This window comes from Streptomyces sp. NPDC090077, assembly GCF_044747545.1.
Taxonomy (GTDB): domain Bacteria; phylum Actinomycetota; class Actinomycetes; order Streptomycetales; family Streptomycetaceae; genus Streptomyces.
Genome location: NZ_JBIVEG010000009.1, coordinates 248,701 through 291,440, shown reverse-complemented (window position 1 = coordinate 291,440; position 42,740 = coordinate 248,701). Strand labels below are relative to the sequence as shown.

Annotated in this window: 43 protein-coding genes, 1 tRNA gene and 1 pseudogene (1 of these 45 running past the window's edge); 21 read left to right on the top strand and 24 right to left on the bottom strand. The window is 72.7% G+C overall.

All coding sequences use genetic code 11. From position 1 onward, the window contains the following. Positions 1–309: 309 nt before the first annotated feature. Genes ACIPW5_RS18365 through ACIPW5_RS18350 form a run of 4 tightly spaced genes read left to right on the top strand, consistent with a single transcriptional unit; the run spans position 310 to position 4,568 of the window. A complete protein-coding gene (locus tag ACIPW5_RS18365) occupies positions 310–1,194 on the top strand; it encodes an NTP transferase domain-containing protein (RefSeq protein ID WP_401245799.1) in 885 nt (294 codons plus the stop codon). Beyond that, positions 1,191–2,483, top strand: coding sequence for a molybdopterin molybdotransferase MoeA (locus tag ACIPW5_RS18360; protein ID WP_401245797.1), 1,293 nt, complete (start codon positions 1,191–1,193; stop codon positions 2,481–2,483). The genes ACIPW5_RS18365 and ACIPW5_RS18360 overlap by 4 nt, the downstream gene beginning before the upstream one ends. Continuing rightward, the gene (locus tag ACIPW5_RS18355) at positions 2,471–3,571 is read left to right on the top strand and encodes a potassium channel family protein (protein ID WP_401245795.1); all 1,101 of its coding nucleotides are present in this window, start codon (positions 2,471–2,473) and stop codon (positions 3,569–3,571) included. The genes ACIPW5_RS18360 and ACIPW5_RS18355 overlap by 13 nt, the downstream gene beginning before the upstream one ends. 19 nt (positions 3,572–3,590) lie before the next feature. Then, positions 3,591–4,568 carry an NAD(P)H-quinone oxidoreductase gene (locus tag ACIPW5_RS18350; protein ID WP_401245794.1) on the top strand — a complete coding sequence of 326 codons (978 nt, stop codon included), beginning with the start codon at positions 3,591–3,593 and terminating at the stop codon, positions 4,566–4,568. 209 nt (positions 4,569–4,777) lie between these two features. Here ACIPW5_RS18350 and ACIPW5_RS18345 read toward each other — a convergent pair whose 3' ends face one another. Genes ACIPW5_RS18345 through pdhA form a run of 3 tightly spaced genes read right to left on the bottom strand, consistent with a single transcriptional unit; the run spans position 4,778 to position 8,225 of the window. Continuing rightward, positions 4,778–6,094 (bottom strand): dihydrolipoamide acetyltransferase family protein, encoded by a 1,317-nt coding sequence (locus tag ACIPW5_RS18345; RefSeq protein ID WP_401245792.1) that lies wholly within the window; start codon positions 6,092–6,094, stop codon positions 4,778–4,780. Continuing rightward, positions 6,094–7,092, bottom strand: a complete 999-nt coding sequence (locus tag ACIPW5_RS18340; protein ID WP_401245791.1) for an alpha-ketoacid dehydrogenase subunit beta — start codon at positions 7,090–7,092, stop codon at positions 6,094–6,096. Before ACIPW5_RS18340 ends, ACIPW5_RS18345 begins: the two co-directional genes overlap by 1 nt. Next, complete coding sequence (gene pdhA, locus ACIPW5_RS18335) at positions 7,092–8,225, bottom strand: pyruvate dehydrogenase (acetyl-transferring) E1 component subunit alpha (protein ID WP_401245789.1); 1,134 nt, start codon at positions 8,223–8,225, stop codon at positions 7,092–7,094. Before pdhA ends, ACIPW5_RS18340 begins: the two co-directional genes overlap by 1 nt. A gap of 179 nt (positions 8,226–8,404) precedes the next feature. Between pdhA and ACIPW5_RS18330 the strand changes: the two genes are divergently transcribed. After that, on the top strand, positions 8,405–8,959 hold the full coding sequence (locus tag ACIPW5_RS18330) for an Lrp/AsnC family transcriptional regulator (protein WP_401245787.1): 555 nt from the start codon (positions 8,405–8,407) through the stop codon (positions 8,957–8,959). 53 nt (positions 8,960–9,012) lie between these two features. On the opposite strand, the gene ACIPW5_RS18325 is transcribed toward ACIPW5_RS18330, so the two are convergent. Both ACIPW5_RS18325 and ACIPW5_RS18320 read right to left on the bottom strand, forming a co-directional pair. After that, complete coding sequence (locus tag ACIPW5_RS18325) at positions 9,013–9,603, bottom strand: TetR/AcrR family transcriptional regulator (protein ID WP_401245785.1); 591 nt, start codon at positions 9,601–9,603, stop codon at positions 9,013–9,015. Beyond that, a complete protein-coding gene (locus ACIPW5_RS18320) occupies positions 9,600–11,126 on the bottom strand; it encodes a 3-hydroxyacyl-CoA dehydrogenase (RefSeq protein WP_401245783.1) in 1,527 nt (508 codons plus the stop codon). Before ACIPW5_RS18320 ends, ACIPW5_RS18325 begins: the two co-directional genes overlap by 4 nt. Before the next feature lie 189 nt (positions 11,127–11,315). Here ACIPW5_RS18320 and paaN point away from each other — a divergent pair, with 189 nt between their 5' ends. Continuing rightward, complete coding sequence (paaN, locus tag ACIPW5_RS18315) at positions 11,316–12,998, top strand: phenylacetic acid degradation protein PaaN (RefSeq protein ID WP_401245781.1); 1,683 nt, start codon at positions 11,316–11,318, stop codon at positions 12,996–12,998. Here the strand turns inward: paaN and ACIPW5_RS18310 are convergent. From ACIPW5_RS18310 to ACIPW5_RS18300, 3 genes are read right to left on the bottom strand one after another with little or no spacing between them, the layout of a single operon-like run. Further along, positions 12,995–13,744, bottom strand: a complete 750-nt coding sequence (locus ACIPW5_RS18310; protein WP_401245780.1) for a TrmH family RNA methyltransferase — start codon at positions 13,742–13,744, stop codon at positions 12,995–12,997. The two genes, paaN and ACIPW5_RS18310, sit on opposite strands and share 4 nt — an antisense overlap. A 38-nt stretch (positions 13,745–13,782) precedes the next feature. Then, the gene (locus tag ACIPW5_RS18305) at positions 13,783–15,006 is read right to left on the bottom strand and encodes an HTTM domain-containing protein (protein WP_401245778.1); all 1,224 of its coding nucleotides are present in this window, start codon (positions 15,004–15,006) and stop codon (positions 13,783–13,785) included. Continuing rightward, positions 14,991–15,701, bottom strand: coding sequence for a DUF5819 family protein (locus tag ACIPW5_RS18300; protein ID WP_401245776.1), 711 nt, complete (start codon positions 15,699–15,701; stop codon positions 14,991–14,993). The genes ACIPW5_RS18305 and ACIPW5_RS18300 overlap by 16 nt, the downstream gene beginning before the upstream one ends. 135 nt (positions 15,702–15,836) lie before the next feature. Here ACIPW5_RS18300 and paaA point away from each other — a divergent pair, with 135 nt between their 5' ends. The 6 genes from paaA (at position 15,837) to ACIPW5_RS18270 (ending at position 20,717) form a co-directional block, all read left to right on the top strand. Next, positions 15,837–16,853 (top strand): 1,2-phenylacetyl-CoA epoxidase subunit PaaA, encoded by a 1,017-nt coding sequence (gene paaA / locus ACIPW5_RS18295; RefSeq protein ID WP_401245775.1) that lies wholly within the window; start codon positions 15,837–15,839, stop codon positions 16,851–16,853. Continuing rightward, entirely contained in the window at positions 16,850–17,134 is a 285-nt protein-coding gene (paaB, locus tag ACIPW5_RS18290; protein WP_125813338.1) for a 1,2-phenylacetyl-CoA epoxidase subunit PaaB, read from the top strand. Before paaA ends, paaB begins: the two co-directional genes overlap by 4 nt. Beyond that, positions 17,131–17,865, top strand: a complete 735-nt coding sequence (gene paaC, locus ACIPW5_RS18285) for a 1,2-phenylacetyl-CoA epoxidase subunit PaaC (RefSeq protein WP_401245773.1) — start codon at positions 17,131–17,133, stop codon at positions 17,863–17,865. The genes paaB and paaC overlap by 4 nt, the downstream gene beginning before the upstream one ends. Further along, positions 17,859–18,365 (top strand): 1,2-phenylacetyl-CoA epoxidase subunit PaaD, encoded by a 507-nt coding sequence (gene paaD / locus ACIPW5_RS18280; RefSeq protein ID WP_401245771.1) that lies wholly within the window; start codon positions 17,859–17,861, stop codon positions 18,363–18,365. The genes paaC and paaD overlap by 7 nt, the downstream gene beginning before the upstream one ends. Then, positions 18,366–19,466, top strand: a complete 1,101-nt coding sequence (locus tag ACIPW5_RS18275) for a 2Fe-2S iron-sulfur cluster-binding protein (protein ID WP_401245769.1) — start codon at positions 18,366–18,368, stop codon at positions 19,464–19,466. 108 nt (positions 19,467–19,574) lie between these two features. After that, complete coding sequence (locus ACIPW5_RS18270; protein WP_401245767.1) at positions 19,575–20,717, top strand: acyl-CoA dehydrogenase family protein; 1,143 nt, start codon at positions 19,575–19,577, stop codon at positions 20,715–20,717. Positions 20,718–20,724: 7 nt separating this feature from the next. On the opposite strand, the gene ACIPW5_RS18265 is transcribed toward ACIPW5_RS18270, so the two are convergent. From ACIPW5_RS18265 to ACIPW5_RS18240, 6 genes are all read right to left on the bottom strand, one after another. Beyond that, positions 20,725–21,069: a rhodanese-like domain-containing protein gene (locus ACIPW5_RS18265; RefSeq protein WP_401245765.1), complete on the bottom strand. Its 345-nt coding sequence runs from the start codon at positions 21,067–21,069 to the stop codon at positions 20,725–20,727. A 66-nt stretch (positions 21,070–21,135) separates the two neighbouring features. Further along, on the bottom strand, positions 21,136–21,966 hold the full coding sequence (locus ACIPW5_RS18260) for a J domain-containing protein (RefSeq protein ID WP_401245763.1): 831 nt from the start codon (positions 21,964–21,966) through the stop codon (positions 21,136–21,138). Positions 21,967–22,079: 113 nt separating this feature from the next. Further along, the gene (locus ACIPW5_RS18255; protein WP_401245761.1) at positions 22,080–23,573 is read right to left on the bottom strand and encodes a DUF2252 domain-containing protein; all 1,494 of its coding nucleotides are present in this window, start codon (positions 23,571–23,573) and stop codon (positions 22,080–22,082) included. Between the two features lie 69 nt (positions 23,574–23,642). Continuing rightward, complete coding sequence (locus tag ACIPW5_RS18250; RefSeq protein ID WP_125595717.1) at positions 23,643–24,302, bottom strand: response regulator transcription factor; 660 nt, start codon at positions 24,300–24,302, stop codon at positions 23,643–23,645. A 10-nt stretch (positions 24,303–24,312) separates the two neighbouring features. Continuing rightward, complete coding sequence (locus ACIPW5_RS18245; protein WP_401245759.1) at positions 24,313–26,004, bottom strand: sensor histidine kinase; 1,692 nt, start codon at positions 26,002–26,004, stop codon at positions 24,313–24,315. A gap of 129 nt (positions 26,005–26,133) precedes the next feature. After that, positions 26,134–26,216 (bottom strand) — tRNA-Leu (locus tag ACIPW5_RS18240). Between the two features lie 293 nt (positions 26,217–26,509). On the opposite strand from ACIPW5_RS18240, the gene ACIPW5_RS18235 reads away from it, so the two are divergent. The 6 genes from ACIPW5_RS18235 (at position 26,510) to pknB (ending at position 34,550) form a co-directional block, all read left to right on the top strand. Next, complete coding sequence (locus ACIPW5_RS18235; RefSeq protein ID WP_401245757.1) at positions 26,510–27,316, top strand: FhaA domain-containing protein; 807 nt, start codon at positions 26,510–26,512, stop codon at positions 27,314–27,316. A 10-nt stretch (positions 27,317–27,326) separates the two neighbouring features. Beyond that, positions 27,327–27,827 (top strand): FHA domain-containing protein, encoded by a 501-nt coding sequence (locus ACIPW5_RS18230; protein ID WP_401245755.1) that lies wholly within the window; start codon positions 27,327–27,329, stop codon positions 27,825–27,827. 141 nt (positions 27,828–27,968) lie between these two features. After that, positions 27,969–29,432 carry a PP2C family protein-serine/threonine phosphatase gene (locus ACIPW5_RS18225; RefSeq protein WP_401245753.1) on the top strand — a complete coding sequence of 488 codons (1,464 nt, stop codon included), beginning with the start codon at positions 27,969–27,971 and terminating at the stop codon, positions 29,430–29,432. 31 nt (positions 29,433–29,463) lie between these two features. Further along, entirely contained in the window at positions 29,464–30,888 is a 1,425-nt protein-coding gene (locus ACIPW5_RS18220; protein ID WP_401245752.1) for an FtsW/RodA/SpoVE family cell cycle protein, read from the top strand. Continuing rightward, on the top strand, positions 30,885–32,351 hold the full coding sequence (locus ACIPW5_RS18215) for a peptidoglycan D,D-transpeptidase FtsI family protein (protein WP_401245750.1): 1,467 nt from the start codon (positions 30,885–30,887) through the stop codon (positions 32,349–32,351). Before ACIPW5_RS18220 ends, ACIPW5_RS18215 begins: the two co-directional genes overlap by 4 nt. A gap of 156 nt (positions 32,352–32,507) precedes the next feature. Then, complete coding sequence (pknB, locus tag ACIPW5_RS18210) at positions 32,508–34,550, top strand: Stk1 family PASTA domain-containing Ser/Thr kinase (protein ID WP_401245748.1); 2,043 nt, start codon at positions 32,508–32,510, stop codon at positions 34,548–34,550. 95 nt (positions 34,551–34,645) lie between these two features. Here the strand turns inward: pknB and ACIPW5_RS18205 are convergent, their stop codons facing one another. The 6 genes and pseudogenes from ACIPW5_RS18205 to ACIPW5_RS18180 form a co-directional block, all read right to left on the bottom strand. Further along, on the bottom strand, positions 34,646–35,377 hold the full coding sequence (locus ACIPW5_RS18205; RefSeq protein WP_401245746.1) for a class E sortase: 732 nt from the start codon (positions 35,375–35,377) through the stop codon (positions 34,646–34,648). A gap of 13 nt (positions 35,378–35,390) precedes the next feature. Next, a pseudogene (locus ACIPW5_RS18200) lies at positions 35,391–36,068 on the bottom strand (class E sortase); the annotation flags it as partial. 149 nt (positions 36,069–36,217) lie between these two features. Then, positions 36,218–36,856, bottom strand: a complete 639-nt coding sequence (locus tag ACIPW5_RS18195; RefSeq protein WP_125595746.1) for an aminodeoxychorismate/anthranilate synthase component II — start codon at positions 36,854–36,856, stop codon at positions 36,218–36,220. Next, positions 36,853–37,029, bottom strand: coding sequence for a hypothetical protein (locus ACIPW5_RS18190; protein WP_030011120.1), 177 nt, complete (start codon positions 37,027–37,029; stop codon positions 36,853–36,855). Before ACIPW5_RS18190 ends, ACIPW5_RS18195 begins: the two co-directional genes overlap by 4 nt. 103 nt (positions 37,030–37,132) lie before the next feature. Then, the gene (locus ACIPW5_RS18185; protein WP_401245744.1) at positions 37,133–37,837 is read right to left on the bottom strand and encodes a class E sortase; all 705 of its coding nucleotides are present in this window, start codon (positions 37,835–37,837) and stop codon (positions 37,133–37,135) included. Beyond that, positions 37,806–38,582, bottom strand: coding sequence for a DUF881 domain-containing protein (locus ACIPW5_RS18180; RefSeq protein ID WP_401245742.1), 777 nt, complete (start codon positions 38,580–38,582; stop codon positions 37,806–37,808). Before ACIPW5_RS18180 ends, ACIPW5_RS18185 begins: the two co-directional genes overlap by 32 nt. A 91-nt stretch (positions 38,583–38,673) precedes the next feature. On the opposite strand from ACIPW5_RS18180, the gene crgA reads away from it, so the two are divergent. After that, positions 38,674–38,928: a cell division protein CrgA gene (gene crgA, locus ACIPW5_RS18175; protein ID WP_401245741.1), complete on the top strand. Its 255-nt coding sequence runs from the start codon at positions 38,674–38,676 to the stop codon at positions 38,926–38,928. 129 nt (positions 38,929–39,057) lie between these two features. On the opposite strand, the gene ACIPW5_RS18170 is transcribed toward crgA, so the two are convergent. Together ACIPW5_RS18170 and ACIPW5_RS18165 are read right to left on the bottom strand one after the other, a co-directional pair. Beyond that, the gene (locus ACIPW5_RS18170) at positions 39,058–39,930 is read right to left on the bottom strand and encodes a rhomboid family intramembrane serine protease (protein WP_401245739.1); all 873 of its coding nucleotides are present in this window, start codon (positions 39,928–39,930) and stop codon (positions 39,058–39,060) included. A 109-nt stretch (positions 39,931–40,039) separates the two neighbouring features. Beyond that, positions 40,040–40,567, bottom strand: a complete 528-nt coding sequence (locus ACIPW5_RS18165; RefSeq protein ID WP_401245820.1) for a peptidylprolyl isomerase — start codon at positions 40,565–40,567, stop codon at positions 40,040–40,042. 175 nt (positions 40,568–40,742) lie between these two features. On the opposite strand from ACIPW5_RS18165, the gene ACIPW5_RS18160 reads away from it, so the two are divergent. Continuing rightward, complete coding sequence (locus ACIPW5_RS18160; protein WP_401245737.1) at positions 40,743–41,426, top strand: DUF5324 family protein; 684 nt, start codon at positions 40,743–40,745, stop codon at positions 41,424–41,426. 75 nt (positions 41,427–41,501) lie between these two features. Here ACIPW5_RS18160 and ACIPW5_RS18155 read toward each other — a convergent pair whose 3' ends face one another. Next, positions 41,502–41,972 (bottom strand): LysM peptidoglycan-binding domain-containing protein, encoded by a 471-nt coding sequence (locus ACIPW5_RS18155; RefSeq protein WP_401245736.1) that lies wholly within the window; start codon positions 41,970–41,972, stop codon positions 41,502–41,504. A gap of 110 nt (positions 41,973–42,082) precedes the next feature. Further along, the gene (locus ACIPW5_RS18150) at positions 42,083–42,565 is read right to left on the bottom strand and encodes a MarR family winged helix-turn-helix transcriptional regulator (RefSeq protein ID WP_401245734.1); all 483 of its coding nucleotides are present in this window, start codon (positions 42,563–42,565) and stop codon (positions 42,083–42,085) included. Positions 42,566–42,681: 116 nt separating this feature from the next. Here ACIPW5_RS18150 and ACIPW5_RS18145 point away from each other — a divergent pair, with 116 nt between their 5' ends. Then, a protein-coding gene (locus ACIPW5_RS18145) for an MFS transporter (protein WP_401245732.1) crosses the window boundary here: on the top strand, positions 42,682–42,740 show its beginning. 1,393 nt of this gene lie beyond the right edge of the window; only the first 59 of its 1,452 coding nucleotides appear in the window; its start codon is at positions 42,682–42,684; its stop codon lies beyond the right edge, outside the window.

Below are 42,740 nucleotides of genomic sequence, written 5' to 3'. Positions count from 1 at the left end.
CGCCTCAAACGCCGGCGGGGCTGATTTCAGCCTCGCCGGCGTTTGAGGCGCGGGGGTCTGGGGGCGGAGCCCCCAGAAGGGGTCCGGGCACAGCCCGGGGAACGGGCGAAGGGTGGGTAGGGGACCCCGCCCCGCGCAGCGGGAGCCCACCCCGCACCCGCACACCGGCCCCAGCAGCCGCGGCATGCGCACCGCCCCGGCCAGGGCACAGGCACCCACCCACCCGCCCGGCCAGGGCACCGGCAAGGGCGTAAGCCCCCGGTAAGCGGCCCCCGCCGCACACGGCCCGCCCCCCGCATACTCAGGGGCATGAGCTACGACGCCATCGTCCTCGCCGGCGGCGCCGCCCGGCGCCTCGGCGGGGCCGACAAACCCACCCTCCACGTCGGCGGCCGCACCCTCCTCGACCGCGTCCTCGCCGCGTGCCCGGACGCCGCCGAGACCGTCGTGGTCGGGACCCGCAGGGCCACCGCCCGCCCCGTCCGGTGGACCCGCGAGGACCCGCCCGGCGGCGGCCCGGTGGCCGCGCTGGACGCCGGGATCCGCCGGACCACCGCCCCGCTGGTCCTCGTGCTCTCCGCCGACCTGCCCTTCCTCGACCGGGACACCGTCCACGCCCTCCTCTCCGCCGCGGCCACCGCCGACCGCCCGTGCGACGGGGCCCTGTTGCGGGACGCCGACGGCCGCGACCAGCCCCTCGTCGCCGCCTACCGCACGGAGCCGCTGCGCCGCGAGATCGCCCTGCTCGCCACCGAGCACGGCACCCTCCACGGCCTGCCGCTGCGCGCCCTCACCGCCGAGCTGGAACTGGCCAGGATCGGCGCCGCTCGGCCACTCGCCTCCTTCGACTGCGACACCTGGGAGGACCTGGCAGCGGCCCGCGCCCGGATCAGGGAGCATGGGGACGTGCTGGAGCATTGGATCACCGCTGCCAAGAACGAACTCGGGATCGACGACGTCCCCGTCGACGTCGCGACCCTGCTCGACCTCGCCCGTGACGCCGCCCACGGCGTGGCCCGGCCCGCGGCTCCGCTGACGACGTTCCTCGTCGGCTACGCGGCCGCCCGCGCCGAGGCCAACGGCGGGGACCCGGCCCTGGCCGTCGCCGAGGCCTCCCGCAAGGCCGCCGACCTGGCGCTGCGCTGGGCCGCCGAAGCCCAGCCCCCACACCCCGAGGAGACCGGCTCCGGATGACCCGTACCGACGCCGACGGCGCCCTGGACGAGGCGCTCGCCCTGGTCAGCCGCACCCCCGACCCCGGCGGCGCCGGCGGCCACCGTGCCGCCCCCTGGCTGCGCGCCCGCGAGGCCGCCGCCCGGGCCGGCACGGCCGTGCCGGCCCGCACCCACCGGGTGCCCTTCACGGACGCGCTCGGCGAGGTGCTGACCGCACCGCTCGAAGCCCTCAGCGACCTGCCCTCCTTCGACACCTCGGCCATGGACGGCTGGGCCGTCGCCGGCCCCGGCCCCTGGCGCGTCCGCCCCGGCGACGGGGTCCTCGCGGGGGACGAGCCGCCCGAGCCGCTCGCCGACGGCGAAGCCGTGCGCATCGCCACCGGCGCCCGCGTGCCCGCCGACACCACCGCCGTGATCCGCAGCGAGCACGCGCGCGAGTCCGGCACCCAGCTGTACTCCGACCGGCCCGTGAACACCGGGCAGGACGTCCGCCCGCGCGGCCAGGAGTGCCGTTCGGGCGATCTGCTGCTCCCGGTGGGCTCCCTCGTCACCCCGGCCGTGCTCGGCCTCGCCGCGGCCGCCGGGTACGACGAGCTGGTCACCCGGCCCCGGCCCCGCGTGGAGATCCTCGTCCTCGGCGACGAACTGCTCACCGAAGGCCGTCCGCACGACGGGCTGATCCGGGACGCGCTCAGCCCCATGCTCGGCCCCTGGATCACCCGGCTCGGTGCCGAGGTCATCGGCACGCGCCGGCTCGGCGACGACCCGGCCGGTGCCGAGGCCCTGCTGAAGGCGGTGACCTCCTCCACCGCCGACGTCGTCGTCACCACCGGCGGCACCGCCTCCGGCCCCGTCGACCACGTCCACCCCGTGCTGGAGCGCGCGGGGGCCGAGCTGCTCGTGGACGGAGTCGCCGTGCGCCCCGGGCACCCGATGCTGCTGGCCCGCATCGGCGACCGGGAGGGGGCCCGCCACGTGGTCGGCCTGCCCGGGAACCCGCTCGCCGCCGTGTCCGGGCTGCTGACCCTCGCCGAACCGCTGCTGCGCGCCCTCGCCGGCCGCCGCCAGCGGCCCCGCTACACCGTCCCGGTGGAGGGCGACGTGCCCGGCCACCCGTACGACACCCGGCTCGTGCCGGTGCTGCTGACCGACGAACACGCCGTACCGCTGCGCTACAACGGCCCGGCGATGCTGCGCGGGGTGGCGGGCGCCGACGCGCTGGCCGTCGTACCGCCGCACGGTGCGCGGTCGGGGCAGGAACTGGAGATCCTCGACCTGCCCTGGGCTTCGGGAGGATGTTTCACGTGAAACTCCACGGCCAGGACGCCATGGCGCGCGGCGCCGACGAGAAGCTCGTCTCACGCCGCATCAAACTCCCCAAGCGGGAGGTCGAGAAGCCGCTGCGGCAGGTCACCCGCCGCCTGCTGATGGCCCTCTTCGTGATGTGCCTGACGGTGCTGATCGTCTGGCTCGACCGCGGGGGCTACCACGACAACGCCAACGACTCGGTCGACTTCCTCGACTGCGTCTACTACGCGACCGTGACCCTGTCGACCACGGGCTACGGCGACATCGTCCCGTACAGCGACAGCGCGCGGCTGGTCAACGTCCTGCTGATCACCCCGCTGCGCGTGCTGTTCCTGATCATCCTGGTCGGCACCACCCTGGAGGTGCTGACCGAACGCACCCGCCAGGAGTGGCGGCTCAACCGCTGGAGGAAGAACTTGCGCGAGCACACGGTCGTCGTCGGCTTCGGCACCAAGGGCCGCTCCGCCCTGCAGACGCTGCTGGCGACCGGCCTCCCGAAGGAGCAGGTCGTCATCGTCGACCCGAGTGCCAAGGTCATCGACATCGCCAACGCGGAGGGCTTCACCGGGGTCGTCGGCGACGCCACCCGCTCCGAAGTCCTGCTGCGGGCGGAGGTCCAGAAGGCCCGTCAGATCGTCATCGCCACCCAGCGCGACGACACCGCCGTCCTGGTGACGCTGACGGCCCGCCAGCTCAACCGGGGCGCCAAGATCGTGGCGGCGGTCCGCGAGGAGGAGAACGCGCCGCTGCTGAAGCAGTCCGGCGCGGACGCGGTCATCACGAGCGCGAGCGCCGCGGGACGTCTGCTGGGCCTGTCGGTGCTCAGCCCCAGCGCGGGCACCGTGATGGAGGACCTGATCCATCAGGGCAGCGGCCTGGACCTGATCGAACGGCCCGTCAACAGGTCGGAGGTGGGCCGCAGCGTCCGCGACACCGGCGACCTCGTCGTCAGCGTCCTGCGCGGACACCGGCTGCTCCCGTACGACGACCCGCACGCGAGCCCGCTCCAGCTGACGGACCGCCTGATCACCATCGTCCGGGCGGTACCGCCGACCGGCCCCCAGGTGACCCTGGGCCCGGCGGAGTAGGGCCGGTAGATTCCGGGCCATGCATGCGATCACGATCGAGCAGCCCGGCGGCCCCGAGGCCCTGGTCTGGGCCGAAGTACACGATCCGGTGGCGGGCGAGGGGGAGGTGCTCGTCGAGGTCGCGGCGAGCGCCGTGAACCGCGCCGACGTCCTGCAGCGGCAGGGGTTCTACGATCCGCCGCCGGGCGCCTCCCGGTACCCCGGCCTGGAATGCTCCGGGCGGATCGTCGCGCTCGGGCCGGGCGTGTCCGGCTGGGCGGTGGGCGACGAGGTGTGCGCGCTGCTGTCCGGCGGCGGGTACGCGCAGAAGGTCGCCGTCCCGGCGGGGCAGCTGCTGCCGGTCCCGGAGGGCGTGGACCTGGTGACGGCGGCCGCGCTGCCGGAGGTCGTCGCGACGGTCTGGTCCAACGTCTTCATGGTGGCGGGCCTGCGTCCGGGCGAGACCCTCCTGGTGCACGGCGGCTCCAGCGGCATCGGCACCATGGCGGTCCAGCTGGGCAAGGCCGTCGGGGCGCGGGTGGCGGTGACCGCGGGCGGCAAGGAGAAGCTCGCCCGCTGCGCGGAGCTGGGCGCGGACGTCCTGATCGACTACCGCGAGCAGGACTTCGTCGAGGAGCTGCGGGCCGCGACGGGCGGGGCCGGGGCGGACGTGATCCTGGACATCATGGGCGCGAAGTACCTCGCGCGGAACCTGGACGCGCTGGCCGTGAACGGCCGGCTCGCGGTGATCGGGCTCCAGGGCGGGGTGAAGGCGGAGCTGGACCTGCGCACCCTGCTGGCCAAGCGGGCGGCGGTCACGGCAACCTCGCTGCGCGCCCGCCCGCTGGAGGAGAAGGCGGCGATCATCGCGGCCGTACGCGAGCACGTCTGGCCGCTGATCGCGGCGGGCCGGGTCCGCCCGGTGGTCCACGCGGCGTACCCGATCGCCCAGGCCCCGGAAGCCCACCGGGTCCTGGAGGCCAGCACCCACGTGGGCAAGCTCCTGCTGACGCTCTGACGTACCGGGCGGGTCCGCTGCGCGGGCTGGATTCGCGCAGCGGATTTCAGCCCCGCCGGCGTTCGAGGCGCTGGGGTCTGGGGGTGGAGCCCCCAGGAGGGGTCCGGGCGCAGCCCGGGGAACGGGCGAAGGGCGGGGCGGGGAGCAGCCCGCGCAGCGGCCCCCACCCGCACCCCGCACCACCGCCCGGCCAGGGCACGGGCGGCCGCCTACAGGCTGCGCAACAGCACCGCCGGGTTCTCCACGCAGTCGGCCACGTACCGCAGGAAGCCGCCCGCCGCCCCGCCGTCGCAGACGCGGTGGTCGAAGGTCAGGGAGAGCTGCACGACCTGGCGGACGGCCAGCTCGCCCCGGTGGACCCACGGCTTCGGGATGATCCGGCCCACGCCGAGCATGGCCGCCTCGGGGTGGTTGATGATCGGCGTGGAGCCGTCCACTCCGAACACCCCGTAGTTGTTCAGGGTGAACGTGCCGCCGGTCAGGTCGGACGGGGCCAGCTTCCCGGCCCGGGCCAGCTCGGTGAGCCGGGCGAACTCCGCCGACAGGGACTCCGGGCTGCGCGTGTGGGCGTCCCGGACCACCGGGACCATCAGCCCCCGCCCGGTCTGCGCGGCGAAGCCCAGGTGCACGGCCGGGAGCCGGACGATCTCGTTGGCGGCGAGGTCCACCGTGGAGTTGAGCTCGGGGTACTTGGCGAGTGCGGCCGTGCAGATCCGGGCGAACAGCGCGAGCACCGAGATCTTCGGCCCGTCCACGGCGTTCATCGCGGCCCGCGCCGCCATCAGCTCGGTGGCGTCCGCGTCGACCCAGCACGTGGCCTCGGGGATCTCGCGCCGGCTGCGCGAGAGCTTCTCCGCCACGGCGCCCCGCAGCCCCTTGAGCGGGATCCGCTCCCCCGTCGGGGCGGCGGCCGGCGCGGCGGCCACGGGCTCGGGGGCCCGGAGCGCGGCTTCCACGTCGGCCCGCAGGATCAGGCCCTCCGGCCCGGATCCGCGCAGCGCCCGCAGGTCGACCCCGTTGTCCCGGGCCAGCTTGCGCACGAGCGGCGAGATCACCGGCACCGGCCCGGCGGCAACCACCGGAGCCACGGGAGCCGCGGGAGCCACCGGGACCGGGGCCGGGGCCGCGACGGGCGCCGACACCGCGGCGGTGACGGGTCGCACCCGCCGCCGACGCGCCGGGCGCGAGTGGTCCGAGCCGTAGCCGATCAGCGGCCGGGGCGCGTCGGCGGAGGCCTGCGCGTCCGCGACGGCCTCCACCGCCCCGGCGGGCGCCGACTCCGCGCCCACCGCCACGGTGATCAGCGGGGCGCCGACCGGCAGCTCCTCGCCCTCCTCGCCGAACCGGGCGGTGACCACACCGCCGTACGGGCAGGGCACCTCCACCATCGCCTTGGCCGTCTCGACCTCGACGACCGGCTGGTCGATGGCGACGACGTCGCCCACCGCCACCAGCCACCGCACGATCTCGGCCTCGGTCAGGCCCTCGCCGAGGTCGGGCAGCTTGAATTCCATGACCTGCGGCATCAGTTCTCCCACTGCAGGCGGGCCACGGCGTCGAGGATCCGCTCCACGCCGGGCAGGTGGTACTTCTCCAGCATCGGAGGCGGGTACGGGATGTCGAAGCCCGTCACGCGCAGCACCGGAGCCTCCAGGTGGTGGAAGCAGCGCTCCATCACGCGGGCGGCGATCTCCGCGCCCGGTCCGCCGAAGCCGCCGGCCTCGTGGACCACGACCGCGCGCCCGGTACGGCGTACGGAGGCCACGACGGTCTCCTCGTCGAAGGGGACGAGGGAGCGCAGGTCCAGGACCTCCAGGTCCCAGCCCTCCTCGCGGGCGGCCTCGGCAGCCTCCAGGCAGAGCGGCAGCGAGGGGCCGTACGTGATCAGGGTGGCGCTCGTTCCGGCCCGGCGAACCAGGGCCTTTCCGATGCCCGGGACGGCCGCGGGGGCCTCCGGGGACCACTGCGCCTTGGACCAGTAGAGCCGCTTCGGCTCCAGGAAGACCACCGGGTCGTCGCTCGCGATCGACTCGCGCAGCAGCCCGTACGCGTCCTCGACCGTCGCCGGGGTCACGACGGTGAGCCCGGGGGTGGCCGTGTAGTAGGCCTCGGAGGAGTCGCAGTGGTGCTCGACGCCGCCGATCCCGCCGCCGTACGGCACGCGGATGGTGATCGGCAGCGGCATCTTGCCCCGGGTGCGGTTGCGCATCTTCGCCACGTGCGAGATGAGCTGCTCGAAGGCGGGGTAGGCGAACGCGTCGAACTGCATCTCCACGACCGGCCGCAGCCCGTACATGGCCATGCCGACGGCGGTGCCCAGGATGCCGGCCTCGGCGAGCGGGGTGTCCGTGACGCGGTCCTCGCCGAACTCCTTCACGAGCCCGTCGGTGATCCGGAAGACCCCGCCGAGCGCACCGACGTCCTCGCCCATCACGTGAACGGTCGGGTCCTCGGCCATCGCGTCGCGCATGGCCCGGGTCAGGGCCTGCGCCATCGTGGCGGGCTTGGCGGCGACGGTCGTCATCACTCGCCCTCCGCTTCCAGCTCGGCGCGCAGCATGGCGGCCTGCTCGCGCAGCCGGCCGGTCTGCTCCGCGTAGACGTGCGCGAACAGGTCCATCGGGTCGGTCACGGGATCGGCGTTCATCCGCTCGCGGAGGTCCGCCGCCATCGCCTCGGCCGCGTCGCGCGCCTCCTGGATGCCCTCGGCGTCCAGGATCCCGCGGGCGGTCAGCTCGCGCTCCAGCAGCTGCACCGGGTCGTGCGCCTTCCAGGCCTCGACCTCGGCGTCGGTGCGGTAGCGGGTGGCGTCGTCGGCGTTCGTGTGGGCCTCCATCCGGTAGGTGACGGCCTCGATCAGGGTCGGTCCGCCGCCCGCGCGGGCCCGCTTCACCGCCTCGGTGAGGACCTCGTGCATGGCGGCGACGTCGTTGCCGTCGACCAGCCGGCCGGGCATCCCGTAGCCCACGGCCTTGTGGGCGAGGGTGGGGGCCGCGGTCTGCTTGGCGAGCGGGACGGAGATCGCGAAGCCGTTGTTCTGGACGAGGAAGACCACCGGGGCCTGCCAGACGGCGGCGAAGTTCAGCGCCTCGTGGAAGTCGCCCTCGCTGGTGCCGCCGTCGCCGACCATGGCGAGCGCGACGACCTCGTCGCCGCGCAGCCGCGCGGCGTGCGCCAGGCCCACCGCGTGCGGCAGCTGGGTGGCGAGGGGGGTGCACAGGGGGGCTATGCGGTGCTCGCGGGGGTCGTACCCGGTGTGCCAGTCGCCGCGGAGCAGCGTCAGCGCCTGTACGGGGTCCAGTCCGCGCGCCACGGCCGCGAGGGTGTCGCGGTAGCTCGGGAAGAGCCAGTCCTGCTCCTCCAGGACCAGCGCGGCCGCGATCTCGGCGGCCTCCTGCCCGACGGTGGAGGGGTACACGGCGAGACGGCCCTGCTTGGTCAGGGCGGTGGCCTGCGCGTTGTAGCGGCGGCCTCGGACGAGCTCGGCGTAGTACCGGCGCATGAGCGCGGGGTCGAGCTCCTCCGCCGCCGGAGTGCCCAGCACCCGGTAGGGCTCGGGGTCCGGCAGCAGCGGCGCGGCCTCCGTGCGGGGCCTCCAGGCGGGCGGCGGGGTGACACGGTGCGACGCACCGGCACCGGGCAGCTCTTGGACCGTCATGGCGGCGTACACCTCCTCGTGGGAAGCGGGCTGGGGGCGCCACCGGGTGTGAGGCGCCTCACCAACCGATTGTTCGGTCGTTGGCGCAATTTGGCTACAGGCGGCTCCAGGCTGTGGACAAAGTGGCGGCGGGGCCATGGGATGGGTGCAGGACGTCCAGGAGAGGGAGGCAGTGGGCAATGCCGGATGAACAAATGGCCGGAGCGGGTTCCGCACCGGTCCCACCGGGGGGCGCACCTTCGGGCCCACCCGTGCCGCCACGCCCCCTGGACCCCATCGACCGTTCGATCATGCGGTTGCTCCAGGCGGACGGCCGTGCGTCCATACGGTCGGTGGCGGAGCAGGTGCACGTCTCCCGGGCCAACGCGTACGCGCGGATCAACCGGCTGATGGACGACGGGGTGATCCGCGGGTTCACCGCCCGGGTCAACCACGAGCGGGCGGGCCAGGGCGCGTCGGCGTACATCACGCTGAAGATCGTCCAGAACTCCTGGCGGACGGTGCGCGAGAAGTTGCGGGAGCTGCCGGGCGCGGCGCACATCGCGCTGGTCAGCGGGGATTTCGACGTCCTGCTGCTGGTCCACACGCCGGACAACCGCACGCTGCGGGAGCTGGTCCTGACCCGCCTCCAGTCCATCCCGGAGGTGCTGTCCACGCGCACGCTGCTGGTGTTCGAGGAAACGGATCTGCTGGACCCGGGTCCGTCGGGCGGCCCCGCCCTCGCGGAGGACTGAGCGGGGCCGGGAGGGCGGGCCGGGGCCGGGCCGGGAGGCCCGCCCCGGCCGGGCTAGGCGGCCTTGGTGCGCAGGCCGTCCAGGGCCATGCTGACCACCGCGTCCGCGAGCTGGTCGGGGGTGGTGCCCGGATGCGGGCGGTACCACTCGACCAGCGAGTTCACCATGCCGAACAGCAGGCGGGTGGCGAGCCGGATGTCCACGTCGGCGCGCAGGTCCCCGTCGGCGGCGGCGGCCTTGAGGAGTTCCGCGACCTGGTGGTCGAACTCCCGGCGGCGCTCCAGGGCCCAGCGCTCGGTGCGGGTGTTGCCGCGCACCCGCAGCAGGAGGGTGACGTAGGGCAGTTCCGCGACCAGGACCTCGACCGTGCGGCGCGTGACGTACTCGACGCGCGTGACCGCGCGGCCCCGTACGGCGCCCGGCTCGTCCAGGATCCCGAACAGGCCGTCCAGGGCCCGGCTGACGGCCCGGTGGAGGAGCTCCTCCTTGCCCGCGACGTGGTGGTAGATCGAGGACTTGGAGATCCCGGCGGCCTTGGAGAGGTGCTCCATCGAGGTGCCGTCGTAGCCGCGCTCGTTGAAGACCTGCACGGCCACGGACAGCAGCGTCTCCGGGGTGTAGGTGTCCCGCCTGGCCGTGGTCACTCGGTGCCCTCCTCTTCCCCGTCCTCGTCCTCGCCGGCCTCGTAGCCCAGCTTGAACAGTGCCAGCGAGGGCGCGTAGCGCCCGCCGGGACAGCGCTCGTCGAGGTGGTGCAGCAGGTCGTACGCCCAGTCGCGGCCGAGCCGGTCGTGCCATTCGGCGGGGCCGAGCGGGTAGTTCACGCCGAGCCGCATCGCGGTGTCGACGTCCTCCGCGGTGGCCACCCCGCGCGCCACGGCGTCGGCGGTGAGGTCGATGAGCATCGCGACGGTCCGGGCGACGATCATGCCGGGGACGTCGCCGATGACGGAGACCTTCTTGCCGAGCTTCTGGAAGAGGCCGATCGCCTCGGCGAGGGTGCGCTCGGTGGTGTCCTCGCTGGCGGACAGCGCGATCCGGGTCGCGTCGCGGTAGTCGAGCGCGAGGTCGAAGTAGACGACGTCGGCGAACTCGACCGAGGTCTTGCCGTCCGCGAGCACCAGCTGGCCCTCGCCGGGCAGCTGGATGTACGGGCCCCCGTGCCCGGTGGCGGTGACCGCGATCCCGGCCTCCTCCATGAGGCCGGCCAGGGCGGCGGCCGGGCCGAGGTCGCCGACGACGGTGACCTTCTCCGGCGCCTCCTCGGGGCCCGCCGTGTGCGGGGCGGGCGCGTCGGCGTCCCCGGCGTACGGGAACCAGCCGTGCCCGGACTTGCGGCCGAGGCGGCCCGCCTGGACCAGGCGGCGCTGGGCGAGCGAGGGGGTGAACTTGGGGCTCCGGAAGAAGGAGTCCCAGACGGAGCGGGTGACGGCCTCGTTGACGTCCTGGCCGATCAGGTCGGTCAGCTGGAACGGGCCCATCTTGAAGCCGCCGCTCTCGCGCAGGACGGCGTCGATGGTGGCGGGGTCGGCGCCCTGCTCCTCGTACACCGCGAAGGCCTCGGCGTAGAAGGGGCGGGCGATCCGGTTGACGATGAAGCCGGGGGTGTCGGCGCAGCGGACGGGCGTCTTCCCCCAGCCGAGGACGGTGCGGTACGCGCGCTCGGCGGCGGCCGGGTCGGTCGCGTGGCCGCTGACCACCTCGACGAGGGGGAGCAGCGGGGCCGGGTTGAAGAAGTGCAGTCCGAGGAAGCGGCCGGGGTGCGCCAGGCCGGCGGCGAGCTCGGTGACGGAGAGGGAGGAGGTGTTGGTCGCCAGCAGCGCGTCCGGCGAGACCACTCCTTCGAGGGCCGCGAACAGCTCGCGCTTGACGGCGACGTCCTCGACGATGGCCTCGATCACCAGGGCGGCGGAGGCGACTCCGGTCAGGGTGTCGGCGGACTCCAGCCGGCCGACGGCGTCGTCGGCCTCGGCCCGGTCCAGCCGGCCCTTGGCGACCAGCCGCTCGACCCGGCCGGCCACGGTCTGGACGGCCTCGCGGGCCCGCTCGGGCGCGGAGTCGTAGAGGCGTACGCGATGACCTGCGAGGAGAGCGACCTGGGCGATGCCCTGGCCCATGGTTCCGGCGCCGACGACCGCCACAGTGCGAGCCCGCTCGATTGCTGTCATGTCCTGATCCTCCCGCACGCGGTTGTCCACAGGTCTGCCGGGCCCTCTTGTACCGACCGATCGTTCGGTTACTCTAACTCCAGTCTGCTCTTCTTCACCCGCCCCAGCCCGATCCCAGCCTGACTCCAGCCTGTTCCCAGTCTGCGAACCAGCCTGATCCCGCCCGGCTCAACGAGGAGTTGGTCCCTGATGGCCGCCGAGCTCACCGTCCCCCAGCTTTCCGAGAAGCACCGGACCACCCTGGACCAGGCGCTGGATGCCATCCGCAGCCGCGCCTACTGGTCCCCGCACCCCGAGCACCCCAAGGCCTACGGGGAGACCGCCCCGGCCGACGGGCTCGCCGCCTTCGAGGCGGTCCGCGGCACCCGCTTCGACCTGGGGCAGCCCGGCACCGACGGCTGGGCGGGCGGCGAGGTCTCGCCGTTCGGCCCCGAGCTGGGCGTGGAGTACCCGCACGTCGACCCGGACGTGCTGCTGCCCGCGATGAAGGCCGGGATCGCCGCCTGGCGGGACGCCGGACCCGAGACCCGCGCCCTGGTCTGCATCGAGGTCCTCGCCCGCATCTCCGCCCGCACCCACGAGTTCGCGCACGCGGTCATGCACACCAGCGGCCAGGCCTTCATGATGGCCTTCCAGGCGGGCGGCCCCCACGCGCAGGACCGCGGCCTGGAGGCGGTGGCCTACGCGTACGAGGAGCAGACCCGCGTCCCCGGGCAGGCCGCCTGGTCGAAGCCGCAGGGCAAGAAGGACCCGCTGGAGCTCGGCAAGACCTTCACGGCCGTGCCGCGCGGCATCGCGCTGATGATCGGCTGCAACACCTTCCCCACCTGGAACGGCTACCCCGGCCTGTTCGCCTCCCTCGCCACCGGCAACGCCGTCCTGGTCAAGCCGCACCCGCGCGCCGTGCTGCCGCTGGCGCTGACCGTGCGGGTGGCCCGCGAGGTCCTGGCCGAGGCCGGCTTCGACCCGAACCTCGTGGCCCTGGCCGTCGAGCGGCCGGGCGAGGGCATCGCCAAGACCCTGGCCGTCCGCCCCGAGATCAAGCTCGTCGACTACACCGGGTCGACCGAGTTCGGCGACTGGCTGGAGGCCAACGCCCGCCAGGCGCAGGTCTACACGGAGAAGGCCGGCGTCAACACGGTCGTCGTCGACTCCACGGACGACTACAAGGGCATGCTGTCCAACCTGGCCTTCTCCCTGTCCCTGTACAGCGGCCAGATGTGCACCACCCCGCAGAACCTGCTGATCCCCCGCGACGGCATCGACACGGACGCCGGCCGCAAGTCGTACGACGAGGTCGTCGCCGACCTCGCGGCCTCGGTCGGCGGCCTGCTGGGCGACGACGCCCGCGCCAACGCGCTGCTGGGCGCGCTGGTCAACCCGGACGTCAAGACCCGGCTGGAGGCCGCGGCCGGCCTCGGCGAGGTCGCGCTGGCCTCCCGCGAGGTGGCCAACCCCGAGTTCCCCGACGCGGTCGTGCGCACCCCGGTGATCGTGAAGCTGGACGCCGGCAAGCCCGACCCGGAGGCGGCCTACCTGTCCGAGTGCTTCGGCCCGGTCTCCTTCGCGGTGGCGGTGGACTCCACGGCGGACGCCCTCGACCTGCTGCGCCGTACGGTGCGGGAGAAGGGCGCCATGACCGTGGGCGCGTACACCACGTCCGCGGACACCGAGCGGGCCATCGAGGAGGTCTGCCTGGAGGAGTCGGCGCAGCTGTCCCTGAACCTCACGGGCGGGGTCTTCGTCAACCAGACGGCGGCCTTCTCCGACTTCCACGGCTCCGGCGGCAACCCGGCCGCCAACGCCGCGCTGTGCGACGGGGCGTTCGTCGCCAACCGCTTCCGCGTGGTGGAGGTCCGCCGCCAGGGCTAGGGGGTCTCCGGGTCCTTCGGCCCGCCCCAGTGGAACAGGGTCATGGCCACGCTGGTGGCCAGGTTGTAGCTGGACACCTGGGGGCGCATCGGCAGCGCCACCAGGTGGTCGGCCCGGGCGCGCAACTCGGGCGAGATGCCGTGCCGCTCCGACCCGAAGGCGAGCAGCGCGTCGTCGGGCAGGACGAGGCCGCGGATGTCCTCGCCCCCCGCGTCGAGCGCGTACACCGGGCCCGGCGGGAGCTCCTCCAGCTCCAGCCGGTCCACGGTGGTCGCGTAGTGCAGCCCGGCGCCGGCCCGGACCACGTTCGGGTGCCAGGGGTCGAGGTCGCCCCGGGTCACCACGCCGGTGGCCCCGAAGCCGGCGGCGAGGCGGACGACGGCGCCGACGTTGCCGAGGTTGCGGGGGTTGTCGAGCAGCACGACGGGGGCCGTCCGGGGCGTCCGCGCCAGCGCGGCCCGTCCGGCCTCCCGGCCGGGGCGCACGGCGAGCGCGGCGACCCCGGTGGGGTGCACGCGGGGCAGCAGCTCCTTCAGCGGGGCCTGCCGCACCAGCCGGGCCACCGCCTCCTCCACATCGGGCGCCAGCCCGGCGGCCAGCGCCCGTACGCCCTCGGGCTCATCGGCCACGACGACCAGCACCTCGGCCCCGAACCGCAGGGCGTGCTTCAGCGCGTGGAACCCGTCGAGCAACACGACGTCGTCCCGCCCGGCGATCCCGGCCCATGCGCTCAGCTGCTCACTCATGCCCCGACCCTACGGGGCGCCGCCGCGCGCCCGTCGCCTCAGTCGCCGGCGGGGCTGCTTACAGCCTCGCCGGCGATTGAGGCGCGAGGGTCTGCGGGCGGAGCCCCCAGGAGCGGTCCGGGCGCAGCCCGGGGAACGGAGGAAGGGCGGGTAGGGGACCAGCGCCGCAGGCCGGCCACCCGCGCCCCCACCCACACCAGCAACCCCGTCGGCAGGAACACCGCGTCCGCGGCGATCATCGCCAAAGAGAAGAACGGCAGGCCCAGCAGCACCGCGATCCCCGCGTGCTCCAGCATCATCACCGCCAGCAGCACGTTCTTGACCCGCCGGTTGAACAGCGTGAACGGGAACGCCACCTGCACCAGCACGGTCCCGTACGTCAGCAGCATCACCACCGTCCCGCTGGACGCCACCAGCTCCGACAGCCCGGGCCACGGGGTGAAGTAGTCCAGGCTCAGCGGGTAGTACAGCGCGGTCCCGTCCTGCCACCGCGAGCCCTGGATCTTGTACCAGCCGGCGGTGGCGTAGATCAGGCACACCTCGGCCGCGATCACCAGCATCCCGGCGTTGTGCAGCAGGTTCGCGAGCACGTCGAGGGTGGCCCGCCGCTCGCCCCCGGGTTCGTACCGGTCGGCCAGCCACCACAGGGCCGTCCCGGTCCACAGGGTGGCGAAGAGCACGAGCCAGAGCGTGCCGAAGTGCCCGTTCAGCACCCCGTACGCGAATCCGGCGCCCAGGACCGCCCACAGCACCGGCCCCGCGGCCCCCGCGGTCGCCGAGCCCCGCAGCCGCGCCCGGCGGGCGTCCAGCGACCACACCTGCCCGCAGCGGGTCAGCACGAGGTAGACCGCCATCAGGTGGATGACGTTGTCCCCGCCGTCCCCCATGAACACGCTGCGGTTCTGCAGCGACAGCACCCCGATCATGAACAGGACCGACGCGGCGCGCGTCCGCCAGCCCAGCACCAGCAGGACGCTCGCGAGCAGGGAGAGCGCGTACACGGCCTCGAACCACAGCGTCGAGTCCGACCACATCAGCACCGTGAAGGCGCGGTTCGAGGCGATCAGCCGCTCGGCCAGCTGCCAGCTCCACGGCCCGTCGGGGCCGTACAGCTCGTGCCGGTGGGGGAACTCCCGCAGCAGGAAGAACAGCCAGGTCGCGGCGAAGCCGATGCGTACGACGGCGCTCTGGTGGGGGCCTAGCGCCCGTCCGGAGGCCTGCGCGACCGCGCGCGCGAGGGCGCTCCTCACACGTTCCACCACGGCAGCTCCCGGTAGTACGTCTGGGTGTCGGTCTTCTCCCCGCTCCAGGCGGGCGCGGCCACGGCCCGGGTCGCCGAGCGCAGCTGGATCCGTACGATCCGCTCGCCTTCCGGCTTCCCTTCCGGCTTGCCTTCCGGCTTCCCGTCGGCCAGCCGGTCCACGGCGATCCGCTTCAGGTACTGCTCGGCCAGCTCTCCGCGCTCTCCGTCGGCCTTGTTGTCCTCGTCGTGGGAGCCGGTGAAGAAGTCCCAGGCCCTGCGCAGCTCGTTCTGCTCGGTGTGGCTCGGCAGCAGGCCGTGGCGGATCGCCGCGCCGTCCTCGGCGGACAGGTCGCGCCAGTCCCGGGTGACGAGGTCCCCGCCGGCGGTGCGGACCTGGGCGCGGACCTCGACGGCGATGTTCTGCTGGAGCGGGTTGGGCGCGAAGAGCTTCCAGTTCTGTTCGAACTCGGGGTAGATCCAGCCGTCCACGAGCCGGGCGTTCTGCTTGCCGAGGGTGTTGGCCGGCGCGACGTGCAGGAAGACCAGTCCGAGGTGCAGGCAGGCGCCGACGCCCAGGGCCCCCAGGGCAAGGGCCGCGAGGACCCGGTACGGGGCGGACAGGCCCGCGATCCCGGGTGCCCGGGGCGGTGCGGACGGCGCCGGAGCGGCCGACGGAAGGGCTCCTTCCGCAGGCTCGCGCTCGTTCGAATCCATCCCGCCCCGATCATCCGGCGTCCACAGGGTTGCCCACAGAGGTTGACACCCTACGGGCCGCCGTCTCACCATTGAAGAGGATGAACCGAACGATCGGTCGGTCGGGCGGACGGCACACTCTGACAGGGGACCGGGATGGTCGCAGTGACCCCGGAAACGGGCACGTCAGGCACGGTGGACGGCGTGGTGGACGGGCAGTCCGCGGACCTCGGCGCACAGCTCCGTGCGGACTTCGACGCCGCCGTGGCGGCCGACGAGCGCGTGGAGCCCCGGGACTGGATGCCCGAGGAGTACCGCGCCTCCCTGGTCCGGCAGATGGCCCAGCACGCCCACTCCGAGATCATCGGCATGCAGCCCGAGGCCAACTGGATCACCCGCGCGCCCTCCCTGCGCCGCAAGGCGATCCTCATGGCCAAGGTGCAGGACGAGGCGGGCCACGGCCTCTACCTCTACAGCGCCGCCGAGACCCTCGGCACCAGCCGCGACGAGCTGCTCGACAAGCTCCACTCGGGCAAGCAGAAGTACTCCTCGATCTTCAACTACCCCACGCTGACCTGGGCCGACGTCGGCGCCATCGGCTGGCTCGTGGACGGCGCGGCGATCACCAACCAGGTGCCGATCTGCCGCTGCTCCTACGGCCCCTACGCCCGCGCCATGGTCCGGATCTGCAAGGAGGAGTCCTTCCACCAGCGCCAGGGCTACGAGCTGCTCCTCGCCCTCTCGCAGGGCACCGAGGCCCAGCACGCGATGGCACAGGACGCGGTCGACCGCTGGTGGTGGCCCTCGCTGATGATGTTCGGCCCGCCGGACGACGAGTCGGTCCACAGCGCCCAGGCGATGGCCTGGAAGATCAAGCGCCACTCCAACGACGAGCTGCGCCAGCGCTTCGTCGACATCGCCGTCCCGCAGGCCGAGTCGCTGGGCCTGACCCTGCCCGACCCGGACATCAAGTGGAACGAGGAGCGCGGACACCACGACTTCGGCGCCATCGACTGGGCCGAGTTCTGGGACGTCCTCAAGGGCAACGGCCCCTGCAACGAACAGCGGATCAGCCAGCGGCGCACGGCGCACGAGGAAGGCGCCTGGGTCCGCGAGGCCGCCTCCGCCTACGCCGCGAAGCACACCAGCACCGGACGAGAGGTACAGGCATGACGCAGAACTGGCCCCTGTGGGAGGTGTTCGTGCGCTCGCGCCGCGGCCTCTCGCACACGCACGCGGGAAGCCTGCACGCCCCCGACGCGGAAATGGCCCTGCGCAACGCACGCGACCTCTACACGCGGCGCAACGAGGGCGTCTCCATCTGGGTCGTGCCCTCCACCGAGATCACCGCCTCCTCGCCGGACGAGCGGGACCCGTTCTTCGCCCCGTCCGCCGACAAGCCCTACCGCCACCCGACCTTCTACGAGATCCCCGAGGGGGTGCGCCACCTGTGAGCGCCGGCACCGACACCCGCACCGCGGCCGCCCTCGCCCTCGGCGACGACGCGCTGATCCTCTCCCACCGCCTCGGCGAGTGGGCGGGCCACGCCCCCGTCCTGGAGGAGGAGGTCGCCCTGGCCAACATCGCCCTCGACCTGCTCGGGCAGGCCCGCGTCCTGCTGTCCATGGCGGGCGACGAGGACGAGCTGGCCTTCCTGCGCGAGGAGCGCTCCTTCCGCAACCTCCAGCTGGTCGAGCAGCCCAACGGGGACTTCGCCCACACCATCGCCCGCCAGCTCTACTTCTCCTTCTACCAGCACGAGCTGTACACGGACCTCGCCGCCGGGGACGGCCCGTTCGCCCCGCTCGCGGCCAAGGCCGTGAAGGAGACCGCCTACCACCGGGACCACGCCGAGCAGTGGACGCTGCGCCTCGGCGACGGCACCGAGGAGAGCCGGTCCCGGATGCGCACGGGGCTGGACGCCCTGTGGAAGTACACCGGGGAGATGTTCCTGCCCGTCGAGGGCCTCGGCCTGGACCGGGCCGCCATGGAGGCCCTGGAGGGCCGCTGGCTGGCCGCGCTGGGCGACGTACTGGACCGGGCGGGCCTCGCCCTGCCCGAGGGGCCGCGTACCGGCGCCTGGGCCGCCGGAGCGGGCCGCCAGGGTCTGCACACGGAGCCGTTCGGGCGGATGCTCGCCGAGATGCAGCACCTGCACCGCAGCCACCCCGGAGCGTCGTGGTGAGCGCCGGGGCCGGGACCACCCGCCTGGAGGCGGAGCTGGCCGAGCTGGCGGGTTCCGTCCCCGACCCCGAACTGCCCGTGCTGACCCTGGCGGAGCTGGGCGTCATGCGCGGGGTGCGGATGCACGAGGACGGTCACGCCGAGGTGGTCCTGACCCCGACGTACACCGGCTGCCCGGCCATCGAGGCCATGTCCGCCGACATCGAGCGCGTCCTCACCGGCCACGGCATCCCCGAGGTACGGGTCACCACGGTGCTGTCCCCGGCCTGGTCCACCGACGACATCAGCGCCGAGGGCCGCCGCAAGCTGGCCGAGTTCGGCATCGCGCCGCCCCGCCCGCACTCCACCGGCGGACCGGTACCGCTGACCCTGTCGGTGCGCTGCCCGAACTGCGGCTCGACCGACACCGAGCTGCTTAGCCGCTTCTCCTCCACCGCGTGCAAGGCGCTGCGCCGCTGCGTCGCCTGCCGCGAACCGTTCGACCACTTCAAGGAGCTGTAGATGGCCGCACCCCGCCACGGCGCGTTCCACCCGCTGACGGTGGCGGCAGTCGACCGGCTCACCGACGACTCGGTGGCGCTGACCCTCCGGGTCCCCGAGGAACTGCGCGAGGACTACCGCCACGCCCCCGGCCAGCACCTGACGCTGCGCCGCGGCGCCGCCGAGGGCGCCGAGGTCCGCCGCACCTACTCGATCTGCTCCCCCGCCCCGGCCCCCGACGGCCCCGGTCCGGCCGAACTGCGGGTGGGCGTGCGCCTGGTGGAGGGCGGCGAGTTCTCCACGTTCGCGCACAAGGAGGTCGCCGCCGGCGACGTGCTGGACGTGATGGTCCCGGCCGGCCGGTTCGTGCTGGACCCGGCCGCCGCCCCGCAGGGCGCGCACTACGCGGCGGTCGTCGGCGGCAGCGGCATCACCCCCGTGCTGTCGATCGCCGCCTCGGTGCTGGCCGCGCGGCCCGACGCCCGGTTCTGCCTGGTGCGCGCCGACCGCACGGCGGCGTCGACGATGTTCCTGGAGGAGGTGGCCGACCTCAAGGACCGCTACCCCGACCGCTTCCAGCTGGTCACCGTGCTCTCCCGCGAGGAGCAGGAGGCCGGGCTGCCGTCCGGGCGGCTCGACGAGGCGCGGCTGGTGTCCCTGCTGCCCGCGCTGCTGCCCGTCGGGGAGGTGACGGGCTGGTTCCTGTGCGGCCCCTACGGTCTGGTGACCGGCGCGGAGCGGGCCCTGGGCGCGCTGGGCGTCGGCCGGACCCGGGTGCACGAGGAGATCTTCCACGTCGAGGACACCGCCCCCGCGACCGAGGCGCGCGCCGTCCCGTCCCCCGCCCACGGCCGGGTGACCGCCCGGCTCGACGGCCGCTCGGGCACCTGGCCCGTACAGGACGGCGAGTCCCTGCTGGACACCGTGCTGCGCAACCGCGCGGACGCCCCGTACGCCTGCAAGGGCGGGGTGTGCGGCACCTGCCGGGCCTTCGTGGTCTCCGGCGAGGTGCGGATGGAGCGCAACTTCGCGCTGGAGGCGGAGGAGACGGACGCCGGGTTCGTCCTGGCCTGCCAGTCCCACGCCATGACGGAGGAAGTGGAGATCGACTTCGACCGGTAGGCCGGCGGCCCTCCGGATCGTCCGGGGCCTGTCCAATTGCCGCACACTGCTCTATCTTGACGCACCGTCAGTTCAGGGCGTCAGCCGGTGCGCGCAGGAGGACAGGCAGTGGACTTCACCTTCACCGAGGAACAGCAGGCCGCCGTCGAGGCCGCGCGGGCCGTCTTCGCCGACGTCGCCCCCGACGGCGTGCCCAGCCCCGCGCTCACGCCCGGGGCCGTCGCCGACGACTTCGACCGGCCGCTGTGGGCCCGGCTCGCCGGCTCCGACCTGCTGGGCCTCGTCCTCGCCGAGGAGCACGGCGGGGCAGGCCTCGACGCCATAGCCCTGTGCCTCGTCCTGCGCGAAGCGGCGCGGGTGCTGGCCCGGGTGCCCCTGCTGGAGCACTGCGCCACCGCCATGGCCGTCCAGGCCCACGGCAGCCCCGAGCTGGCCTCGGCCCTGCTGCCCGGCGCCGCGGACGGCACCCTCGTCCTCACCGCGGCGGCGCACGGCCGGACCGGCCACGACCCCGCCGAACTCGCCGTCACCGCACGCCGCGAGGGCACGGACTGGCTCCTGGACGGGGTGCAGACCTCCGTGGCCTGGGCCCACGGCAGTGACTGGATCGCGGTGCCCGCCCACAGCGGCGAGGGCGGGGCCGTCCTCGCGCTCCTGCCCCGCACCACCCCGGGGCTCACGCTCGCCGACCAGTACTCCACGAGCGGCGAGCGGCTCGCCGAACTCACCCTCGACGCGGTACGGGCGCCCGGCGCCCACGTGATCGACGCCCCCGGCGCCTGGGACCGGCTCCACCAGCTCCTGGCCACCGGCACCTGCGCCCTCGCCCTCGGCCTCGGCGAGGCCGCCCTCACCATGACCAGCCAGTACACCGGCAAGCGGGAGCAGTTCGGCTTCCCCGTGGCCACCTTCCAGGCCGTCGCGGTGCAGGCCGCCGACCGCTACATCGACCTGCGAGCCATGGAGGCCACCCTCTGGCAGGCCGCCTGGCGGCTCGACGCCGCGACCGGCGGGGCGGGCGGCCCGCTGCCCAGCGCCGGGGACGTCGCCGTCGCCAAGATCTGGGCCTCGGAGGGCGTACGCCGGGTCGTGCAGACCGCCCAGCACCTGCACGGCGGCTTCGGCGCCGACACCGACTACCCGCTGCACCGCTACCACGCCTGGGCCAAGCAGCTGGAGCTCCAGCTCGGCCCGGCCGCCGCACACGAGGAGGCCCTGGGCGACCTGCTGGCCGCCCACCCCCTGGCCTGAACGCCGTCTAGAGGACGAAGGCCGGGTTCCCGCTGTCCGTCACCATCGGGCGCCCGGCACGGTCCCAGGCCTGCATCCCGCCGTCGATGTTCACGGCCTCGATGCCCTGGCGCACCAGGTACTGGGTGACCTGCGCGCTGCGGCCGCCCACCCGGCACATCACGTACGCGGTGCGGCCGTCCGCGACCGCCTCCGTGACCTCGCCGAAGCGCGCCACGAAGTCGCTCATCGGGACGTGCAGCGCACCCTCGACGTGCCCGGCCGCCCATTCGTCGTCCTCACGGACGTCGAGGACGAAGCCTTCGGCGGGCACCGCGGCGGCGTCCACCGAGGGAAGCGGTCCGAGGTTCATAACAGTCGCCTTCTCTCTTCACGGATCTGGTCTGCCAACCTATCCGAAGCCCCGGCCCCGCCGGGCTCAGCCTGCGCTGTACGACGCCAGCTCCGCCTCGCGTTCGGACACCTGCGCCAGCAGCTGCTCCGCGATCTCCTCCAGCAGCCGGTCCGGGTCGTCCGGAGCCATCCGCAGCATCGCGCCGATCGCGCTGTCCTCCAGCTCCTTGGCCACCAGCGACAGCAGCTCCTTGCGCTGGGACAGCCACTCCAGCCGGGCGTACAGCTCCTCGCTCTCGCTCGGCCCCGCCTCCTCGGGCGCAGGGCCGGCCTCCCACTCCTCGGCCAGCTCGCGCAGCAGCCGCTCCTCACCGCGCCCGTAGGCGGCGTTCACCCGGGAGATGAAGGCGTCGCGGCGCGTGCGCTCGGCCTCGTCCTGGGCCAGGTCGGGATGGGCCTTGCGGACCAGCTCGCGGTACAGGCGCCGCACCTCCTCGGTCGGACGCACCCGCTGCGGCGGCTGCACCGACCGGTCGGTGAGCATCGCGGCGGCGTCGTCGGAGAGGCCGTCCGAGTCGAGCCAGTCGTGGAACAGCTCCTCCACGCCGGGCATCGGCATGACCAGCGAGCGGGCCTCCTGGGCCCGCCGCAGGTCCTCGGGATCGCCGCTGCGGGCCGCCTTCGCCTCCGCGATCAGCGCGTCCAGCTCGTCGAGGCGCGAGTACATCGGGCCGAGCTTCTGGTGGTGCAGCCGGGAGAAGTTCTCGACCTCCACCCGGAAGGTCTCCACCGCGATCTCGAACTCGATCAGTGCCTGCTCGGCGGCCCGCACGGCACGCTCCAGCCGCGCCTCGGGCCGCTCGTCACCGGGGACGGCGGGCTCTTCGGGGGCGGTGTGTTCGGTCTGCTCGCTCACCCGGCCAGCCTACGGCCAGCCCCGGGCCACGTTTCACGTGAAACGTAGGGGATGTTTCACGTGAAACGGGCCGTCGGGCCACCGGCCGGTCCGGCCGCAGCCGGACCGGCTGCTCAGACCCCGAACTCCGCCGCGACGCGTCCCGAGCGCACCGCCGCCACCAGATCCGCGTGGTCGGCCTCGCTCCGGTCGGCGTAGGCCACGGCGAAGGCGGCCATGGCCTCGTCCAGCTCCTCGTTCTTGCCGCAGTACCCCGCCAGCAGCCGCGGATCGGCGCTGTGCGCGTGCGCCCGGGCCAGCAGGGCTCCGGTCATCCGGCCGTAGTCGTCGATCTGGTCCACGGCCAGCGCCGCCGGGTCCACGCTGCCCTTGCGGTTGCGGAACTGCCGGACCTGGTACGGGCGCCCCTCGACGGTGGTCCAGCCCAGCAGGATGTCGGAGACCACCTGCATCCGCTTCTGCCCGGCCACCACCCGGCGGCCCTCGTGCTCCTCCTCCGGCGCGTGGAAGCCCAGTCCGGGCAGGTGCGGCAGCAGCACCGAGGGCCGCGCCTCCTTCACCTGGAGCACCAGCGGCTCGCCCCGGTGGTCCAGCAGCAGCACCACGTACGAGCGGGTGCCCACGCTGCCGGTGCCGACGACGCGGAAGGCCACGTCGTGGATCGCGTACCGGGCCAGCAGCGGCAGCCGGTCACCCGACAGGGTCGCCAGGTACGGGCCCAGCGAGGCGGCCACCGCGGCGGCCTCCCCGTCCCCGACCCGGCGCAGCACCGGCAGGGCGTCCACGAAGCGGCGGCTGCCGTCGTCGAGGAGTTCGGTCGACTTGGCGGCAAACCGGGCGGAGGTGTTGTTGCGGGCCTTCTCCGAGACCCGCTCCAGGGTGCCCAGCAGGTCCCGTGCGTCGGTGTGGGAGACCAGTTCCTCGTCCGCGATCGCGTTCCACGCGTCGAGCGCGGGCAGCTTCGCCAGCAGCCGCATGGTCCGCCGGTAGGCACCCACGGCGTCCCGGGCCGCCGCCAGGCAGGTGTCCTCGTCGGCGCCCGCCACCCGGCCGGCGAGTACCAGCGAGGTCGCCAGCCGCTTCACGTCCCACTCCCACGGACCGAAGACGGTCTCGTCGAAGTCGTTCAGGTCGATCACCAGCCGGCCGCGCGCGTCCCCGTACAGGCCGAAGTTGGCCGCGTGGGCGTCACCGCAGATCTGCGCGCCCACCCCGGTCACCGGACCGCCCGACAGGTCGTGCGCCATCAGCCCGGCCGCCCCGCGCAGGAAGGCGAAGGGGTTCGCGGCCATCCGGCCGACCCGTATCGGGGTCAGCTCGGAAACCCGCCCCACGTTGGACTCCTCCACCGCGCGCACCGCGTCCGGACGCCCGGCAGGCGCCTCGAACCGTGCGTGGGCCGCGCGCGGTACGCGCAGCCGCAGGGCCTTCCCCGCCTCCCTGGGCGAGCCCGTCACGTTCCGCGGCGCGAAGCCGGCGACGCGCGGAATCCGCCCGCCGTCCCGCCCCGCGACCGTGCCCGCCCCGCCCGACGCCCCGCCCGACGCTTCGGCCGCCATGCCCGCCGCCACGCCCGCCGCCGCGTACTGCTCCGGTATCGCCACCATCCGCGCTGCCCCGCCCTGTTCGCGCCACACCGGCCACTTCCCGGCCGATCAAGTCCGGGCAGACCGTACCTACAGCCCGGCGTCCCTGGCCAGCAGGGCCGCCTGTACCCGGTTCTCGCACCCCAGCTTCGCGAGGATGCGGCTCACGTACGTCTTCACCGTCGCCTCGCTCATGTGGAGCCTGCGCCCGGCGTCCGCGTTGGACAAGCCCTCGCCCAGCAGTGCCAGCACGCCGCGCTCCCGCTCGCTCAGCTCCGCGACCCTCCGCCGGGCCTCCTCACCGCGCCCCGCGGCCGGCCCGGTGGCCAGCTGGTCGACCACGTGCCGGGTCGCTCCGGGCGAGAGGTAGGCGTCCCCGGCCGCGGCCGCGCGGACGGCACCGATCAGCTCACCGGGCGCCGAGTCCTTCAGCAGGAAGCCCGCGCCGCCCTGGCTCAGGGCCCGCAGCACGTTCTCCTTCTCCCCGAAGGTGGTCAGGATCAGCGCCCGTACCGCCGGCGCGGCCCGCCCCAGCTCGCCCAGCGCCGTCAGCCCGTCCATCACCGGCATCTGGATGTCGAGCAGCACCACGTCCGGGGCGTGCGACAGGGCCAGCTCGACGGCCTCCCGGCCGTTGGCCCCCTCGGCGACGACCTCGATGTCCGGAGCCGAGGTCAGGATCATCCTGATCCCCGCCCGGATCAGCGGCTCGTCGTCAGCGATCACCACTCTGATCACCTTGGCTGTCACCCGCGCGCTCCTACTGCTTGACCTCGTACGTCTGCTTGTCGACGAGCTTGCCGTCCTTGAAGCAGAACCGGAAAACGGTGTCGTCGGCGGACCACTCCGAGTTGCCCGTGGAGAGCAGTGCCAGGCACTCCGAGCCCTCCGGCCGCGGCGGTCCCTTGCGGTCCATCCCCGCCGTCAGGACGCTGTCCCCGCTCGGCAGCCTCCCCCGCACCGACTTCTCGGACTCGCCCACGTGGACCGCGTCGTAGTCCTCCCTGCTGATCATCGCCTTGTTCGCGGAGCCGACCAGCATCACCACGGCCGCCCCCATCACGATGACCAGCAGCACCAGCGCCGCGACGGCGATGCCGCAGCCCATCGCCACGCCCCCGGTCCGGGTGCGCACCGGAACCGACAGCTCGCGGTCCAGCGCGGCCCAGTCCAGCGGCGGCGCGCCCTTCACCGCCAGCGCCTGGGCCTGCGAGCGCTGACCGAAGTCGTCGGCCACGTCCTCGACGAGCCCGGCCGGCTCCGTCCCGTACGGCAGCACGCCCGCGACCCGGAACCCGCCGTCCTCGGTCGCCCCCGCGTGCACCATGCCGCCGACCAGCCGGGCCCGCTCCCGCAGCCCGGTCAGCCCCTGCCCGCCCGAGACGACCTCGCCCGGACCCCGGGAGGTCGCCGGACCGTTGGCGATCTCCACCACCAGCGAGTCGTCCTCGTAGCGCAGCTCCACGGTGATCGGCGACCCCGGAGCGTGCTTGTAGGCGTTGGTCAGCGCCTCCTGCACGATCCGGTACGCCGCGTGGTCGCAGGCCGCGACCAGCGGCCGCGGCCGCCCCGCCGTGCCCAGCCGTACGTCCGTCCCCGCGGCCCGCGCGGCCTCCACGATGCCCGCGATGCCGGCCACCCCCCGCGCGGCCGGCTGCGCCTCCTCCACCGTCGCGGGCGCCTCCACCCCGTCGCGCATGATCCCGACGACCTCGCGCAGCTCGTGCATGGCCGCCACCGAGGCCTGCCGCAGCACCCCCACCGCCTCGCGCTGGCGGTCGGTGAGCGCCGGGTCCACCTCCAGTGCCCCCGTGTGGACCGAGATCAGCGCCAGCTGGTGGCCCAGGCTGTCGTGCATGTCCTGGGCGATCCGCTGCCGCTCCCGCAGCCTGGCCTGCCCGGCGACCATGGTCCGCTCGCGCACCAGCTGGTCGTTGCGCTCCTGGAGGGCGCTCAGCAGGGTCCGGCGCTGGTACCAGTAGCGGCTGGCCAGACCCGGCATGACGGTCGCCGCGAGGAACAGCAGGGTGGAGAAGACGGCCACCAGCAGGGGCCGCATCTGCGCCCACTGGTCGACCAGGGTGAAGCCGACCACCGCGAGGAAGGCCAGCAGGAACGCGCCGAGGGCCCGGCCCACTCCGACGATCCGGCGGCCCGCGGACCAGCCCAGCAGGATCGTCACGAGGAAGACCCCCGGCAGCAGCGCACTGGCCGCCGAGCCGACCACCAGCGTGACCGCCGGCAGTCTCCGGCGCAGCAGGACCAGCGCCACCACGGTCACGGCCCCGAGGACCGTCTTCAGCACGGAGCTGTTGCTCAGGTCGTCCACGCCGACCCCGAGCAGCGCCAGCACCGCGGCGCTCGTCAGGTCCGCGGCCAGCATCCGCCGCGTCCAGGGCTCCGGCCCCTTCAGCCAGTCCCAGCCCGCACGCGTCCTCGCCTTGGCATCCACGCGTACGACCCTAGACACGGGCCCGTGCCGCCGGCCGTCTTCTTTCGTCGCGTCCCGCCCGACGAAAGTCGCACGGTCCGGACATGCGAGAAGCCCCGATCCGGAGTCCGGATCGGGGCTTCCCCGATGTGGGCGAGGGGGGATTTGAACCCCCACGTCCCGAAGGACACTGGCACCTGAAGCCAGCGCGTCTGCCGTTCCGCCACTCGCCCGAGCAGCGTCCCAGTGGTTCTTCCCTTTCGGGCCGTTCCCCTGGCGACGTCGAAACATTAACACGACGGACGGGCCGGATTGAAATCGCTTTCCGCAGCCCCTCGCACGACGACCGGGACGGCCCCTCCCACTGTCCCCTCCGGGTGCGGGACACTGTCCCTGGCGCACCCCTACGATCCCTTGTGAGCACCAACACTCCTGCGCGCAGGACCGAAGGGGAACCAGCCGAATCCGCCACGCGTGGATACGATCAGTAAGCAGTACAGGGCGACAACGACGGAGGAGGTGCCCCATGGGAGTCCTGAAGCGTTTCGAGCAGCGCCTCGAAGGTCTGGTGAACGGCACCTTCGCCAAGGTGTTCAAGTCCGAGGTCCAGCCGGTCGAGATCGCCGGCGCCCTCCAGCGCGAGTGCGACAACAACGCCACGATCTGGAACCGCGAGCGGACCGTCGTGCCCAACGACTTCATCGTGGAGCTCAGCGCGGGCGACTACGAACGCCTGAGCCCCTACTCCGGTCAGCTCGGCGACGAACTCGCGGGCCTCGTCCGCGACTACGCCAAGCAGCAGCGCTACAGCTTCATGGGCCCCATCAAGGTGCACCTGGAGAAGGCGGACGACCTGGACACCGGCCTCTACCGGGTCCGCAGCCGCACGCTCGCCTCCAGCACCTCCCAGGACTCCCCCCAGGCCGCCCAGGGCCAGCAGGGCGGATACGGCTACCCGCCGGTCGGCGCCCCGCCCATGCCCCCGGGCCCTCCTGCGGGCGGACCCGGCGCGCGCCCCGGCGCGGCGCCGGCGGCTCCCGGTGCCCCGGGGGCCATGCGCCGCTGGATCGAGATCAACGGCACCCGCCACCAGATCTCGCGCCCGACGCTCGTACTCGGCCGCAGCACCGAGGCCGATGTGCGGATCGACGACCCCGGCGTGTCCCGCCGGCACTGTGAGATCCGGACCGGAACACCCCCGACGATCCAGGATCTCGGGTCCACCAACGGCATCGTGGTGGACGGGCAGCACACCACCCGCGCTACGCTCCGCGACGGCTCGCGGATCGTCGTGGGCAGCACCACCATCATTTACCGGCAAGCCGAAGGGTGAAGCGGGGGCAATGTCAGAGCTGACCCTGACGGTCATGCGGTTGGGTTTCCTGGCCGTTCTGTGGCTGTTCGTCATCGTGGCCGTTCAGGTCATCCGCAGCGACCTTTTCGGTACGCGCGTCACACAGCGCGGCTCGCGCCGCGGCGGAGCCGCCTCCGGCGCGCCGCAGCAGACGGGGCGCCAGGCCGCGCCGCCCCAGCAGCGCCAGCGCAGGGGTGCGCCCACCAAGCTCGTGGTCTCCGAGGGCACCCTCACCGGCACCACGGTGGCCCTCGCCGGCCAGACGATCACGCTGGGCCGCGCCCACGACTCCACGATCGTGCTGGACGACGACTACGCCTCCAGCCGGCATGCCAGGATCTACCCCGACCGTGACGGCCAGTGGATCGTCGAGGATCTCGGGTCCACGAACGGCACGTACCTCGACCGGACCCGGCTGACCACCCCGACGCCCATTCCGCCGGGCGCCCCGATCCGCATCGGCAAGACCGTCATCGAGCTGCGGAAGTAGTACGAGAATGAGCGAGCGGAGCGAGCGAGCCGCGGCGGTCCGTCCCACCGGGGACACGGACCCGAGCGCGCTCCCGACCGGAGGGTGGGCAGTGTGGCTCGAGACCGGTTGTACCCCGAGGCGTCGACAGGGCAGGTGCGCATGAGTCTGTCCCTGCGTTTCGCCGCCGGATCGCACAAGGGGATGATCCGCGAGGGCAACGAGGACTCCGGCTACGCCGGTCCCCGGCTCCTCGCCGTCGCCGACGGCATGGGCGGCCAGGCAGCCGGCGAGGTCGCCAGCTCCGAGGTCATCTCCTCGCTCGTCCAGCTCGACGACGACGTCCCGGGCTCCGACATCCTCACCGCCCTCGGCATCGCCGTGCAGCGCGCCAACGACCAGCTGCGCGCCATGGTCGAGGAAGACTCCCAGCTCGAAGGCATGGGCACCACGCTCACGGCCCTGCTGTGGACCGGCCAGCGCCTCGGTCTGGTGCACGTCGGCGACTCGCGCGCCTACCTGCTCCGCGACGGCGTCCTCACGCAGATCACCCAGGACCACACCTGGGTGCAGCGCCTCGTCGACGAGGGCCGGATCACCGAGGAGGAGGCGACCACCCATCCGCAGCGCTCCCTCCTCATGCGGGCCCTCGGCAGCGGCGACGTCGTGGAGCCCGACCTCTCCATCCGCGAGGTCCGGGCCGGCGACCGCTACCTGATCTGCTCCGACGGCCTGTCCGGCGTGGTCTCCCACCAGACCCTGGAAGAAACCCTCGCCGACTACCACGGCCCGCACGAGACCGTGCAGTCCCTGATCCAGCTCGCCCTGCGCGGCGGCGGTCCGGACAACATCACCTGCATCGTCGCGGACGTCCTCGACACCGACAGCGGCGACACCATGGCCGCCCAGCTGAACGACACCCCGGTCGTCGTCGGCGCGGTCGCCGAGAACCAGCACCAGCTCTTCGACGGCAACGCCATGCAGACGCCGGCCGGCCGCGCCTCCGGGCTCGGCCGCCAGGCCCCGCCGCCCGCGGGCGCCTTCGGCCCTCCCGGCAGCGGCGAGGCCCCCGGCTACGGATACCCCGACCAGAGCCCGGGCGGCGCGCAGGGCGGCTTCGGCGCACCCCCGGCCGACGCGTACGACGCCGACGCCCCGTACGAGGACACGTACGACCACCCGCGCAAGCGGCGCAGCAAAGGGCGCAAGTGGACCGTACGCACGCTGGTCCTGCTGCTCGTGGCCGGTGTCGTCGGCGGCGGCCTGTACGCGGCGCACCGGTGGACGCAGACCCAGTACTACGTCGGCGTCAAGGGTGACCACGTCGCGCTGTACCGCGGCCTGAGCCAGAACCTGGCCTGGATCCACCTCTCGGAGGTGGAGACGGACCACCCCGAGATCGAACTGAAGTACCTCCCGCCCTTCAAGCGCAAGCAGGTCGAGTCCACGATCAGCGAGAGCAGCCTCGACGGTGCGCGCAAGAAGGTCGAGGAGCTCGGGGTCCAGGTCTCCGCCTGCAAGCAGGACGAGGCCCGCCGCGCTTCCGAAGCCCAGGGCAACCAGACGCCCGGCCCCAGCCTGACTCCCGCAGAGCAGGCTGTCGTCGGCCAGTGCGAGAAGCAGTAGACATACGCGGGCACAGGGGGCCTGCCACACCATGAGCGTTGTCACCAACACCACCACCATCGGCGCCATCGAGGCGCCGAGCCGACGGAACACCGAGCTCCTGCTGCTCGCCTTCGCCGTGGTCATCCCGATCTTCGCCTACGCCAACGTGGGCCTGTCGATCCACGGCGAGCTGCCCCCGGGCATGCTGCTCTACGGACTCGGCTTCGCCGTCCTCGCGGGCGTCGGCCACCTCGTCGTACGCCGGTACGCCAAGTACGCCGACCCGCTGCTGCTGCCGATCGCGACGCTACTCAACGGCCTCGGCGTCGTCCTGATCTGGCGTCTGGACCAGTCCGAGCGGCTGCAGAACCTCGCCAAGCGCAGCTTCGGCAACTTCTCGGAGTCCGCTCCGCGCCAGATGATGTACACGGGGCTCGCCCTCGCCCTGTTCGCCGTCGTGCTGCTGGTCCTCAAGGACCACCGCGTGCTCCAGCGGTTCACGTACATCTCGATGGCCGGCGCCCTGGTCCTGCTGATCCTGCCCGTCATCCCGGGTCTGGGCGCGGACGTCTTCGGCGCCAAGATCTGGATCAGCGTCGGCGGCTTCTCGATCCAGCCCGGCGAGTTCGCGAAGATCGTCATCGCGATCTTCTTCGCGGGGTACCTCATGGTGAAGCGCGACGCGCTGGCCCTGGCCAGCCGCCGCTTCATGGGCCTCTACCTGCCGCGCGGCCGCGACCTCGGCCCGATCCTGATGATCTGGGCGATGAGCCTCCTCGTCCTCGTCTTCGAGAACGACCTCGGCACCTCGCTGCTGTTCTTCGGCATGTTCGTGATCATGCTGTACGTGGCCACCGAGCGGACCAGCTGGATCGTCATCGGCCTGCTCATGTCGGTCGGCGGCGCCACCGTCGTCGGCGCCACGGCCAGCCACGTGAAGGCCCGCGTCACCGCCTGGCTCGACCCCTTCGCCTGCTACTCCACGTCCGGCGCCTGCGAGCAGGTCGGCCAGTCGATCATGAGCTTCGGTTCCGGCGGGGTGCTCGGCACCGGCTGGGGCCAGGGCAACTCGGACCTGATCGGCTTCGCCGCGAACTCCGACTTCATCTTCTCCACCGTCGGCGAGGAGCTCGGCCTGACCGGCGTCATGGCCTTCCTGCTGCTCTACGGCCTGATCATCGAGCGGGGCGTCCGCACCGCCCTCGCCGCCCGAGACCCCTTCGGCAAGCTGTTCGCCATCGGGCTCTCCGGCGCCTTCGCCCTCCAGATCTTCGTCGTCGCCGGCGGAGTCATGGGCCTCATCCCCCTCACCGGCATGACCATGCCCTTCCTCGCCTCCGGCGGTTCCTCCGTCCTGGCGAACTGGGTCCTCATCGCCATCCTCATCCGGATCAGCGACACCGCACGCCGACCTGCCCCGGCCCCCGCCCCGTCCCCCGACTCCGAGATGACCCAGGTGGTCCGCCCGTCATGAACAAGCCCCTGCGCCGCATCTCGCTGTTCTGCGGGCTGCTCGTCCTCGCCCTGCTGATCCGGACCAACTGGCTGCAGTACGTCCAGGCCGAGGACCTCAGCACGCGCAAGGAGAACCGCCGGGTCCAGATCGCCCAGTACGCCACCGAGCGCGGCAACATCATCGTCCAGGGCGGCCAGCCGATCACCGGGTCCGCCGTCACCCCGGGCAGCGACTACAAGTACAAGCGGACCTACCTCGACGGCCCCCTGTGGGCGCCCGTCACCGGCTACGCCTCGCAGGCCTTCGGCTCCACCCAGCTGGAGTCCCTGGACGACGGCATCCTCACCGGCAACGACGACCGGCTCTTCTTCGACCGCACCATCGGCATGTTCACCGGCGAGAAGAAGCGCGGCGGCAACGTCATCACCACGCTGAACCCCACCGCGCAGAAGGCCGCCTTCGACCAGCTCGGCACCAAGAAGGGCGCGGTCGCCGCGATCGACCCGCGCACCGGCGCCATCCTGGCCCTGGTCAGCACCCCCTCGTACGACCCGTCCACCTTCGCCGGCAACTCCAAGGCCGACGAGAAGGCCTGGGTCGAGCTGAAGGACTCCGAGGACAAGAAGCTCGTCAACCGCGCCCTGCGCGAGACCTACCCGCCGGGCTCCACCTTCAAGGTGGTCACGGCCGCCGCCGCGCTGGAGAACGGCGTGGTCACCGACATCAACGCGCCGACGGACACCCCCGAGCCGTACATCCTGCCCGGCACGAAGACCCCGATGGTCAACCACGCGGCCGGCTGCGAGAAGGCGAGCCTGAACGACGCGCTGAAGGTCTCCTGCAACTCGGTCTTCGCGAACCTGGGCGACAAGGTCGGCCGCGACAAGATGGTCGACGTCGCCCAGAAGTTCGGCTTCAACAACGACAAGATCGACACCCCGGTCCGCGCCTTCGCCAGCGTCTACGACAAGACCATGGGCCGCGACGGCAACGCGCAGAGCTCCATCGGCCAGTTCAACACCGCGGCCACCCCGCTCCAGATGGCCATGGTCACCGCCGCCATCGCCAACGACGGCAAGCTGATGAAGCCGTACATGGTCGACCAGCTCACCGCGCCCGGCCTCGACACCATCGAGAAGCACGAGCCGTCCGAGATGAGCAAGCCCCTCAGCGCGGCGAACGCGCAGAAGGTCCAGCAGATGATGGTGAACGTCGTCGAGAACGGCACGGGAACCAAGGCCCAGATCAAGGGCGTCAAGGTAGGCGGCAAGACCGGTACCGCCCAGCACGGCGAGAAGAACGCCAAGCGCCCCTACGCCTGGTTCATCTCCTACGCCGAGCTTCCCGACGGCAGCTCGCCCGTCGCCGTCGCCGTCGTCATCGAGGACAGCGCCGCCGACCGCGAGGACATCAGCGGCGGCGGCCTGGCCGCGCCGGTCGCGAAGGCCGTCATGGAAGCCGTCCTGAAGAACAAGGGATGAGAAGCGGAGACAGGATCCGAGCGCTCGGTACCGGTCCGATATCAGCCTGTGGTCACGAACCGATCACTGACGATCGGCCGGTAGCCTTGCCGCGAACAGCACACCGCCGGACCACACACCGGTGCGGTCGGGACTGACGGAGAGGGCTGGAACGTTATGGAAGAGCCGCGTCGCCTCGGCGGCCGGTACGAGCTGAGCCACGTGCTCGGCCGCGGTGGCATGGCCGAGGTCTACCTCGGCCACGACACCCGGCTCGGCCGTACCGTAGCCGTCAAGACCCTGCGTGCCGACCTCGCCCGTGACCCGTCCTTCCAGGCCCGGTTCCGCCGTGAGGCCCAGTCGGCCGCCTCGCTGAACCACCCGGCGATCGTCGCCGTGTACGACACCGGCGAGGACTACGTCGACAACATCTCCATCCCGTACATCGTGATGGAGTACGTCGACGGCTCGACCCTGCGCGAGCTGCTGCACTCCGGCCGCAAGCTGCTCCCCGAGCGCACGCTGGAGATGTGCATCGGCATCCTCCAGGCCCTGGAGTACTCGCACCGCGCCGGGATCGTCCACCGCGACATCAAGCCCGCCAACGTGATGCTCACCCGGACGGGCCAGGTCAAGGTCATGGACTTCGGCATCGCCCGGGCCATGGGCGACTCCGGCATGACCATGACGCAGACGGCCGCCGTGATCGGCACCGCCCAGTACCTCTCCCCGGAGCAGGCCAAGGGCGAGCAGGTCGACGCGCGCTCCGACCTCTACTCCGCGGGCTGCCTGCTCTACGAGCTGCTGTGCGTCCGCCCCCCGTTCGTCGGCGACTCCCCGGTGGCCGTCGCGTACCAGCACGTGCGCGAGGAGCCCCAGCCCCCGTCGAACTTCGACCCCGAGATCACGCCGGTGATGGACGCCATCGTCCTCAAGGCCCTGGTCAAGGACCCCGACTACCGCTACCAGTCCGCGGACGAGATGCGGGCCGACATCGAGGCCTGCCTCGAGGGCCAGCCCGTCGCCGCGACCGCCGCCATGGGCGCCGCCGGCTACGGCTACCCCGACCAGGGCGGCTACGGGCACCAGGGCTACGACCAGCCCACCACCGCCCTGCGCTCCCCGGACTCCGGCCAGACCTCGATGATGCCGCCGATGCCCCCCGGGGGCGGCGACGGTTACGCGTACGAGAACCAGGGCCACGGCGGCTACGACCAGGGTCACGGCCGCCGCCAGCAGAAGAAGAGCCGGGCCTCGACGATCCTGCTGGCGGTCGCCGCCGTCCTCGTCCTGGTCGGCGCGATCCTGATCGGCAAGACCCTCTTCAACAGCACCGCGGACAACCGGCCCGCCGTGCCCAAGCTCGTCGGCCAGACCTTCGAGCAGGCCCAGGGCAGTGCCAAGAACATGGGCCTCGGCTTGGAGAAGGAGGCCGAGGAGCCCTGCGCGGAGCCCAAGGGCAACATCTGCTCGCAGAACCCGGCACCCGACACCAAGGTCGACAAGGGCACCACGGTCAAGGTCAAGGTGTCCTCGGGCCCCCTCAAGGTCGCGGTCCCCGACGTCACGCGGATGAAGTTCGAGGACGCCGAGTCGAACCTGAAGTCGAAGAAGTTCCAGGTCGAGAAGAAGCTCGTCGAGTCCGACACCGCCGCTCCCGGCACCGTGGTGGACCAGAACCCCAAGAGCGGCAGCCAGGCCGAGCAGGGTTCGGTCATCACCCTCCAGGTCGCCAAGGAAGTCGCCAAGGGCATCGTCCCGGACCTCAAGGGCATGACCAAGGAGCAGGCGGTCAAGGCCCTCCAGGACGCCAAGCTGAAGCTCGGCAGCACCACGGAGGTCGACCAGCCCGGAGCCGCGCCGAAGACGATCGTCGCGCAGCAGCAGGAACCCGGGACGCAGCTCCCCAAGGACACCCCGGTCAACGTCAGCATCTCCAAGGCCTCCGCGGCACCGACCGTGGTCCCGCAGCTGGCCGGCCAGACCGTGCTCCAGGCCAAGAACACCCTCAAGGCGGCCAACCTGGCCTTCGGGGCGGTGCTGGGCGGGCCGACGGACGACAGCGCCGTGATCGTGACCTCCGAGCCCGCTGTCGCCCAGCCGGTCCCGGCGGGCACGGTCGTCAACGTCCGGACGATGGCCAATCCCAACCAGCCGCAGGACGGCGGCCAGCAGGGCGGAGGCTGGTTCGGCGGCCTCACCGGCGGCGGCCGCCGCTAGCGGCCGGTCGCCGGCCGAGCAGCATCGCGAACGGCCCTGGCCCCCTTCTCGGAAGGGGGCCAGGGCCGTTTCACGTGAAACATGGGGCGTCCCCGTCAGCGCAGCTCCGCCGGCTTGGTGCGCTTGTCGTCCACCTTCTCCGTCCGCACCAGTTCGCCCCAGACGATGTAGCGGTACTTCGAGGTGTAGACCGGGGTGCAGGTCGTCAGCGTGATGTAGCGGCCCGGGGCGGTCTTGCCCGACTGCTTCGGGACGGGGTTGATCACGTCCGTGTTGTACTTCGAGGTCTGGGCCAGCTCGGCGAAGACCTTGTAGACGTACCAGGTGTCCTTGGTCTCGAAGACGATCGCGTCGCCGTTCTTCACCTTGTCGATGTTGTGGAACTTGGCCCCGTGCCCGTCGCGGTGCGCGGCCAGTGCGAAGTTGCCCTTGTCGTCCCAGGGCAGTGCCGACTTCACCGGGTCCAGGTAGTACCCGGCCACGCCGTCGTTCAGCACCTCCGGCGCCGTGCCCTCCTTGACCAGCACCTCGCCGTTCTTCATCGCGGGCACGTGCAGGAAGCCGACCCCGTCCTGGGTGTCCAGGGCTCCCGGCTGCGGGGAACCGCCCGCCGAGGGCGAGGGGCTGCCCCAGCGCTGGCGGATCTCGTCGCCGCGCGCCGAGGCCTGCCGGTCGGCGAGGACGTTGGTCCACCAGAGGGAGTAGGCCACGAACAGGCCCAGGACCAGGCCCACCGTGATCAGGAGCTCGCCCAGCAGGCTCAGGGCCCCGGCGATCACACTGCGGTCGGCGGGCGGCTGTGCGGAGCGGCGGCGGGCACGAGACACTGCGGGTTCGTCCTTACGGGCTGGTCAGTGCGGGCGGGGCGCCCTGGTTCCGGGGGCGCTCATCGGTCATCCTGCCCCATACGATCATCCGGTAGGTGCTGGTGAACTCCGGGGTGCAGGTCGTGAGCGTGATGTAGCGGCCGGGCCCGGTGAACCCGGAGCCCTCCGGTACGGGCTTGATCACCGCCACGTTCGCCGGCGAGGTCTGCGGCAGCGACGAGGTCATCTGGTACGTGTAGTAGGCGTCCCGCGTCTCCACGACGATCGCGTCGCCCGGCACCAGCCGGTTGATGTAGCGGAACGGTTCCCCGTGGGTGTTGCGGTGCCCGGCGACCGCGAAGTTGCCCTGGGGGTCGGACGGCATCGCCGTCTTGAGCGCGCCCTCGCCGTAGTGGCCGGCCATCCCCTTGTCGAGGACCTTCGCCTTGCTGATCCCCTCGGCCACCGGCACCTTCAGGTCCAGCTTCGGAATGTGCAGGATGGCGAAGCCCTGGCCGGGCTCGAAGGCGGCCACCGGCGGCGGGGCGCCCGTGCCCGGGGGAGTCTGCCAGGTCTGCCGGAGCGAGCCCGCAGCCCCGTCGGCCGCCCGCTCCGCGAGGACGTTGGTGTACCAGAGCTGGTAGGTGACGAAGAGCAGCATCACCACCCCGGCGGTGATGAACAGCTCGCCGACGGCCCTGCTGAGCACCACCACCGGCCCGCCTGAGCGCGGACGGGCGCGCCTGCGGCCCCGTCCGCTCCCGCCGCGGCGGGAGCGCGCGTGCGAGCGCTTGGCGGCCTCCTGCGCTGCCCTGCGCCGCGCGGCCCGGCCCTCGCTGGGCGCGGACGGCGCGACCGCCGTCACGCGACGGCCTTGCCCACCACCGGGGCCAGCCCCACCGACCGCTCGACGGCTCCGGCGTCACCGCAGCGGACGAGCCAGTTCGCGAGCATCCGGTGGCCCCACTCGGTCAGCACCGACTCGGGGTGGAACTGGACCCCCTCCACGTCGTGCTCCCGGTGCCGCAGGCCCATGATGATCCCGTCCTCGGTGCGCGCGGTCACCTCCAGCACGTCCGGCAGGGTCGCCGGCTCGGCCGCGAGCGAGTGGTAGCGGGTCGCCGTGAAGGGCGACGGCAGGCCGGCGAAGACGCCGAGGCCCTCGTGGACCACGGGCGAGGTCTTGCCGTGCAGCAGCTCGGGGGCCCGGTCCACGACGCCCCCGTAGGCGACCGCCATGGACTGCATGCCGAGGCAGACGCCGAAGACCGGCACGCCCGTGTCGGCGCAGTGCCGCACCATGTCCACGCAGACGCCCGCCTCTTCCGGCGTGCCGGGGCCGGGCGAGAGCAGGACGCCGTCGAAGCCGTCCTGCGCGTGCGCGAGCTCCACCTCGTCGTTGCGCAGCACCTCGCACTCGGCGCCGAGCTGGTAGAGGTACTGGACCAGATTGAAGACAAAGCTGTCGTAGTTGTCGACAACCAGAATGCGCGCGCTCACGGAGTGGCTCCCGATCCCTCGTCCACCGTCACGTCGTTGAACGGAAGGAGCGGCTCGGCCCACGGGAAAACGTACTGGAACAGCACGAACACCACCGCCAGGACCAGTACGAGGGAGATCAGCGCGCGCACCCACGCGTTGCCCGGCAGATGCCGCCAGATCCAGCCGTACATTGCGTCCGTTTCCTTCGTCGTCCACGTTCATTCCTCGTACCGCGGGGGCGGTACCGCAACAGCCTAAGGGCCCGGGGCCCCGCAGCGGGGGTCAGCGGGGCAATCACCCGCCTCCGGCCGGCCGGGTGCCGGTGAGCTCCGCCCACACGACCAGGCGGTGGCTGTGGCCCCATTCCGGATCGCAGGTGGTGAGGGTGAGGTACTTGCCCGGGGTGGCGAAGGGGGACCGGCGGGGCACCGGGGCGACCACCCCGGTCTCGGTGGGCAGGATCCGCAGCGGCGCGGCCCGGACGGTGTACGTGTACCAGCCGGTGGCGTCCCGGACGGTCACGGTGTCCCCGGGGCGCAGCTCGGGGATGTCCTTGAAGGGGTCGCCGTAGGTGCGCCGGTGCCCGGCGACCGCGAAGTTCCCGTCGCCGCCGGGGCGGGCCGAGCCGGTGTAGTGGCCCAGCCCCTTCTTCAGCGGTCCGGGGTCGGTGCCCTCCAGGACGGGCCTGCTCCAGTCCTTGCCGAAGCGGGGGACGTACAGCTCGGCGAAGGCCCGCCCGGGCTCGTAGGGCGCCTGCTCCGGCCGTGCCGGGGCCGGCGCGGGGCCGGGGGCCGCGGCGGGGGCGGACGCCGCCCAGCGGTCGCGCAGCCGGTCGCGCTCGGCCTCCGCGGCCCGGTCCGCCTTGACCCCGGTCCACAGCAGGACGTACGCGGTGAACAGCACGATCAGCGTCCCGGCCGTCAGGCACACCTCGCTGAACGTCCGTACCACCAGGCGCAGTACGACGTCAGGGCGCGGCGGACTCCAGCGGCTTCGCATAGTGGAGGTCCACTGTGCCGGAGTAGGCGGGCAGTGTCAGCCGCTTCTCCTCCTCGACCTTCCAGCCGAGCCCGTACGCGTTGACGTACAGCAGGTAGTTCTGGATGGCGGGGGAGTTGTTGAGGGCCTTGCGCAGGGCGGCCGGGTCGCCGACGGCGGACACCTTGTAGGGGGGCGAGTACACGCGGCCCTGGAGGATCAGCGTGTTGCCGACGCAGCGCACGGCGCTCGTGGAGATCAGCCGCTGGCCCATGACCTCGATGCCCTCGGCGCCGCCCAGCCACAGCGCGTTCACCACGGCCTGGAGGTCCTGCTGGTGGATCACCAGGTCGTTGGGCTGCGGTTCGGGGACGCCGGGGACGCGTGCGGTGGCGTTCGGCGGCGCGTCGTTCAGGGTGACCGTCAGGCCCCGGCCGGTGAGCTCCTCGGTGCCGGAGGCGGCGCGCAGGGCGGCGAGCTTGGCCTCCTCGGCCTTGGTGCTGCCGTTGTCGCGCTCGGCGAGGGCGTCCACCTGGGCGCGCGCGGCGGCGGCGGTCTTCTCCAGCTCGGCGTTCTTGGCGCTGCGCTCGTGGATGAGGTCGGACAGCTTCAGGAGCGAGGCGTCCGTCCGGATGTTCGTACCCTTGGAGGTGTTGAAGCTGGTGACGAAGATGAGACCGGCGAGGGCGAAGACGGCGGCCGTCAGCAGCCGGACGGGCCTGGCCCGCCGGCGGGCACCCGTGGAGGAGTCGTCGGAATTGCTCAACGTACCCTTCTCCTTCAACGCCAGAGGTCCACTACGCTAACGGACGCCCGGGGCAGGCAAGGTCCCCAGCGCATCGACAGGAGAGCCCCTCGTGCCGAAGTCACGTATCCGCAAGAAGGACGACTACACGCCGCCGCCGGCGAAGCAGCCGCAGGCGATCAGGCTGACGAACCGCAGCTGGGTCGCCCCGGTCATGCTGGCGTTCTTCCTGATCGGCCTCGCGTGGATCGTGGTCTTCTACGTGACCGACACCCAGCTTCCGGTGGAGGCGCTGGGCAACTGGAACATCGTGGTCGGCTTCGGCTTCATCGCGGCCGGTTTCGGCGTCTCCACCCAGTGGAAGTAGCGTCCGGCACCATACCCGGATAGCCCAGCGGCGCAAGCTCTCCCCATGAGTTATCCACAGCGTCATCCACACCTGAGGAAAAGACAGAAGATCTGTGGATAACTCTGTGGAGAGTTGACGCCGGTGTGATCAGGTGAGTTCGGCTGTCCGGACGACGACCAGCGCCACGGCCAGCAGGAACACCGCCGCGCACGCCGCCGTCTGGACGAACGCCCGCTTGCGGCCCGCGGCGGGCACCAGCAGGCCCAGGGCGACGAGCGCGCCGGTCACCAGGCCGCCGATGTGCGCCTGCCAGGACACCGAGAGCCCGCCGAACGGCACGAAGGTGATGAGCAGCATCAGCCCGAGGGTGACCAGCACCGGCCGCATCTCGTAGCGGAGCCGGCGGGCGAGGACGACCGTGGCGCCGAGCAGGCCGCAGACGGCGCCCGAGGCGCCGAGGGTCGGGGTGTTCGGCTCGGTCAGCAGGTAGACGAGGGCGCTGCCGCCCAGCCCGGACAGCAGGTACAGGGCGAGGTAGCGGGTGCGGCCCAGGGCCGCCTCCAGCGGGCCGCCGATCACCCACAGGGCGAGCATGTTGCCGAAGATGTGCCACCACTCGACGTGCAGGAACACCGAGGTCAGCAGCCGGTGGTACTGGCCCGTGGAGATCCCCTCCACGGGGGCCCCGTAGTACTCCACGTAACGGCCGAGCAGCTCCAGGCTCACGGCCAGCCCGGGCATCGCCAGGACGGCGAGGAACACCGCCGCGTTGATCCCGATGAGGATCTTGGTGACCAGCTGGGGGTCGGCGGCCACCAGGCCGCCCGCGACCGTGCGCGGGGCGTTGGCCGCGGCGGAGTGCCCGGTGCCGGAGCCGGCCCGGACGCACTCGGGGCACTGGAAGCCCACCGAGGCGCTGATCATGCATTCCGGGCAGATGGGCCGCTCGCAGCGGGTACAGCTGATCCCCGTGTCGCGGTCCGGGTGGCGGTAGCAGCCCGGCAGACGGTCGGTGTCCATCGGTCCCCTCGATCGGCGGCGGCGTGACGGGGCCGGTGCCCCGCCCCTCCGGTACACATCGAGTACGGACGGACGGGGCCCGAAGGTTCCCGCCCCGCCGTCCCTGCGGTCAGCGCCGCTCGACGGAGACCGACTGGATGATCACGTCGTCGAGCGGCCGCTCGGTGCGCGGGTTGGTGGCGCCGGAGGCGATGGCGTCGACGACCTTGCGGCTCGCGGCGTCGGTGACCTCGCCGAAGATGCTGTGCTTGCGGGTCAGCCAGGCCGTCGGCGCGACCGTGATGAAGAACTGCGAGCCGTTCGTGCCCGGCCCGGCGTTGGCCATGGCGAGCAGGTACGGCTTGGTGAAGGCCAGGTCGGGGTGGAACTCGTCGGCGAACTGGTAGCCGGGCCCGCCGGTGCCGTTGCCGAGCGGGTCGCCGCCCTGGATCATGAAGCCGCTGATGACGCGGTGGAAGACGGTGCCGTCGTAGAGCGGGGCCGTGGTCTTCTGGCCGTCGGTGGGACGGGTCCACTCGCGCGCGCCCGTGGCGAGCTCCACGAAGTTGCGGACGGTCTTCGGAGCGAAGTTCTCCAGCAGCTCGATCTCGATGTCGCCGTGGTTGGTCTTCAGGGTGGCGTAGAGCTTCTCGGCCACGGATCTGCCTTCCATAGTCATCACTGTCGGGCCCGATCCTCCCACGGTGCGCGGAAGGCCGCGGAAATCCTCCACCCGTATGCCCTGTCGCGCATGCGCGGGCGCCGCTATGGCAGGCATGATCCGACAAAGGGTGGAAAGGTGAACTGTGTCCGCCACCGAGGAGGAGGATCCCGTGACCCGCAAGGACAGCGTGCGCCTGGCCGCCGAGAGCGCCAGGGACGCCGTGAAGCACGCAGCGGAAGTGGTGGCGCCGTACGCAGAGACCGCCAGGGACGCCGCCGCGCAGTACGCGCACGAGGCGAACGAGCGGCTGGCGCCCAAGGTCTCCCACGCGGCCTGCCAGGCCCAGGTGCACGCGCGCGCGGCGTACGACAACCACCTTTATCCGGCGATGCAGGCGGCGCGCACGCACGTGCCCCCGAACGTGGACCGCGCCGCCGTGAAGGCCGCCCAGCAGACCCGCCTCGCCGCCCGCCACGCCGTCGACTACACGGCGCCGCGGTTCGAGAGCGCCCTCGCGGCGAGCCGGCCGGTGGCCGAGGAGGCCGCGTCCCGCTCGACGGCGGCCCTGGCGGCGTTGCGCGGCCAGGTGTCGGCGGACGAGGTGCGGCGACTGGTGCGCCGGCACGAGCGCCGGGAGCGGTGCGGCCACTGGGTGAAGGGCGCCGTGCTGGTCGGGCTCCTCGCGGGCTGCGCCTACGCGGCGTGGAGGTGGTGGGACCAGCAGTCGAACCCGGACTGGCTGGTGGAGCCCCCGGCTGCCACCGAGCTGTCCGCGCAGGACGCCGCTCCGGCGAGCTTCGACGACGAACTGGCGGAGAAGGAGCGCGAGTCGAACGGCGGCACGAACGCCTGACGCGCGGCGCGCGCACGAGGGGCCCGGATCCGCGGATGGATCCGGGCCCCTCGTGCGTGCGCCGCCCCGGGCGGGCTAGCCGGGGAGGGTCAGCACCATCCCCGGCCGGATGAGGTCCGGGTTGGAGCCGACCACCCCCCGGTTCATGGCGTACAGCTCGCGCCAGCGGGCCTCGTTGCCGAGCTCCCGGCGGGCGATCGCGGAGAGCGAGTCGCCGGGCTTGACGGTGTACGTGCGCTTCTTGGCGGCCCGCGCCGGCTTCGGCGTCACGGGCGCCGACTTCGGCGACACCGGGACGGCCTTGTGGGCCGCCGAGGCGGGGCTCGGCGCCGCGGGCGCCATCGGCTTGGACACCGGCGGCGCCGCCGCCTTCATCCGCTCGGCGGCCGCCCTGGTGGCCGCCGCGGCGTCCGCGTAGGAGTCCGCGTACTTGGAGCCCATGTCGGAGCCCGTCTTGGGCCCCTGCCGCTCCATCTCCCGCTTCGCCTGCTCCGCGGCCTCGTGTTCCTTCTTCTTGTCCGACTTCAGGAAATCGAAGAGTCCCATTGCGTGCGCCTCCGGCGTGCAGTTGCCCCCTGGCCTCGTGGCCTCTCCCCACTGTCGTCCACCGTCAGCCGTACGGCCGGGTGACTGGGCCGTACGGGGGACCCCCGCGGCTACTGCTGCCGGGCCCGCCGGGCCGGGCGGGGGCTCTCGGCGGGGACGGCCAGGGGCCCGTCCGCGAGCCGGCCGAGGACCCGCAGCAGGCAGTCGCGGTCCTCCTCGGCGAGGTCCGCGAGGGCCTCGGCGTGCACCCCGTCGACGATCCGCCGGCTCTCCACGGCGACGGCGGCCCCCTTCTCGGTGACCGCGATGATCCGGGCCCTGCGGTCCTTGGCGGAGGGCCTGCGCTCGGCCAGTCCGGCCTTCTCCAGGGCGTCGACGGTGACGACCATCGTCGTCTTGTCCATGTCGCCGATCTCGGCGAGCTGGGCCTGTGTGCGCTCCTCCTCCTGCGCGTGCACGAGGACGCAGTGCATGCGGGCGGTCAGCCCGATCTCGCCGAGGGCCGCGGCCATCCGGGTGCGCAGGACGTGGCTGGTGCGGTCCAGGAGGAAGGACAGGTCGGGCTCGGGCCGGGTGGATCCCATCGCAGTCATGGCACCAGCCTAACAATTCGATCCGAAGAAAATAGTCTGCAACGAAACCATCTGCTACGGTCGTACTACTGCTCGCCGATGACTCCCTGACGGCCCGCCGACGACCGGAGAGACCCATGACCACCGCAGTTACGGAAACCCCCGTCCCGAGCTCCCCCACCGCGCCGGCCCGCGG

Bases quoted from the DNA above. Each gene is read 5' to 3' on its own strand.
- ACIPW5_RS18365 (WP_401245799.1), top strand. From the start codon at position 310: ATGAGCTACGACGCCATCGTCCTCGCCGGCGGCGCCGCCCGGCGCCTC.
- ACIPW5_RS18360 (WP_401245797.1), top strand. From the start codon at position 1,191: ATGACCCGTACCGACGCCGACGGCGCCCTGGACGAGGCGCTCGCCCTG.
- ACIPW5_RS18355 (WP_401245795.1), top strand. From the start codon at position 2,471: ATGTTTCACGTGAAACTCCACGGCCAGGACGCCATGGCGCGCGGCGCC.
- ACIPW5_RS18350 (WP_401245794.1), top strand. From the start codon at position 3,591: ATGCATGCGATCACGATCGAGCAGCCCGGCGGCCCCGAGGCCCTGGTC.
- ACIPW5_RS18345 (WP_401245792.1), bottom strand. From the start codon at position 6,094: ATGCCGCAGGTCATGGAATTCAAGCTGCCCGACCTCGGCGAGGGCCTG.
- ACIPW5_RS18340 (WP_401245791.1), bottom strand. From the start codon at position 7,092: ATGACGACCGTCGCCGCCAAGCCCGCCACGATGGCGCAGGCCCTGACC.
- pdhA (WP_401245789.1), bottom strand. From the start codon at position 8,225: ATGACGGTCCAAGAGCTGCCCGGTGCCGGTGCGTCGCACCGTGTCACC.
- ACIPW5_RS18330 (WP_401245787.1), top strand. From the start codon at position 8,405: ATGCCGGATGAACAAATGGCCGGAGCGGGTTCCGCACCGGTCCCACCG.
- ACIPW5_RS18320 (WP_401245783.1), bottom strand. From the start codon at position 11,126: ATGACAGCAATCGAGCGGGCTCGCACTGTGGCGGTCGTCGGCGCCGGA.
- paaN (WP_401245781.1), top strand. From the start codon at position 11,316: ATGGCCGCCGAGCTCACCGTCCCCCAGCTTTCCGAGAAGCACCGGACC.
- ACIPW5_RS18310 (WP_401245780.1), bottom strand. From the start codon at position 13,744: ATGAGTGAGCAGCTGAGCGCATGGGCCGGGATCGCCGGGCGGGACGAC.
- ACIPW5_RS18300 (WP_401245776.1), bottom strand. From the start codon at position 15,701: ATGGATTCGAACGAGCGCGAGCCTGCGGAAGGAGCCCTTCCGTCGGCC.
- paaA (WP_401245775.1), top strand. From the start codon at position 15,837: ATGGTCGCAGTGACCCCGGAAACGGGCACGTCAGGCACGGTGGACGGC.
- paaB (WP_125813338.1), top strand. From the start codon at position 16,850: ATGACGCAGAACTGGCCCCTGTGGGAGGTGTTCGTGCGCTCGCGCCGC.
- ACIPW5_RS18275 (WP_401245769.1), top strand. From the start codon at position 18,366: ATGGCCGCACCCCGCCACGGCGCGTTCCACCCGCTGACGGTGGCGGCA.
- ACIPW5_RS18265 (WP_401245765.1), bottom strand. From the start codon at position 21,069: ATGAACCTCGGACCGCTTCCCTCGGTGGACGCCGCCGCGGTGCCCGCC.
- ACIPW5_RS18255 (WP_401245761.1), bottom strand. From the start codon at position 23,573: ATGGTGGCGATACCGGAGCAGTACGCGGCGGCGGGCGTGGCGGCGGGC.
- ACIPW5_RS18235 (WP_401245757.1), top strand. From the start codon at position 26,510: ATGGGAGTCCTGAAGCGTTTCGAGCAGCGCCTCGAAGGTCTGGTGAAC.
- ACIPW5_RS18230 (WP_401245755.1), top strand. From the start codon at position 27,327: ATGTCAGAGCTGACCCTGACGGTCATGCGGTTGGGTTTCCTGGCCGTT.
- ACIPW5_RS18225 (WP_401245753.1), top strand. From the start codon at position 27,969: ATGAGTCTGTCCCTGCGTTTCGCCGCCGGATCGCACAAGGGGATGATC.
- ACIPW5_RS18220 (WP_401245752.1), top strand. From the start codon at position 29,464: ATGAGCGTTGTCACCAACACCACCACCATCGGCGCCATCGAGGCGCCG.
- ACIPW5_RS18215 (WP_401245750.1), top strand. From the start codon at position 30,885: ATGAACAAGCCCCTGCGCCGCATCTCGCTGTTCTGCGGGCTGCTCGTC.
- pknB (WP_401245748.1), top strand. From the start codon at position 32,508: ATGGAAGAGCCGCGTCGCCTCGGCGGCCGGTACGAGCTGAGCCACGTG.
- ACIPW5_RS18190 (WP_030011120.1), bottom strand. From the start codon at position 37,029: ATGTACGGCTGGATCTGGCGGCATCTGCCGGGCAACGCGTGGGTGCGC.
- ACIPW5_RS18185 (WP_401245744.1), bottom strand. From the start codon at position 37,837: ATGCGAAGCCGCTGGAGTCCGCCGCGCCCTGACGTCGTACTGCGCCTG.
- ACIPW5_RS18170 (WP_401245739.1), bottom strand. From the start codon at position 39,930: ATGGACACCGACCGTCTGCCGGGCTGCTACCGCCACCCGGACCGCGAC.
- ACIPW5_RS18155 (WP_401245736.1), bottom strand. From the start codon at position 41,972: ATGGGACTCTTCGATTTCCTGAAGTCGGACAAGAAGAAGGAACACGAG.
- ACIPW5_RS18150 (WP_401245734.1), bottom strand. From the start codon at position 42,565: ATGACTGCGATGGGATCCACCCGGCCCGAGCCCGACCTGTCCTTCCTC.